Origin of the sequence: Novosphingobium sp. UBA6272, assembly GCF_002440635.1 — a bacterium.
Taxonomy (GTDB): Bacteria; Pseudomonadota; Alphaproteobacteria; order Sphingomonadales; family Sphingomonadaceae; genus Novosphingobium.
Map to the genome: position 1 here is coordinate 170,326 of NZ_DJUW01000017.1, position 53,446 is coordinate 223,771.

At 64.1% G+C, this 53,446-nt stretch carries 60 protein-coding genes, 2 tRNA genes and 1 pseudogene (2 of these 63 running past the window's edge); 29 read left to right on the forward strand and 34 right to left on the reverse strand.

The window, feature by feature from the left end; all coding sequences use genetic code 11:
• On the forward strand, positions 1–400 hold the 3' end of the coding sequence (locus tag B2V17_RS09710) for a cupin domain-containing protein (protein ID WP_292997154.1). The gene continues 482 nt to the left of window position 1, outside the view; 400 of the gene's 882 nt are visible here — the last part of the coding sequence; the start codon falls outside the window, past its left edge; the stop codon is at positions 398–400.
• Positions 401–442: 42 nt separating this feature from the next.
• Here B2V17_RS09710 and B2V17_RS09715 read toward each other — a convergent pair whose 3' ends face one another.
• Positions 443–988 (reverse strand): lipocalin family protein, encoded by a 546-nt coding sequence (locus B2V17_RS09715; RefSeq protein ID WP_292997155.1) that lies wholly within the window; start codon positions 986–988, stop codon positions 443–445.
• An 82-nt stretch (positions 989–1,070) separates the two neighbouring features.
• Between B2V17_RS09715 and B2V17_RS09720 the strand changes: the two genes are divergently transcribed.
• Positions 1,071–1,499 carry a DUF2721 domain-containing protein gene (locus B2V17_RS09720; RefSeq protein ID WP_292997156.1) on the forward strand — a complete coding sequence of 143 codons (429 nt, stop codon included), beginning with the start codon at positions 1,071–1,073 and terminating at the stop codon, positions 1,497–1,499.
• Positions 1,500–1,522: 23 nt separating this feature from the next.
• Here the strand turns inward: B2V17_RS09720 and B2V17_RS09725 are convergent, their stop codons facing one another.
• From B2V17_RS09725 to B2V17_RS09750, 6 genes are all read right to left on the reverse strand, one after another.
• Positions 1,523–1,816, reverse strand: a complete 294-nt coding sequence (locus tag B2V17_RS09725; RefSeq protein ID WP_292997157.1) for a polyhydroxyalkanoic acid system family protein — start codon at positions 1,814–1,816, stop codon at positions 1,523–1,525.
• Entirely contained in the window at positions 1,816–2,562 is a 747-nt protein-coding gene (locus B2V17_RS09730) for a hypothetical protein (protein WP_292997158.1), read from the reverse strand. The genes B2V17_RS09725 and B2V17_RS09730 overlap by 1 nt, the downstream gene beginning before the upstream one ends.
• A 1-nt stretch (position 2,563) precedes the next feature.
• Complete coding sequence (locus B2V17_RS09735) at positions 2,564–3,769, reverse strand: toxic anion resistance protein (protein ID WP_292997159.1); 1,206 nt, start codon at positions 3,767–3,769, stop codon at positions 2,564–2,566.
• A gap of 283 nt (positions 3,770–4,052) precedes the next feature.
• A complete protein-coding gene (locus B2V17_RS09740; protein ID WP_292997160.1) occupies positions 4,053–4,967 on the reverse strand; it encodes a hypothetical protein in 915 nt (304 codons plus the stop codon).
• 13 nt (positions 4,968–4,980) lie between these two features.
• Positions 4,981–6,156, reverse strand: coding sequence for a c-type cytochrome (locus B2V17_RS09745; RefSeq protein WP_292997161.1), 1,176 nt, complete (start codon positions 6,154–6,156; stop codon positions 4,981–4,983).
• A 225-nt stretch (positions 6,157–6,381) separates the two neighbouring features.
• On the reverse strand, positions 6,382–8,160 hold the full coding sequence (locus B2V17_RS09750; protein ID WP_292997162.1) for a fatty acyl-AMP ligase: 1,779 nt from the start codon (positions 8,158–8,160) through the stop codon (positions 6,382–6,384).
• A 136-nt stretch (positions 8,161–8,296) separates the two neighbouring features.
• On the opposite strand from B2V17_RS09750, the gene B2V17_RS09755 reads away from it, so the two are divergent.
• Together B2V17_RS09755 and B2V17_RS09760 are read left to right on the forward strand one after the other, a co-directional pair.
• A complete protein-coding gene (locus B2V17_RS09755; RefSeq protein WP_292997163.1) occupies positions 8,297–8,848 on the forward strand; it encodes a regulatory protein RecX in 552 nt (183 codons plus the stop codon).
• On the forward strand, positions 8,845–9,330 hold the full coding sequence (locus B2V17_RS09760) for a DUF192 domain-containing protein (protein ID WP_414690791.1): 486 nt from the start codon (positions 8,845–8,847) through the stop codon (positions 9,328–9,330). The genes B2V17_RS09755 and B2V17_RS09760 overlap by 4 nt, the downstream gene beginning before the upstream one ends.
• Before the next feature lie 31 nt (positions 9,331–9,361).
• Here the strand turns inward: B2V17_RS09760 and B2V17_RS09765 are convergent, their stop codons facing one another.
• Both B2V17_RS09765 and B2V17_RS09770 read right to left on the reverse strand, forming a co-directional pair.
• On the reverse strand, positions 9,362–9,634 hold the full coding sequence (locus tag B2V17_RS09765; RefSeq protein WP_292997164.1) for a pilus assembly protein HicB: 273 nt from the start codon (positions 9,632–9,634) through the stop codon (positions 9,362–9,364).
• A complete protein-coding gene (locus tag B2V17_RS09770; RefSeq protein WP_292997165.1) occupies positions 9,631–10,050 on the reverse strand; it encodes a putative toxin-antitoxin system toxin component, PIN family in 420 nt (139 codons plus the stop codon). The genes B2V17_RS09765 and B2V17_RS09770 overlap by 4 nt, the downstream gene beginning before the upstream one ends.
• A gap of 103 nt (positions 10,051–10,153) precedes the next feature.
• Between B2V17_RS09770 and B2V17_RS09775 the strand changes: the two genes are divergently transcribed.
• Positions 10,154–10,558, forward strand: a complete 405-nt coding sequence (locus B2V17_RS09775) for an NADH-ubiquinone oxidoreductase subunit NDUFA12 family protein (protein WP_292997166.1) — start codon at positions 10,154–10,156, stop codon at positions 10,556–10,558.
• Positions 10,558–10,959: pseudogene (locus B2V17_RS09780) on the forward strand (DUF2155 domain-containing protein); the annotation flags it as partial. The gene B2V17_RS09775 and the pseudogene B2V17_RS09780, both read left to right, overlap by 1 nt.
• A gap of 35 nt (positions 10,960–10,994) precedes the next feature.
• Here B2V17_RS09780 and aat read toward each other — a convergent pair.
• Positions 10,995–11,732 (reverse strand): leucyl/phenylalanyl-tRNA--protein transferase, encoded by a 738-nt coding sequence (aat, locus tag B2V17_RS09785; protein WP_292997252.1) that lies wholly within the window; start codon positions 11,730–11,732, stop codon positions 10,995–10,997.
• Between the two features lie 113 nt (positions 11,733–11,845).
• Here aat and B2V17_RS09790 point away from each other — a divergent pair.
• From B2V17_RS09790 to nusG, 4 genes are all read left to right on the forward strand, one after another.
• Positions 11,846–11,921 (forward strand) — tRNA-Trp (locus B2V17_RS09790).
• Between the two features lie 28 nt (positions 11,922–11,949).
• On the forward strand, positions 11,950–13,452 hold the full coding sequence (locus B2V17_RS09795) for a hypothetical protein (RefSeq protein ID WP_292997167.1): 1,503 nt from the start codon (positions 11,950–11,952) through the stop codon (positions 13,450–13,452).
• Between the two features lie 120 nt (positions 13,453–13,572).
• Positions 13,573–13,767, forward strand: coding sequence for a preprotein translocase subunit SecE (gene secE / locus B2V17_RS09800; RefSeq protein ID WP_292997168.1), 195 nt, complete (start codon positions 13,573–13,575; stop codon positions 13,765–13,767).
• Positions 13,768–13,797: 30 nt separating this feature from the next.
• The gene (gene nusG / locus B2V17_RS09805) at positions 13,798–14,334 is read left to right on the forward strand and encodes a transcription termination/antitermination protein NusG (protein ID WP_292997169.1); all 537 of its coding nucleotides are present in this window, start codon (positions 13,798–13,800) and stop codon (positions 14,332–14,334) included.
• Between the two features lie 30 nt (positions 14,335–14,364).
• Here the strand turns inward: nusG and B2V17_RS09810 are convergent, their stop codons facing one another.
• Positions 14,365–15,078, reverse strand: coding sequence for a CPBP family intramembrane glutamic endopeptidase (locus B2V17_RS09810; protein WP_292997170.1), 714 nt, complete (start codon positions 15,076–15,078; stop codon positions 14,365–14,367).
• Between the two features lie 258 nt (positions 15,079–15,336).
• On the opposite strand from B2V17_RS09810, the gene rplK reads away from it, so the two are divergent.
• Both rplK and rplA read left to right on the forward strand, forming a co-directional pair.
• The gene (rplK, locus tag B2V17_RS09815; RefSeq protein ID WP_292997171.1) at positions 15,337–15,768 is read left to right on the forward strand and encodes a 50S ribosomal protein L11; all 432 of its coding nucleotides are present in this window, start codon (positions 15,337–15,339) and stop codon (positions 15,766–15,768) included.
• A gap of 4 nt (positions 15,769–15,772) precedes the next feature.
• Positions 15,773–16,474, forward strand: coding sequence for a 50S ribosomal protein L1 (rplA, locus tag B2V17_RS09820; protein ID WP_292997172.1), 702 nt, complete (start codon positions 15,773–15,775; stop codon positions 16,472–16,474).
• Positions 16,475–16,552: 78 nt separating this feature from the next.
• Here rplA and B2V17_RS09825 read toward each other — a convergent pair whose 3' ends face one another.
• A complete protein-coding gene (locus B2V17_RS09825; protein ID WP_292997173.1) occupies positions 16,553–17,311 on the reverse strand; it encodes a PilZ domain-containing protein in 759 nt (252 codons plus the stop codon).
• A gap of 239 nt (positions 17,312–17,550) precedes the next feature.
• Here B2V17_RS09825 and B2V17_RS09830 point away from each other — a divergent pair, with 239 nt between their 5' ends.
• Together B2V17_RS09830 and B2V17_RS09835 are read left to right on the forward strand one after the other, a co-directional pair.
• Positions 17,551–18,153, forward strand: coding sequence for a hypothetical protein (locus B2V17_RS09830; protein WP_292997174.1), 603 nt, complete (start codon positions 17,551–17,553; stop codon positions 18,151–18,153).
• Complete coding sequence (locus B2V17_RS09835) at positions 18,153–18,536, forward strand: cupin domain-containing protein (protein WP_292997175.1); 384 nt, start codon at positions 18,153–18,155, stop codon at positions 18,534–18,536. The genes B2V17_RS09830 and B2V17_RS09835 overlap by 1 nt, the downstream gene beginning before the upstream one ends.
• On the opposite strand, the gene B2V17_RS09840 is transcribed toward B2V17_RS09835, so the two are convergent.
• The 3 genes from B2V17_RS09840 to B2V17_RS09850 form a co-directional block, all read right to left on the reverse strand.
• Positions 18,533–19,084, reverse strand: a complete 552-nt coding sequence (locus B2V17_RS09840; protein WP_292997176.1) for a chorismate--pyruvate lyase family protein — start codon at positions 19,082–19,084, stop codon at positions 18,533–18,535. The genes B2V17_RS09835 and B2V17_RS09840 overlap by 4 nt on opposite strands.
• A 105-nt stretch (positions 19,085–19,189) precedes the next feature.
• A complete protein-coding gene (locus B2V17_RS09845; protein ID WP_292997177.1) occupies positions 19,190–19,951 on the reverse strand; it encodes a competence/damage-inducible protein A in 762 nt (253 codons plus the stop codon).
• A gap of 218 nt (positions 19,952–20,169) precedes the next feature.
• Complete coding sequence (locus B2V17_RS09850; RefSeq protein ID WP_292997178.1) at positions 20,170–21,663, reverse strand: flavin-containing monooxygenase; 1,494 nt, start codon at positions 21,661–21,663, stop codon at positions 20,170–20,172.
• Between the two features lie 93 nt (positions 21,664–21,756).
• Between B2V17_RS09850 and B2V17_RS09855 the strand changes: the two genes are divergently transcribed.
• The 4 genes from B2V17_RS09855 (at position 21,757) to B2V17_RS09870 (ending at position 25,426) form a co-directional block, all read left to right on the forward strand.
• Complete coding sequence (locus B2V17_RS09855) at positions 21,757–22,731, forward strand: magnesium and cobalt transport protein CorA (RefSeq protein ID WP_292997179.1); 975 nt, start codon at positions 21,757–21,759, stop codon at positions 22,729–22,731.
• Positions 22,732–22,746: 15 nt separating this feature from the next.
• Positions 22,747–23,658, forward strand: a complete 912-nt coding sequence (locus B2V17_RS09860) for a cation diffusion facilitator family transporter (protein WP_292997180.1) — start codon at positions 22,747–22,749, stop codon at positions 23,656–23,658.
• An 87-nt stretch (positions 23,659–23,745) separates the two neighbouring features.
• A complete protein-coding gene (locus B2V17_RS09865) occupies positions 23,746–24,393 on the forward strand; it encodes a DUF47 domain-containing protein (RefSeq protein WP_292997181.1) in 648 nt (215 codons plus the stop codon).
• A gap of 28 nt (positions 24,394–24,421) precedes the next feature.
• Positions 24,422–25,426, forward strand: coding sequence for an inorganic phosphate transporter (locus tag B2V17_RS09870; protein ID WP_292997182.1), 1,005 nt, complete (start codon positions 24,422–24,424; stop codon positions 25,424–25,426).
• A gap of 18 nt (positions 25,427–25,444) precedes the next feature.
• Here the strand turns inward: B2V17_RS09870 and B2V17_RS09875 are convergent, their stop codons facing one another.
• Genes B2V17_RS09875 through B2V17_RS09885 form a run of 3 tightly spaced genes read right to left on the reverse strand, consistent with a single transcriptional unit; the run spans position 25,445 to position 28,436 of the window.
• Positions 25,445–26,695: an alanine racemase gene (locus B2V17_RS09875; RefSeq protein ID WP_292997183.1), complete on the reverse strand. Its 1,251-nt coding sequence runs from the start codon at positions 26,693–26,695 to the stop codon at positions 25,445–25,447.
• The gene (locus B2V17_RS09880; protein WP_292997184.1) at positions 26,692–28,083 is read right to left on the reverse strand and encodes a D-arabinono-1,4-lactone oxidase; all 1,392 of its coding nucleotides are present in this window, start codon (positions 28,081–28,083) and stop codon (positions 26,692–26,694) included. Before B2V17_RS09880 ends, B2V17_RS09875 begins: the two co-directional genes overlap by 4 nt.
• Entirely contained in the window at positions 28,080–28,436 is a 357-nt protein-coding gene (locus tag B2V17_RS09885; protein ID WP_292997185.1) for a c-type cytochrome, read from the reverse strand. Before B2V17_RS09885 ends, B2V17_RS09880 begins: the two co-directional genes overlap by 4 nt.
• Positions 28,437–28,500: 64 nt before the next feature.
• Here B2V17_RS09885 and B2V17_RS09890 point away from each other — a divergent pair, with 64 nt between their 5' ends.
• Entirely contained in the window at positions 28,501–29,070 is a 570-nt protein-coding gene (locus tag B2V17_RS09890) for a TetR/AcrR family transcriptional regulator (RefSeq protein ID WP_292997186.1), read from the forward strand.
• Between the two features lie 3 nt (positions 29,071–29,073).
• Here B2V17_RS09890 and B2V17_RS09895 read toward each other — a convergent pair whose 3' ends face one another.
• Positions 29,074–30,732 carry a DEAD/DEAH box helicase gene (locus B2V17_RS09895; protein ID WP_292997187.1) on the reverse strand — a complete coding sequence of 553 codons (1,659 nt, stop codon included), beginning with the start codon at positions 30,730–30,732 and terminating at the stop codon, positions 29,074–29,076.
• 32 nt (positions 30,733–30,764) lie between these two features.
• Here B2V17_RS09895 and B2V17_RS09900 point away from each other — a divergent pair, with 32 nt between their 5' ends.
• Positions 30,765–31,082 carry a hypothetical protein gene (locus tag B2V17_RS09900; protein ID WP_292997188.1) on the forward strand — a complete coding sequence of 106 codons (318 nt, stop codon included), beginning with the start codon at positions 30,765–30,767 and terminating at the stop codon, positions 31,080–31,082.
• A 78-nt stretch (positions 31,083–31,160) separates the two neighbouring features.
• On the opposite strand, the gene B2V17_RS09905 is transcribed toward B2V17_RS09900, so the two are convergent.
• Positions 31,161–31,472 carry a hypothetical protein gene (locus B2V17_RS09905; RefSeq protein WP_292997189.1) on the reverse strand — a complete coding sequence of 104 codons (312 nt, stop codon included), beginning with the start codon at positions 31,470–31,472 and terminating at the stop codon, positions 31,161–31,163.
• A gap of 228 nt (positions 31,473–31,700) precedes the next feature.
• Between B2V17_RS09905 and B2V17_RS09910 the strand changes: the two genes are divergently transcribed.
• Complete coding sequence (locus B2V17_RS09910; RefSeq protein ID WP_292997190.1) at positions 31,701–32,672, forward strand: DUF3187 family protein; 972 nt, start codon at positions 31,701–31,703, stop codon at positions 32,670–32,672.
• 37 nt (positions 32,673–32,709) lie between these two features.
• On the opposite strand, the gene B2V17_RS09915 is transcribed toward B2V17_RS09910, so the two are convergent.
• Positions 32,710–33,417, reverse strand: a complete 708-nt coding sequence (locus B2V17_RS09915; RefSeq protein ID WP_292997191.1) for a zf-HC2 domain-containing protein — start codon at positions 33,415–33,417, stop codon at positions 32,710–32,712.
• Complete coding sequence (locus B2V17_RS09920) at positions 33,414–33,938, reverse strand: RNA polymerase sigma factor (RefSeq protein ID WP_292997192.1); 525 nt, start codon at positions 33,936–33,938, stop codon at positions 33,414–33,416. Before B2V17_RS09920 ends, B2V17_RS09915 begins: the two co-directional genes overlap by 4 nt.
• 165 nt (positions 33,939–34,103) lie before the next feature.
• Between B2V17_RS09920 and B2V17_RS09925 the strand changes: the two genes are divergently transcribed.
• Positions 34,104–35,537 (forward strand): S8 family serine peptidase, encoded by a 1,434-nt coding sequence (locus tag B2V17_RS09925; protein ID WP_292997193.1) that lies wholly within the window; start codon positions 34,104–34,106, stop codon positions 35,535–35,537.
• A gap of 9 nt (positions 35,538–35,546) precedes the next feature.
• Here B2V17_RS09925 and B2V17_RS09930 read toward each other — a convergent pair whose 3' ends face one another.
• Positions 35,547–38,693 (reverse strand): class I SAM-dependent DNA methyltransferase, encoded by a 3,147-nt coding sequence (locus B2V17_RS09930; protein WP_292997194.1) that lies wholly within the window; start codon positions 38,691–38,693, stop codon positions 35,547–35,549.
• Between the two features lie 310 nt (positions 38,694–39,003).
• The gene (gene rimO, locus B2V17_RS09935; protein WP_292997195.1) at positions 39,004–40,374 is read right to left on the reverse strand and encodes a 30S ribosomal protein S12 methylthiotransferase RimO; all 1,371 of its coding nucleotides are present in this window, start codon (positions 40,372–40,374) and stop codon (positions 39,004–39,006) included.
• 48 nt (positions 40,375–40,422) lie between these two features.
• Between rimO and B2V17_RS09940 the strand changes: the two genes are divergently transcribed.
• Positions 40,423–40,929: a hypothetical protein gene (locus tag B2V17_RS09940; RefSeq protein WP_292997196.1), complete on the forward strand. Its 507-nt coding sequence runs from the start codon at positions 40,423–40,425 to the stop codon at positions 40,927–40,929.
• A gap of 4 nt (positions 40,930–40,933) precedes the next feature.
• Positions 40,934–41,278 (forward strand): DUF1761 domain-containing protein, encoded by a 345-nt coding sequence (locus B2V17_RS09945; RefSeq protein ID WP_292997197.1) that lies wholly within the window; start codon positions 40,934–40,936, stop codon positions 41,276–41,278.
• Here B2V17_RS09945 and B2V17_RS09950 read toward each other — a convergent pair.
• The 3 genes from B2V17_RS09950 to serS are packed head-to-tail and all read right to left on the reverse strand — an operon-like array spanning position 41,263 to position 44,194.
• Entirely contained in the window at positions 41,263–42,156 is an 894-nt protein-coding gene (locus B2V17_RS09950; protein WP_292997198.1) for a peptidoglycan DD-metalloendopeptidase family protein, read from the reverse strand. The genes B2V17_RS09945 and B2V17_RS09950 overlap by 16 nt on opposite strands.
• Complete coding sequence (gene surE, locus B2V17_RS09955) at positions 42,153–42,917, reverse strand: 5'/3'-nucleotidase SurE (RefSeq protein WP_292997199.1); 765 nt, start codon at positions 42,915–42,917, stop codon at positions 42,153–42,155. Before surE ends, B2V17_RS09950 begins: the two co-directional genes overlap by 4 nt.
• A complete protein-coding gene (serS, locus tag B2V17_RS09960) occupies positions 42,917–44,194 on the reverse strand; it encodes a serine--tRNA ligase (protein ID WP_292997200.1) in 1,278 nt (425 codons plus the stop codon). Before serS ends, surE begins: the two co-directional genes overlap by 1 nt.
• Positions 44,195–44,310: 116 nt before the next feature.
• On the opposite strand from serS, the gene B2V17_RS09965 reads away from it, so the two are divergent.
• A complete protein-coding gene (locus B2V17_RS09965) occupies positions 44,311–45,723 on the forward strand; it encodes a hypothetical protein (protein WP_292997201.1) in 1,413 nt (470 codons plus the stop codon).
• A gap of 15 nt (positions 45,724–45,738) precedes the next feature.
• Here B2V17_RS09965 and B2V17_RS09970 read toward each other — a convergent pair.
• A tRNA-Val gene (locus B2V17_RS09970) sits at positions 45,739–45,813 on the reverse strand.
• Between the two features lie 77 nt (positions 45,814–45,890).
• Here B2V17_RS09970 and B2V17_RS09975 point away from each other — a divergent pair.
• On the forward strand, positions 45,891–46,178 hold the full coding sequence (locus B2V17_RS09975; RefSeq protein WP_292997202.1) for a DUF3297 family protein: 288 nt from the start codon (positions 45,891–45,893) through the stop codon (positions 46,176–46,178).
• A gap of 22 nt (positions 46,179–46,200) precedes the next feature.
• Here the strand turns inward: B2V17_RS09975 and B2V17_RS09980 are convergent, their stop codons facing one another.
• Positions 46,201–46,824 carry a CHAP domain-containing protein gene (locus tag B2V17_RS09980; protein ID WP_324475155.1) on the reverse strand — a complete coding sequence of 208 codons (624 nt, stop codon included), beginning with the start codon at positions 46,822–46,824 and terminating at the stop codon, positions 46,201–46,203.
• A 114-nt stretch (positions 46,825–46,938) separates the two neighbouring features.
• Here B2V17_RS09980 and der point away from each other — a divergent pair, with 114 nt between their 5' ends.
• A complete protein-coding gene (der, locus tag B2V17_RS09985) occupies positions 46,939–48,339 on the forward strand; it encodes a ribosome biogenesis GTPase Der (protein ID WP_292997203.1) in 1,401 nt (466 codons plus the stop codon).
• Positions 48,340–48,378: 39 nt separating this feature from the next.
• On the opposite strand, the gene B2V17_RS09990 is transcribed toward der, so the two are convergent.
• From B2V17_RS09990 to B2V17_RS10010, 5 genes are all read right to left on the reverse strand, one after another.
• Positions 48,379–49,035 carry a hypothetical protein gene (locus tag B2V17_RS09990; RefSeq protein ID WP_292997204.1) on the reverse strand — a complete coding sequence of 219 codons (657 nt, stop codon included), beginning with the start codon at positions 49,033–49,035 and terminating at the stop codon, positions 48,379–48,381.
• Entirely contained in the window at positions 49,035–49,514 is a 480-nt protein-coding gene (bfr, locus tag B2V17_RS09995) for a bacterioferritin (RefSeq protein WP_292997205.1), read from the reverse strand. Before bfr ends, B2V17_RS09990 begins: the two co-directional genes overlap by 1 nt.
• Before the next feature lie 129 nt (positions 49,515–49,643).
• Complete coding sequence (locus tag B2V17_RS10000; protein ID WP_292997206.1) at positions 49,644–49,832, reverse strand: (2Fe-2S)-binding protein; 189 nt, start codon at positions 49,830–49,832, stop codon at positions 49,644–49,646.
• A 55-nt stretch (positions 49,833–49,887) separates the two neighbouring features.
• Positions 49,888–51,117 carry a DUF418 domain-containing protein gene (locus B2V17_RS10005; protein ID WP_292997208.1) on the reverse strand — a complete coding sequence of 410 codons (1,230 nt, stop codon included), beginning with the start codon at positions 51,115–51,117 and terminating at the stop codon, positions 49,888–49,890.
• A 3-nt stretch (positions 51,118–51,120) separates the two neighbouring features.
• Positions 51,121–52,194 (reverse strand): SPOR domain-containing protein, encoded by a 1,074-nt coding sequence (locus B2V17_RS10010; RefSeq protein WP_292997210.1) that lies wholly within the window; start codon positions 52,192–52,194, stop codon positions 51,121–51,123.
• Positions 52,195–52,447: 253 nt separating this feature from the next.
• On the opposite strand from B2V17_RS10010, the gene B2V17_RS10015 reads away from it, so the two are divergent.
• Together B2V17_RS10015 and B2V17_RS10020 are read left to right on the forward strand one after the other, a co-directional pair.
• Complete coding sequence (locus B2V17_RS10015; protein ID WP_292997212.1) at positions 52,448–53,167, forward strand: ParA family protein; 720 nt, start codon at positions 52,448–52,450, stop codon at positions 53,165–53,167.
• A gap of 18 nt (positions 53,168–53,185) precedes the next feature.
• Positions 53,186–53,446, forward strand: the 5' portion of a protein-coding gene (locus B2V17_RS10020; RefSeq protein WP_292997214.1) for a hypothetical protein. It continues 192 nt past the right edge of the window; only the first 261 of its 453 coding nucleotides appear in the window; its start codon is at positions 53,186–53,188; its stop codon lies off the right edge, out of view.

A 53,446-nucleotide genomic window follows, 5' to 3' on the forward strand; every position in this document is an offset into this window, starting at 1 on the left:
GTACCGGCACTTCGACACGCTGGTTTGGCAAGTTCCGGCCTGGAGCACGGCGATTTTCGCAGTTTCAGGCGGACTGGTCGTGGAAGCGGCGAAGGGGACGAGCGGAGATCCATTGCAGCAGGGCGCAGCCGGTATGCTATGCTTGGTTGCGCTTTGTCTGTTGGTTTTCGCTGTGGTGCTTTCGCGATTCAGAACGCATCAGCGTGCGCTAAAAGCCTATTCGAGAACGCCTGTCTGGAAATCCGCGCAATCCTGGACACAGGCAATGATAGCTGTCCAGTATTCGATCTTGCTGGGAGTAGGCTTGAATCTCTTGGGCGTTGCCAAACTGTCCGCTGCTTTGGCGGGACTTTCGGTCGGACTCCTCACATTCGTCTGGTTCGAGCGTTCGATCCGCTAGGACGAGATCAAGCCGCGATAGCTCAGGCCATTCGCACAATTGCTATGGCTGCTTGGTGATCCGCAGCATGGACGTGTCATAGCCCAGCTCCTTGGCCCGTCCGATCATCTTATCCAGCCTGGCCTGGCCGGGGTTGGCATCGCGGCTGAGGATCCACAGGTAGCGGCCTGAAGGCTCGCCGACGATCGCCCAGGAATAGTCCTCGGCCCGGTCAAGCACCCAGTAATCGCCGAAGAACGGCCCAAAGAAGCTGACCTTCAGCTTCGCATTGGTGACGGGGTCGACGATCTTGGCGCGGCCCGTGGCATCGCTGATCTTGCCATCGGGCTTGCGGCAGCGATTGAGGACCGAGATCATCCCGTCCTGGCGCAGGGCATAGTCGGCGGTTACCCCTTCGCAGTCCTTCTGGAAGCCCTGCTCATAGCGGGCCAGTTCGTACCACTTGCCGAGATAGCGGCTGAGCTCGACCGGCTTGGCCGGCTGCGGCACGGCACTGTTGCCGACCGGATGCTTGGAAAAGACCGTGGCGCAGCCCGACAGGGCAAGCGCGGCCAGGGCGAGAGCAGGGAAGATGACTTTGCGATTCATGATGGAGCCTTTGGCTGTTCGGACCTGAACATAGGATTGCAGGCGGCTTTGCACACCCGCACTGCACGTTTAGACAGGGGTCATGATCGCCCAGACCATCCAGCTCGCGCTCGCCCCGGTTTTCGTGCTGGTGGCCATCGGCAACATCCTCAACCTGCTGTCGAGCCGGCTGGGAAGGGTGGTCGATCGGTCGCGACACCTGCAAGAACGTCACGTGTCCACCGAAGGTTCCGACCATGACGAGGTTGTCGCCGAAATCCGCATGATCGACCGGCGGATCAGTCTGATCACCCGCGCGATCCGCCTGATGGTGGTCAGCGGCCTGTTCATCGGCACCACGGTGGCGGTGCTGTTTCTTGAGGAACTGGTCGCGCTCAATCTCCAGCGGATCGCCGCGGCGACTTTCCTGATCGCGGTGGCCCTGCTGATGTGGGCACTGGTGCTGTTTCTGCGCGAAACCCAGATTTCCGCCCAGCAGCTGCGGATCCCGCGGATGTATCTGGAATTATGATCCTCTCCTGATGGGGAGGAGCGTCATTTCAACAGCTTCTGCCCCTTTTCCGCGATCACGCCGCGGATCATCGGTTCGACGAAGGATAGCGCGGGCGGCAGATCGAGCTGGAAGATGATCGCCTCGTCCTCGATATCGACCAGCGTGCTGACCTGCTGGCCCATCGCGCTGACCTGCATGGTCATGCGGTCTTCGCTCGGCCAGTCGATCGCGACATCGGCTCCGCCCGGGAACATCTTCCCGGCTTCGCCGCCCTTTTCCTTGAGCCGGCGGCGAGCTTCGTCCTTGCCCAGCTTGTGCGGGATCGGCACGCGCATCAGTTCTTCTCCCCGGCCGCGTCGATCGCGTCGCCGTATTTGTAATCGAGGTAGCGGGTGGTGATCGCCAGGTTGTCGATCGCGCCTGCGGCCAGCTGGCGGGTGATCGAATCGATCTCGTCGCTGATCCGCTCAAGCCCGCCCAGGAACTGCTGGTTGGGGGTCGATCCGGCGCGTTCTTCATAACGCATTTTCTCGGGTATCTTGCGATAGCCGTCGATCACATTGGGCAAGTGCTCACCCACCAGCTTGCGTACTTCCGCCGCCTTGGGATGATCCTGATCGACGCTGGCGAGTTGTACCGCCAGTCCATCAAGCTGCAGCCCGATCTGGTCGACCAGCTGCACCGCCGGCGGGGGCAGGGCGCGGCGCTGGGTTTCAAGCCACAGCTCGGTTCGTCCGACCAGCGCGCGGACATTGGTATCGCCGGGATCGAGATCGGCCCGCTCCGGCATCTTGAAGCGCGGATATTTGCCCAGCAGGAATACCGCCCCCGCAGTCGCGGCTGCGCCCAGCATCAGGCCGGTAAAGCCGATCCCGTCGATGATCGATCCGACAATGCCAAGGCCCAGCCAGATCGCGACCCCCGCTACGGCGATGTTGCGGAACTTGCGCCAGTAATGCCCGGCGCGGATTTGCGCCGCCCCGCGCCCGATCGATCGCCGCCGTCCGCCGGCGCGCTGATCGACCAGCACCCGCCGCGCGGCGCCGATGATCTGGTCCGATTGGTAGGATTCGCCAGCCAAGTCAGCCCTCCAGGCTCAGCAGGCTGGGTGCTTCTCCGGCGATCTGGGCCTGGTTGGCCCCTTCGGCGCGGGCGATGTAGCCCTTGGACTTCTCGACCTCGGCAGTCAGCGTGGTCACGGTCTGCTTCATGTTTTCCAGCGCCTTGACCTTGAAGGTGTCGATGTTGTCCATCGTGTCGTAGATATTCTGGAAGGCCCGCTGCAGCGTTTCGAGCGGGATGGTGCTCGATGCCGCCATCTCGTGGATCTTGCCGGTCTGGTCGCGCAGCAGCTGGCCGGTCGAATCGATCAGGCCAGCCGTGGTGCTGTTGAGCGCGGTAACCTGTTCGAGCACCAGCCGCTGATTGGCCATCGCCTGCGACACAGTCACGGCGGTACGCAGCGCGGCGACCGTGGTGGTGCTGGCCCGGTCGACGCCCTTGACCAGTTCGACGTTGTTCTTCTTGACCAGATCGAGCGCGAGATAGCCCTGCACCGTTACCGCCATCTGGGTGAGCAGGTCCTGGGTCCGCTGGCGGACATAGAACAGCGCGCTTTCACGGATCGCCTTGGCCTTGGCCGGATCGGTCGCGTCGAGATCGGCGGCCTTGTCCTCCAGCTTGCCGTCGAGCGTGCGGCTGATGTGGATCATCTGCTCGAGGTTGCCCATCGCTTCCCACAGCTTCTGCCGCTCGACGTCGATCGCGGCATTGTCCATCAGCAGCTCATCCTTGCCCGAGCCGAGGTGGCCCAGGATCGCCTGGATGTGGCCCTGCGCGCTTTCGTAGCTTTGGAAATAGCGCTTCATCGAATTGCCGAACGGGATAATGCCGAGGAACTTGCGGCCCTTGGACAGCTTGCCCTGCTTGCCGGGATCGAGCGATTCCACGGTCTTGCGCAGTTCGGCCAGGTTCGCGCCGACGCCCGAATCCTTGTCCATCGCCCGGATCGGCCGATCGAGAAAGCGGTTCGACATGCCCGCCGCGGCCATGATTTCCTTGCGGCCCATATTGGTGATCGCATCGACCTTCTTGCCGAATTCGGGCGAATTGGCATCGGAGGAGATCAGGTCGGCAACGAAGGCATCGACCTTTTCCTCAAGCTTCGACTTGGCTTCGGGAGCCACCGGGACCAGGCCGACGGCCTTCTCGGCGGGGACCACCGGCACGGGTTCGGGCGGGGTCAGGGTCAGGGTCGGGACTTCAGTTTCGGTCGGCGTCGTGGCCATGGCAGTCTGTTCCGTGTGCTAGCAGCGAAATACTGCAGCCAATGTGGGACTGTGGCCCGCCCGATGCAAGCTGTATTGTCGATGTAAGACAGAGTGCGCTCGACGAGCGGTGATTTCGCAAGGAGGGCACTCACGCCTGCGTCCGTCAAGCGTTGTCGGCAACGTTTGCGTACGGTTCCTTATTCTTGCCAAGGGGCGGGCACCCCAACATGAACACTGGATCAATCGAATCGACTGTTCCAACTTTCAGTTAAGCGGGTGCCCGACCAAATTTGGCTATAGATCAGGCCTGAGTCTGAAGATTTACATATTTTCGTGCAATACAATCCTCAACAAAATTGTAAATGTCTTCACCCTCAAGCTGAATCTCCATGTCAATCGGATGGCTCAATGCGATTATTCGTCCAATGCTTTCAACTGCATCATCTTCCAGAGATTCGAGTACTGCGCCTTCTTTCATGAGAGAGCGCAGGTGATCGACATTTTCCAGGGGGATGCACTTGCTGATGCTGACGGGGGTGCCGATTGGCGGGAAGTTGGTTACGCGGCCATAAGATAAAGTGCCATGAATGGCCCGGAACGTCCCTAATGGCGTTTCGATCAACGCATAGGGATTGAAATAGAGCGAAGCTGGGAAGCCCGAAGAACCCAGAGCTTGCGCAACGCCCAGCGAGGGACGGAAAACGTCCGGGTGTTCTCGCAGCAGTGTTTCGCCAAGAATGATCCGGATCGGGCCTATTTCAGAATCCATGCGGGCATCCAAATTGAGGATCTGAAGCCACATCGTTTCTTTGCCGACTTCGAAAAAGCCCTCCGGGCGCTCGATAAAGTCGGATTCACGGACCTTGGAAGAAAGCTTTGAGCCTGTTGGCAAAGGAACTTCAACCTCATGCTGCCGCTCGGGTCCCTCATAAATGAATGGATCGCTCCAGGCGACGGTTTGTGCGGCCAAGGGTGAAACTATCGAAATGAGGCGTGCGTCCGGACCAGGGTTGATCTCAAACACAAGCTTGAAGTGGCTCATATACCCGCCGAGTCTGGCGCGGGGAAAAGGCTTAATCTCATCGCCCATCTGCGACATCAACTCATTAAAATCAGTTCGAAGCCCGGCAGTACTAGCCGACTCGAGCGCATTCCCGCCGATTTCATGCGTGCTTGCAGCGGTGTCATTGACGTTAATGTTGATCTCGATGGACATTTTAAGTCTCCAACTAGGGATTGCCACAGGCAACCGAATTAACGGGCGAATTTAGTCCAAACAGGGCTTGATCCGATGCCGATGGGGCGGCATTAAACAAATATTTAAACATTCCATTCCGATCTGCGCCAAAATATCTAATCGGAGGAGTCTTGTGCGGAACATAGTTCAGATCTTTTAAGTAATTGGCAATAGAATATGCATCATCATCGCTCATATCTTTGTAAAATTGCCACATCATCACGTGGGCAAGCAGGCCGGGTCGGCCGTCCTTATCATTTTCTGGCGAGACCCCTGTGCGAATTGCTTTTACAAGTTCAGAAGCCGGGACGTCTTTTTCAGGACCATTCTGGCCGAATTCCGTAAGATTTGGCCCCCACAAGAGAGCGTAGCCAGGATATGGGAAAGTGGCCAAACCTTGCTCGTTTTGACGCAACGGCAAGTCGGGTCCCAGCCTGAATACACCCAGTACCGGGTCTGAAGGATCCCCCCCAATAAACGGTCGAAGTGTGCCGTCGGGCGCGTTGTGTGAATGACATTCTTTGCACCCCACCAGTGACGCCATCAAGTAATCCGCGCGCTCATTGCTTCGACCGGTCGGTGCCGTTGGCGCGGCTGGGCCAGCATTCCCGGCCGGCATGGGGAAGGGCAGCTTTGATGGCAGCACCGCGTGCTGCACCGGCTTCAGGCTTCTCAGGTAAGCGACAAGGGCAGTGAGATCGTCTTCTGCCAGTTTCTCATAAAAGGTGTGTGGCGGGAACCGGATGATTGCAGTGCCATCTGGCCTGCGTCCATTGCGAAGGGCATCCTTGATTTGCGCGTCTGTCCAATTGCCAATCCCGGTATCCGGGTCAGGAGTAATATTGCGTGAGTGAACTACACCCGAGGTGTTCGCATCGAACCGGATGAGAAATGGAACGCCGCCTGCCATTGGTCGCGTTTCATCCAGATATGCCAGCCAATCGGGGTTGGTCCTGCGTTCAAGGTCAATCGGGCTTTCGGTCGCCGGGCAATTGGCGCCTTCGGTCTTTGGGGGTGTGTGACAAGCCGCACAGACACCGATTTTCGCAAGATATTCCCCGCGCTTGACCAAGGAGCCTCCGGGAGAATCCGGCGCAACCTGCTCACATCCCGATGCAAGAGCGGCAAAAATGGCAAGAGTTGCAATTTTGGAGAATCGAATACGCATCCCGCATCCCCACAAGTGTCTATTCCAATATGTTTGCTATATTGAAATAGACGCCCCATACCGGATGCTACAGAATGACCCCTTCTCTTCGTGAATCAACTTCGTGGTTGCGGATTTGGAATGATCTGTCGCAATGAGTAAATTGCCAGGCCATTCTGGATTTAAATGGACTTGGTTCCGGATGAAGCAAAATAGGCCTCCGGGAATCTCGCTCAATTCAAGCGTTCAGGCAGCCAGCCGGATCGGTTCGATCTCGCCCGAAAGGTATTGCTTCTTGGCCTTGGCGCGGCTTAGCTTGCCGCTGCTGGTCCGGGGCAGGGTGCGCGGGGGGACCAGTTCGACGATCGCCGGGTGGCCCAGGATCGAGCGGACCTTGTCGCGGATCGTGTCGTGCAGCTTCTGGCGCTCTTCGGGGTCGGAGACGCGGCAGTGGACCAGCACGGCGACCGATTCCTCGCCGCTGTCGGTCTCGACCGAGAAGGCCGCGATATCGCCATGGTTGAAGCCGGGCAGCTGTTCCACTGCCCATTCGATATCCTGCGGCCAGTGGTTCTTGCCGTTGATGATAATCATGTCCTTCGCCCGGCCCACAATGAACAGATAGCCGTCGACCATGTAGCCCATGTCGCCAGTATCGAGCCAGGCGCCCTTGCCGTCTGCGCTTGGGACCAGACAGGCCTCGGTCGCTTCGACGTCGCGGAAATAGCCAACCATCACCGACGGGCCCCGGCACCAGACCTTGCCGATATGGTGATCGGGCAGGACCTCGCCGCTTTGGCCGCGGATTTCCAGCGCCATGTCCTTCACCGCCTTGCCGCAATTGACGATCGCGCGGTAGCGGGCCGGGCGCGACAGGTCGCGCGGGGTGCCGGACAGGCGTTCTTCCTCGACCAGCTCAACCCGGATCCCTTCGCCCGGGGGCATGATCGTGACCGCCAGCGTCGCTTCGGCCAGACCGTAGGAAGGCAGGAATGCGCTGGCCTTGAATCCGGCCGGGGCAAAGGCATTGACGAAGCCCTGCATCACATCGGGGCGGATCATGTCGGCACCGTTTCCGGCGATCCGCCAGCGTGATAGGTCAAACCGCTCTGATACGTGGCTCTGGCTGGAAATACGGCGGGCGCAAATATCATAACCGAAGGTCGGCGAATAGCTGGCCGAGGTGCCGGGATTGCGGCTGATCATATCAAGCCAGGCGAGCGGGCGGCGAGCGAAGTCCTCGGTCTTGAGGTAATCGACCGAAACCTGATTGGCGATGACCGAGAGGAAACAGCCGACCAGCCCCATGTCGTGATACCACGGCAGCCAGGAAATGCAGCGGTCGCTCTGGATCAGCTCCATCCCTTCGCCATGGCCGGCCAGGTTGTTGAGCAGCGAGGCGTGTGTCACCGCGACGCCGTGCGGGAAGCGGGTCGATCCGCTGGAATACTGGAGATAGCAGATGTCATCGGCGCTGGCGGCCGGCAGTTCGCACACAGGCACCGGGCGGGCAGCGAAATCCTCGAACGACAGGCCCTCGCAGCCTTGCCGTTCGGCAGCGGGGTGGCTCAGCGCTCCGATCTCGGCCGGATAGAACAGCACCACGGGATCGCTGCTGGCCAGCTGGACGGCCAGCTGGTCGACATAGGCGTCCTTGCCCCCGAAGCTGGTCGGTAGCGGCAGCGGGACCGGCCAGGCCCCGGCATAGATGCAGCCGCAGAACAGCGCGGCGAAATCGGGACCGGTCTCGGCGATCAGGGCCACCCGGTCACCCTTGCCGATGCCGTGGGCGATCAGGCGGTGGGCCATGGCCAGGGCATCGTCACGCAGTTCGCGGTAGGGGTAGACCCGCTTCAGCGTGCCGCGCGGATCGTGGAAATTCATCCCGCGCTGCCCCTGCGCGGCATAGTCCAGCGCATCGCCGAAGGTGGCGAAATTGGAAAAACGGCGCGGAAGATCGTCTTCGTTGGGCGTCGGCACCAAGGCGACACCAGCATTCGGCTCCAGCACGGAAGCATCGGTCATGCGCGAAAACCCGTTCATTATCAATGCACTGTGCCAGCTTTCCGGCTTCAGCGCATTAGGTACAGCCCACCACGGGCCCTCGAAGCCCGTGCCACAGGCTTTCCCAATTGCGGTACAGTGTGGCACGAATGTGGCGATGGCCGAAGACCGCCGCCCCAAACGCCCCCCCAAACCGCTCGATTCCGCGCGGCTGGAGGAGCTTGCCCTGGCCTATGTCGCGCGGTTTGCGACCAGCGCGGCCAAGCTTGAGCAATACCTGCGGCGCAAGCTGCGCGAGCGCGGCTGGGAGGGAGAGGGAGAAGCCCCGGTCGGCAAGATGGTCGAGCGCTATGTCGCGGCGGGCTATGTCGACGATCTGGCCTATGCCCGCTCCAAGAGCGGCAGCCTGCTGCGGCGCGGCTATGGCCAACGGCGGATCGGCCAGGCGCTCCATGCCGCGGGGATTGCTGAGGAAGTCCGCGACGAAGTCCGCGCGGGCGAGGGCGAACAGCGCCGTGCCGCGCTGGCCATGGCCCGCAAGCGCGGATTTGGTCCGTTCGGACGGGACGCGCCAGACCGGCCGCAGCGCGAAAAGCAGATCGCGGCCCTGCTCCGCGCCGGGCACCGGCTGGACAGCGCCCGCGAATTGGTCAATGCCGCGAGCATGGAGGCGGCCGAAGCCTGGGCCGCGCAGGATGGGGATGAATGATGCGAAGGATGATCCTGGCTGGACTGGCGCTGGCCCTGGCCGCCTGTTCGCCCAATGCGAGTGAGGCCGGGGCGCAGTCGACGCAAGGCAGTGCCGCGGTTCATCCGATCTCCGGCCTGCCGGTCGTACCGCTCAGGATCCATCGCGGCGGCAAGGTCCTGACCTTCCGGGTCGAATTGGCGCGCACTCCTCAGGAACAGGCCAAGGGCCTGATGTTCCGCACCGCGATGGGCCCGGACGAAGGAATGATCTTTCCCTTTGATCCGCCGCGCGGCGCCAGCTTCTGGATGCGCAACACGGTGATCCCGCTCGACCTGATCTTCATCGCCCCCGATGGCCGGATCAGCAACATCGCCGCCAATGCGATTCCCTATGACGAAAGCCCGTTGAGCTCGACCGGAGCTGCCAAGGCCGTGCTGGAGCTAAACGGCGGCCGCGCGGCGCAGCTGGGGATTGTGCCGGGAGACAAGGTGGAGTGGTGAGGGCTGCTCCGGAGGGCGAAACAACCCGTCTCTAACGCCCTGTCCGCCGATAGCCCTTCGGCAGTTCGTCGCCTTCGCGCGTGTCCGTGCCGCCTGCCCGATCGAAGATCCGGTCAAACGCAGCAAGATCGGCCTGATTTGCCCGGCGCTCGAAGAAGTCAGCTGTCTCCAAAGCGGACAGTTTTTCCGCCACGGCGGAGGCGATTAGTTGGTTCATGCTGGTACCGTCCAGCTTGGCCCAGCGTTCGACCCCATCCTTTACCGAGCGAGGCAGACGCAGTTGAATGACAGCGGGCTTGTTCATTTCAGCTCCTCCAAAGTCTCTCCGGGCAACCAGCAACCGATCCCGAACTTTGCGGGGCCTGCGGCGAAATCGCGCCGGTTGAAGGTTACGATGGCATCGGCCGACGCATTGATCGCGGCTTCGAGTACCATTTCATCGGCCGGATCGCGGGTTTGCGGCCGCCAGCGATAATCAATTCGGGTCCATTCCGCGACGCTGACCAGCACATCGATAACATTCTGGACTTCGCTCTTCGAAAGCCCGGCTTCCACCAAATCTTCCGCCCGGGTCGCAACCGCTTCGTATTCCAAAATCAGCGGGACCGTAACCGCCATGGTAATCCTGCCGCGGCGAACCAGCCGCATCAATTCAGCCGATGCGCCCGATGGACTGCGAAGTCCGGCGATCACCACATCGGTATCCAGCACCAGTTTCATATCGCCGATGATACTACAGTGATGACGTTTCTCCAAGTCATTCGACCGGCCGGTGCTTCTTATCCCCTTGCCCGTACCCCCGCCTATCCTCTAACGGCGCTCCATGGGATTCTTCGGCAAGCTCTTCACCTGGTGGAACGGTGCGACTGTCACCACCATGCTCAATTCCGCGCTGACCGGCGAGAAGGTCGGGACCGACGCGCAGGGCAACGCCTATTACCGGGCCAGGAAGCCCTATCCCAAAGGCCATCCCTTTGCCGGAAAGGAGCGCCGCTGGGTGATCTACAACGGCGCCAACGATGCCAGCCGGGTTCCGGCGGAATGGCACGGCTGGCTGCACGGATCGTTCGCCGAGGGTGAAAATGGGGGCGTGCCCGAATCGAACCTGCCGGCGCCGCGGATCTGGGAAGTGGACTATACCCCCAACGCCACCGGCACGCCCTTGGCGCACCGCCCGCACCGCGGCCGCAAGGACGGTGCATACGAGGCATGGTCGCCGGACGCCTGATGCGCGCGCGCTGGCTCCTGGCTTTGGCGCCGCTGGCGCTGGCCGCCTGCAACGGGCAGGGCGGGGCCGATGCCGAGGGCACCGAAGTGCCCAAGGAAGCTGCGGGCAAGGCAGTAGTCGGGGCGGTGGTTGAAAGCGAATACGGCACTCCGGTGAAGGACCGCATCGCCACGCTGGGTCTGCTCAACAAGCGCAACAACCTGTCGCAGGATGTCGTGCTCAAGACCGGTGAGGCCAAGCGGATCGGCAATGTCACGATCAAATTGGCCACCTGCGAACGCAGCTTGCCGTGGGAAAGCCCGCCCGAAACCGGGGCATTCGTCCAGGTCTTTGTCGAAGAGCGCGCCGCCGCTGATCAGCCGCTGCAATGGCGCAAGGTCTTTTCGGGCTGGCTATTCAAGAATTCGCCCAGTCTGAACGTGGTTGAGCACCCGGTCTATGACGTTTGGGTCAAGGACTGCGCGATGAAGTTCCCGGGCGAGGAAGACAGTCCGGCCCCGGTCGCATCGGCCAGCAGCGCGGCGAATCCGGCTGGCAGTGCCAGCCCGGCGCCGGCAGCATCGCCTCCGCCGTCGCCCAAGCCAAGCGCCAAACCCTCCGCAGCCGCATCGCCCAGCGTCGATCTCTGAGCCCGGCGCAGCCGCTTCAGATATTCCCCCTGGCTGATCTCGACCGCGCCCAGTGAGGCGAGGTGATCGGTGATGAACTGGCAATCGAGCAATTCGGCTCCGGCCCGCCGCAGCGCCGCGACCAGCCAGGCCAGTGCGACCTTCGAGGCATCGGTCGCACGGCTGAACATCGATTCGCCGCAGAACACCCGGTCGAACCCGACGCCATAGAGCCCGCCGACCAGCGCTTCGCCCTGCCAGCATTCGATCGAATGGGCCCGGCCCTGATGATGCAGCGCCAGATAGGTCCGCTCGATTCGCGTGCTGATCCAGGTGCCCTGGGCATCGGCGCGCGGCCCGGCACATTCGCGGATCACCCTGTCAAAGGCTGCGTTGCAGGTGACGGTGAAGGTTCCGCGCCGCAGCACCTTGGCCAGGCTGCGCGAGCAGTGGAAGCCGGGCAGCGGCAGAACCGCGCGCCGGCGCGGTTCGACCCAGAAAACCTCAGGATCCTCACGCGAATCCGACATCGGAAACACACCGCTGCGATAGGCCAGCATCAGCATGTCCGGATCGATCGGTTGAGGGGCGGTAGGTGCGTGCACGGCAATTCTTTTTATGGACCTTTGCAGATCGCTTGTCATCGGGCAGTGTTGCGACTAGAGGCACCGGCGCCTGAAGGAGTGTAGCTCAGTTGGTAGAGCATCGGTCTCCAAAACCGAGGGCCGCGGGTTCGAATCCTGCCACTCCTGCCAGCGCCTTTCCGATCCAGCGATAGAAGCGATGCCCGAAGACGCCCCGCCCGTGCCGTCCAGTCCGCAGCGCTTGGGACCCCGCGCCTGGCTGACGGGTGAGCCGGGGCCGCGCGAATTCCTCTGGCTGGGGCTGTTCCTTTCGGCGCTGTCGGCGCTGCCGGTGCTGGTCGCGACCTATCCGCAGATGGTCGATTATCCCGCCCACCTGGCGCGGATGCAGATCATGCTGCACCGCGATACCAGCCCGTTCCTGCAGGAATACTATGGCTTCCAGTGGCGCTGGATGGGCAATCTCGGTGCCGACATCCTGGTCTGGCCGCTGACCTGGTTCTTCAGCCTGGAGACCGCCGGGCGGATCATGGCCGGGCTGATCCCGCCGCTGACCGGGCTTTCGATCCTAGCTGCCGAATGGGCGGTGCGGCGCCGGATCGGGATGGCCTCGATGCTGGCCTTCGCCTTCGTCTGGTCGCCCTCGGCGCTGCTCGGCTTTCTCAATTTCGGGCTGGCCCAAGCGGCTGCGCTGCTGGCTTTCGCGCTGTGGGTACTGCTCGACGGCTGGAAATGGCGCGCACCGCTGTTCATTCCGATCGGGGTGTTTGTCTGGCTCGGACACGTTTCGGGCTGGGGAATCCTGGGGATTCTGGTGTTCGGCTATGAATGGTCGAAGGACAAATCGTGGCGGGCGTTCCTTGCGCCGTGGCCGCTGTTCTTTCCATTCCTGACCCTGGTGCTGGGCGACAACCCCGGCAAGCCGCCCAGCTATGGCCCGGCGCCCCAGCTCTACAAATGGGCGATCTGGAAGCAGGCGATGCGCGGCACGTTCCAGTGGGTCGATTACGGAATGACCATCGCGATCGGCCTGCTGCTGGTGGCCTCGCTGTGGTTCCGCAAGTGGGATGGCAAGCTCGGCTGGGCGGCGCTGATCATGCTGGTCTCCTCGCTGGTGCTGCCGCGGCATATCTTCGGCGGCGATCTGGTCGACGCGCGGATGATCTCGGCCGGGCTGATGGTCGGAGTCATGTGCCTGTCGTGGCGCGCGCCGCGCTGGCTACTGCTGCTGATCCCGGCGGTGTTCCTGTTCCGTCTGGGCTATACCACGATCGACTGGGAACGCGATTCGCGCGAGACCGCAGAGGCTCTGACCGCGCTCGATGGCCTGCCCCGCGGGGCCAAGGTAGCGAGCTATGTCGTAACCGAACGCAGCGAATGGGGCTTCAACGGCAAGGAGCACATCTGCGGCTATGTTGTGACCCGGCTCGATGGCTTCACCAATTGCAATTTCGCACTGCCGGGCATCCACATGATGACCATTAATGGTGGCGGGCCGTTCTTCCGCGATCCGTTCCACCGCCTGAACCACCGCGCCGGGCGCAAGATCGACTTGTCGGATTATAACCCGGCCGAACATACCGATTACCTGTGGTACGTCGGCCAGACCTGGCCCTCGAAACTGCCGGCCGGGTACCAGATCGAGAAAAGCGGGCGCACATGGTTCCTTGCGCGTCTTGCAAAACCGCGACCGCGTAGCTAAGTGCGTTTTCGTCATCCGACATCGGAGAACATCGAAGCCCCTCCCGGCCAGCCCAGGCCGGGGCGGCGATGTCCCCTAGGCGGAAGATACGAGACCGTTCAGCAAGGCGAGTGAGCAACGATGGCCAAGTTCAATCCCGGCGAATTCATGCGCCAGGTCCAAACCGAAGCCCGCAAGGTGGTTTGGCCGAGCCGTCAGGAAACCGTGACCACCGCGATTTTCGTGGGGATCATGATGGTGATCCTCGCGCTGTTCTTCCTCGGCGTCGATACGATCTTCGGCAAGATCGTCCAGTTCCTTCTCTCGCTGGCCTAAGCGTCAGACTAGTCAATCAGAGGCAGCAAAATGGCTCGCTGGTACATCATCCACGCCTATTCGGGTTTCGAGAACAAGGTGAGGGAATCGATCCTTTCCGAGGCCGAGCGCAAGGGGCTTGAAGCCCTGGTCGAAGCGGTCGAAGTGCCGCACGAAACCGTCACCGAAGTGAAGCGCGGCAAGAAGGTTCAGGTCGAACGCAAGACCATGCCCGGCTATGTCCTGGCCAAGCTCGCGCTCAACGACGATGTCTACCACCTGGTCAAGAACACCCCGAAGGTGACCGGCTTCCTCGGCCCGAATGGGAAGCCGCAGCCGATCACCGAGCGTGAGGCCGCCCGCTATTTCGGCGCCCGCGATGCCGCGGCGGCCGAACCCAAGAAGCACATCCACGTCGATTACGAGATCGGCGATTCGGTCAAGGTGCTCGACGGTCCGTTCAACACCTTCACCGGCGTGGTCGAAGAGCTCGATTTCGACAAGAACCGGGTCAAGGTCTCGGTCTCGATCTTCGGCCGGGCGACCCCGGTCGAGCTCGACTTCGAACAGGTCGAACTGGTCAAGTAAGCGGTTGGCCCCGCGCCTGGGCGCGGTGGCCTAGAACCCAAACAATCCGTGCTTGCTGGCATAGGCCAGCAGCATAGAGGCCGTATCGACGGCGGCATGGGCAATGATCAGCGGCCAGAGGTTCCATTCGGTCCTGGTCCGCAGCCAGCCGAAGAGCACGCCGACCGCGCCCGTCACCACGATGCCCGACCAGCTTTGCCAGGCGTGCGGCACTGCGAAGACCAGTGCCTGCAGCAGGATTACCGGCCAGATCCGCCCGGCCAGACCTTTCAGTCGCAGCAAACGGTCCATCAGGAAGCCGCGCCACAGCACTTCTTCGCCGAACCCGGCGGCGAACCAGGCGACCGCAACAATCCACAGGACCAGGGCGCCAGGGCCGCTGGTGACCTGATCGAGAACCAGCGCGGTATCGAGCGGGGGAGCTCCCAGCCGCTCTAGCAGGGCGCTGGCGAACTGGAACCAGACCAGGATCAGCAGCGCGGCCACAGCGCCGATCGCCCAAGCCTGGCGCCAACTGCGTGGCGCGGTGAGAGCGAAAGCATCGTTCACGGTTCCGTCGCGGCGCAGCCACAGCCAGGCAGCGCCGATCCCGGCCAGCGACGAGCCGACAGTCGACAGGGCCAGCCCGGTCGAGCTCATCCCCCAGATCATCACGGACGGAACCGAACCCGCAATGTAGGCAAGCATCACAGTGATGAATTGCGCAATGAAGCGCCCCCAGCCGAGTGGCTTTGCCTTTTGCATCAATGCGTCTCCCGCTCGGTTGGCCGTTGGGCTGGACCTATCGGCCCGGATATGGACGCGCAATGCCACGAAAACCCTGCAAAACCCTTGCATTTGCTCGGCCGGACGCTAAGGGGCAGCGCTTCATCTCCTACCCGGGGGTGATTCCGCGCGGGAGCTTCGGACTTGGTTCGGGGTGTTTGACCGCTCACTCTGCGGACCTTTGACCCGCTCATCCTGAGCTTGTCGAAGGACCAACAGGAAGAAAGGAGGCCCCTCGTGGCCAAGAAAATTGAAGGCTATATCAAGCTGCAGGTGCCCGCGGGCTCTGCCACGCCCTCGCCGCCGATCGGTCCGGCGCTGGGTCAGCGCGGCGTGAACATCATGGAATTCTGCAAGGCGTTCAACGCCGCCACGCAGGACATGGAAAAGGCGATGCCGATCCCGACGATCATCACCGTCTATGCCGATCGCAGCTTCACCTTTGTCACCAAGACGCCCCCGGCCTCGTTCCTGATCAAGAAGGCCGCCAACCTCAAGTCGGGCTCGAAGGAGCCGGGCAAGGTCTCGGCCGGAACAATCAAGCGTTCGCAGCTGGCTGAAATCGCCCAGACCAAGTTCAAGGATCTGAACGCGAACGACATCGAACAGGCAACCAAGATCATCGAAGGCTCCGCGCGTTCGATGGGCCTGCAGGTTGTGGAGGGCTAAGAACATGGCAAAGCTGACCAAGAAGAACAAAGCCCTCGCCGAAAAGCTGGGCGACAACCAGCAGCTCTACGGCGTCGACGCCGCGATCCAGCTGCTCAAGGACCTCAAGACCACCAAGTTCGATGAGAGCCTGGAAGTCTCGCTCAACCTCGGGGTCGATCCGCGCCACGCTGACCAGATGGTCCGCGGCATGGTCGTGCTGCCTTCGGGCACCGGCAAGGACGTCAAGGTTGCGGTCTTCGCGCGCGGCGACAATGCCCAGAAGGCGCTCGACGCCGGTGCCGACAAGGTCGGTGCCGAAGACCTGCTGGAAGACATGCAGGCCGGTAACCTGGATTATGGCCGCGTGATCGCCACGCCGGACATGATGGGCGTGGTCGGCCGCCTCGGCAAGGTGCTGGGTCCCAAGGGCCTGATGCCGAACCCCAAGCTGGGCACGGTAACCCCGAACGTCGCCGAAGCGGTCAAGGCTGCCAAGGGCGGCCAGATCGAATTCCGCGTCGAAAAGGCCGGGATCATTCACGGCGGGATCGGCAAGCTGTCGTTCTCGAACGAAGCGCTGAAGGCCAACTTCGAAGCTTTCGTCGATGCGGTGGTCAAGGCCAAGCCGTCGGGTTCGAAGGGCAAGTACGTCCGCAAGGTCGGCCTCAGCTCGTCGATGGGCCCGGGCCTGAAGATCGATCTGGCCGAAGTGCAGGGCGCTTAAGCGGCCTCACAGCTAAACAAAGAGGGGGCCGGAAAGCACCAAGCTTTCCGGCCCCTTTTTGTTTTTGCCGCTCGCAGCCTAGCCGGCCCGGTCAAACAGTTCGATCGATTGCGGGGGCAGGGCGATCCCGGCCTCACTGCCGTTGAGCCAGACCAGTCGTCCGGCCATCGGCTCGAAGCCCTCGAACTCGATCGCCAGGTCGTTGCCGATCTCGGTCTCCCGGATGCTGCCGGACACCTTCATCCCGCTGGGCGAGACGTTGAGCACGCGCACCGGGACGCCTTCTACCTGCAAAGAGGTGCCTTCGGGCACGGCATCGGCGAAGCGGCTTTCCAGCCGGGTGTCGGACTTGCGGCTGGCTGTCCGGCTGATCCGTCCCAGCATTCCCATGCCGGACGGCTTCTTCTTGCGCTGCAATGGCGAATGATCGGTACCAGAGATGCCTGACATGATCTGTTCGCGGCGTGACAGCAGCGGATCGGGAAACGGAATCACATTACAGATCGCGGCGGCGCCATGGCTGCCCCGGGCAGGCATGAAGCGGGCGGCGACGGCACTGTGCAGGGGGCTGTCAAATTGCAGACCACAGCGGGCCCCATCGGTCCAGACCGGCTGAACCGCCTGGCTCTCCAGTCCGGGCAGGCGGACCCACAGCTGGGTGTCGCGCTGGATCAGGATCAGCCCCTCAATCTGGCAACCATGGGAGGAAAAGTCGACCAGCCTGGCCGCCACTGCGCTGCGGCCGCGTTCACGCACGAATACCTCGACACTCAGCGGCGCGCGGCCTTGGCGGCGCCGTTCGGTGAAATTGGGATTGCGTCCGAAACTGATGGACACGCCTTGGTGCTCCCTTGCGGAAAATCTTCTCGGAGCGACCCAGACTTCGTTGCCTGCATCCGTGCCGGTAGCTTGGAATTCCCGCAACCGCCGCTTTGGCCGCGTCCCGCGATGGGATTAAACTCTGGGTTAAGTTAAGCTTGCGATCCGTCGGAGGCTCGGGCCGTTCCAAGCTGCGCGCTGCGCGCAATTGAAGGCTATGTGCTTGCCGCCGCACTGCACTCGGGCATGATGGTGCGATGATTGTCCAGCGATTCGTTCCGGCGCTTGCCCTGCTGCTCATGCCGGGTTGCAATTCACAGCAGCCAGCGCCGACTGACCCCGCGGCAAGCGGCGAAGCGACTGAAATTGCTTCGCCGCAAGCGAGCGAGGATGCTGCCAGCGCAGCAAGCTTGGTCTCGCGCTACACGTCGCTGAAGAATTGCAAACTGGACGAGGAAGGCAACGGCGAGGATTGGTCGGTGTCGCGCTGCCCTGGGCTTGGCGGGTTCAGTCTGGTGCTCAACTATGGCGACGCGCGCGACGATCTGGCGCTGCGCCAGACCGGGCGCAAGGACGCGGAAATTGGCTTGCCCTATCTGGCTGGCGGCGGATTCAATGCGCTGGGCGAGACGATCGAATGGCGCGGCTCCGAATCGGGCGGCGGGTTTGAACCGACAGGGCTGATCGTGCGCAACAACGCGGTTCAGGATCCCGAGCACCCCGAAAAACCAACTTCGCTGCTGGTCGTAATCGATCTGTCCCAAGGTTGCGCGGTGGCGCAGCTTAAGCCGGGGACGGGACAAAACGAGCGCGCCCGCGCGGTGGCCGATGGCCCGCGCCAGCCATGTCTGAGGAATTGATGATGCGTCTGGTCCTGATCCTTGCCGCAACCGCAGCCAGCGCGCCGCCCTCCGCCGCGCCGGTTACCCACGCCCAGATCGACGTGCCGCGCAACCGGCCCCAGCAGGTGATCGTACAAAGTCGCGATTTCGCGCCCGGCAGCGAGAGCGGCTGGCATGTCCATCCCGGCACCGAGGTGGCCTATGTCACCGCCGGGCAGCTGGAGCTGCGGGTTCAGGGCAAGACCACGGTGCTGGGCGCAGGTGACAGCTTCACCATGCCGCGCGGGGTGGCGCACAATGGGGCCAATCCGGGCGGCGCAACCGCCCGGGTGGTGATCACGCTGGTTGTCGATAAAGGCGCAGTGGTGCGCCAGCCCGTTGCGGCGCCGAAGGGCAGCTAGTCGGTGACCTTGAGGTTGGCCTCGCTATAGCATTCCACCACCAGTGCGAGCGGCTGACCATCGGGCAGGCGCAGCAGTGCACGGTGCGTGGAAATTGCGCCGGCCGGACAGGCCGGATCGCCCCGCCTGGCCGATCCGAGCGGCTCGCGGGTAAAATTCAGCGCGGCGGCTACCTTGCCGAAAGGCACATTCGTCTCGTGCAACTGGCGGTTCATCTCGGCGGTTAGCCGCGCCGGCACAAACCAATTGTGCGCTTCTGACAGCACAACGTCCCCGCAAGTCAGCTGGACATGGCGATAGCCTAGGATCGTGTCGGCAGGCGCGTTCAGCAATTGGTACAAATCTTCGGGCGGGGTTCCTGGCGGCGCTTTGACCGGGACAGCGCTGATTGTCGCGGGATCGGCGATCCCCCGGCTTTCGCACCATTGCTCCAGCGCGCGGGTGGCGCTGGCATGCGCGGCAAGGTTCGCTTCGAATTCAGCCAGGCTGGCATCGGTCTGGTCGTGGGCGCATCCTGACAATGACAGCGATGCGGCGGCGAGGGTCATCAAGACAGTTCCGAATTGGCTTTTGGGCCGCAGGTTCGGCCACTCACCGCGCCGCCCTAGCCGTCTCGTGCGAAGAGCGCCAGTGGGGGTTTTGTGCACGGCCGCTCAAACGCCGCCCGGCACCGCCTCGCGCCCCAGCGCGCGCAGGCCGATCACCAGCGCTTCGCCGGCAGCTTCCAGCACCGCGGGATCGATCGAGCGGATCACGAAATTCGCGCCGACCCGGCCTTCGCGGAAGAACGGGTAGGATCCGATCGCGCAGCCTTCGTGGGCCTGTTCGGTCTCGCGCAGCAGCTCGGCGACCTCGCTTTCCTGGACCCACGATCCGATCGTCTCGCTCAGCACTGGCAGCCCGCCTTCAAGCTGGCCGGTCAGTGCATCGAGCATCCCGGCGGTGATCGAGGGGACCCCGGCCATCAGGAAGACATTGCCGATCCGGATCCCCGGCGCGCCCGACATGCGATTGCGGATCAGGTCCGCGCCGTCAGGCACCCGCGCCATCCGCAGCCGCGCCTCGGTCAGCCCGCCGCGGGTTTCATAGTACCGCTCCAGAATCGCACGAGCCTCGGGATGGATCACCACCTCCACGCCCAGCGCCTCGGCCACGGCATCGACGGTGATGTCGTCATGGGTCGGGCCGATCCCGCCGGTGGTGAACAGATAGTCGTTGCGCGCCCGCAGCGCGTTCACCGCCTCAACAATCGCGGCGGTATCGTCGGCCACCACCCGCACTTCGGACAGGCGGATACCCTGCACGTTAAGCCAGGCCGCTACCTGCGCGACGTTCTTGTCCTGCGTGCGGCCCGAGAGAATCTCGTCACCAATGACGAGCAGGGCGGCTTTCCAGATGCGGCTTGGGTCGGTCATGGGCGGGACGCTAAGTTATATCGAAAGCTTGCGCAATTTTTGGTTCACGCAGAGGCGCAGAGAAGAAAGGGGAGGCGCAGAGATGTTTCGCAACCCGCGAAGCGGCTTTTCCATTCCAACGCTGCGACATTCGCAAGGCCGGAATTGAGAGCGGCTTCGCCGCAAGTACCGCCTCTCTGCGCCTCTTTTCTTCCTCTGCGCCTCTGCGTGAACCCCTTCTACCCTTCGACCAGTTCCCGCGCCCGGGTGAACTCCATCACCCCGTCGTCGATCGGGGCCTGGCGCATGTCCTGTTTGTCGCGGCGGTAATCCTGGTTGAGCCGCCACGGCAGGCTGGGCGCGTTCTTGGGCATCTTGTCCTTGCCGCGTTCGAGATAGCCCGATGAGAAGTCCGCAAAGACATCGTCCGGGGTGAGGCCAGCATCCGGGGCCAGGGCCGGAGTGGCGGCGACCGCGCCATAGGCATCCATCTGCTTCAACAGCCGGGTGATATACTCACCGACGATATCGACCCGCAGCGTCCAGCTGGCGTTGATATAGCCGAACACGCCCGCCAGGTTGGGCACGTTGGAGAACATGCAGTTGCGATAATAGAAGTGCTTGCCGAATTCGACCGGCTGGCCATCAACCGCAATCGCGATCTTGCCGGCGAACGCCAGATTGAGCCCGGTGGCGGTGACGATCACATCGGCATCAAGGTGCCTGCCCGACTTGAGCTTGATGCCAGTCGCATCGAAGCTGTCGATATGGTCGGTTACCACCGATGCCTTGCCCTGGTTGATCGCGCTGAAGAAATCGGCGTCCGGCACCAGGCAAAGGCGCTGTTCCCACGGGTTGTAGGGCGGCACGAAATCGGCTTCGGTGAAATTGGGGCCAAGGTTCTTGGCGGTTTCGCCCAGGATGAAGGACTTGGCCTTTTCCGGGTTCTTGCGCACCCGCTTGAACATCAGATCCTGCATGGTGATGTTCTTGAACCGGGTGATCGCATAGGCGACCTTTTCGGGCAGGAACTTGCGCAAACCATTGGCAATCGCGTCGCGGGCCGGGCGGCTGACCATGTAGGTCGGGGTGCGCTGCAACTGGGTGACATGCGCCGCGCCCGAATGGGCCATCGCCGGAACGATCGTCACCGCCGTGGCGCCCGATCCGATCACTACCACCTTCTTGCCGGTGTGGTCGAAGTGCTTGGGCCAGAACTGCGGGTGGATGATCGTGCCCTTGAACTTGTCGCGTCCCTTGAAACCGGCGTCATAGGGATCGTCGTAATCGTAATAGCCCGAACCCAGGAACAGGAACCGGCCTTTGAGCTGCTGATGCGATCCATCGTCTTGCTGGGTGGCGACGGTCCACAGCGCGGTCTTGCTGTCCCAATCGGCCGAGATCACCTTCTGCCCGAAGCGCATCGTTTCGCGCAGGCCGTATTCGTCGGTAATGTCGTTGAGGTATTCGAGGATCGACGGGCCATCGGCGATCGATTTCTCGTGCTTCCACGGGGCAAAGGAAAAGCCCAGCGTGTGCATGTCGCTGTCGCTGCGGATCCCGGGATAACGGAACAGGTCCCAGGTCCCGCCAACCTGTTCGCGCCGATCGAGGATCGCAAAGCGCTTGTCCGGGCAGTCGCGCTTCATGTGCACCGCCATGCCGATGCCGGAAATGCCGGCCCCGACGATGATCATGTCGAGGATTTCCCCGATCGGTGAATGCGCGTTCATCGCTCCGCTTCTCCCAAGCAATTTACATTTATGTCAGTATAGCCGCGGTCGCGCGGGATTGCCAGCATCATGCGGGTTTGGCACAGCATGGCAATGCCGATTATTGCAGCGCGCCGCTATGCCGGTGGAAAGCCATCCGAAAATACCGTGCCGGTGAACGGCACGCCGCGCCCTGCGCTGAAAAAACACAGCTTTGACTGGATCGGGCTGGCCGATCCTTCAGCGGAGGAAATGGAGCAGGTCCGCAGCCAGTTCGCCCTGCATCCGCTGGCGGTGGAGGATGCGCTCAATTCCACCCAGATGCCCAAGATTGAAGTCTATGGGCAGCAGCTGTTCATCGTTGCCCGCACCGCTGCCAATCAGGAAGGCGACAATATCGCCTTCGGCCAGACCGCGATCTTCCTCGGCAGCGATTTCATCGTGACGGTCAGGCTCGGCTCGACCCGGGCCCATTCGCAGCTGCGCGAACGGCTGGAGATCGATGCCGAGCGCCTGTCCGAAGGGCCGGACTATGTCGCCCACGCAGTGCTCGATTTCATCGTCGACGGATTCCAGCCGATCCTCGAGAAATTCGAGGAAGCGGTCCAGGCAATGGAGGAAAACGCGATCGAAAGGTTCCCCGAACCTTCGACCATTCGCCGGATCTTCCGCCTGCGCCGCCAGTTCCGCCGCTTCACCCGGATCATCGGGCCGATGGAAGAGGTTTGCGAACGGCTGACCTTTACCGACCTGCCGGTGATCGATCCCTCGGCGCGGATCTGGTTTCGCGATGTGCTCGATCACGTCAGGCGCAGCCTTGCCCGGATGACCGGCCTGCGCGAAACGCTGGCCAGCATCGTCGAAACCGCCAGCCTGCTCGAACAGCACCGCCAGGGCGACATGACCCGCCAGCTCGCCGCCTGGGCCGCGATCCTGGCTGTGCCGACCGCGATCGCCGGGATCTATGGCATGAACTTCGATTACATGCCCGAACTGCACAGCAAATGGGGCTATCCGGCGGTACTGGCGCTGATCTTCGCGGTCTGCGGCGGTCTGTGGCTGCGCTTCCGCCGGATCGGCTGGCTCTAGGAAGGATCGGGCACAATGGCCGGACATGGCTCAAACCGCGTGATCCTGACGGCGCTGGCCGCCAATGTCGGAATCGCGATCGCCAAATTTGTCGCCGCCGGGATCACCGGTTCATCGGCGATGATCACCGAAGGCGTGCACAGCCTGGTCGACAGCACCAACCACGTGCTGCTGCTCTATGGCAGCAAACGCAGCCGCAAGGTGGCGGATGCGGTCCACCCGCTCGGCTATGGGCGCGAACTCTACTTCTGGTCGTTCGTGGTGGCGATGCTGGTCTTCACCTTCGGGGCCGGGGTTTCGGTCTATGAAGGCGTGCTGCACATCATCGAGCCAGAGCCGACCAGCGATCTCAGGATCGCCTTCATCGTGTTGGCCGTGGCCGGGGCGCTGGAAGGGTGGTCGACCTGGGAAGCGCTGCGCGAATTCAACGGTTCACGCGGCCGGAAGTCGATGTTCCGGGCCCTGCGCGATACCAAGGACGCGCCGACCCTGATCGTGCTGCTCGAAAACGCCGGAGCTCTCGCCGGTCTGGCCATCGCCGCGAGCGGCCTGGCCCTGGCGCACTACACCGGCAATCCGTTGTGGGACGGGATCGCTTCGGTTCTGATCGGGCTGGTGCTGGGCGCCATCGCGGTCGCGCTGCTGATCGAGGCGAAGGGCCTGCTGATCGGTGAAAGCGCCGACCCCGCTCTGATCGCCGCGATCCGGACCTGCGCCGAAGGACACTCCGGGGTGGTTGCGGTCCACGATGTGCTGGCAGTCCATCAGGCGCCAGACATGGTGGTAACGGTGATCAGCGCCGACTTCGACGATGCGATCAGCGCGCGGGCGGTGGAACAGACCGTGCGCGACATCGAGAATGCGGTGGCGGCAGGGTTCCCGGTGGTGACGCGGGTCTATGTGCGTCCGTCAGGCGATGGTGTCTAAGCCTGTGGACATGACGATGTCGCTGTAGCGAATCTGCCAAACCTCTGTCATGGCGCTGTCATATTTGCGCAAAGAGGGGTTTTTGCGATGTTCGGTTGGTTCCAGCGGCTGCTGCCGCACTCGGGCGATTTCTACGTCCTGTTCGAACGCCACGCCGTGGCTATTACCGGGGCGGCCGATGCATTGGCCCAGCTGACTGCCGGGCAAGGTGATCGCGCTTCTCACCTGCGCACGATCCGTGACCGCGAGCATGACGCCGACGAGGTAATCCGCGAAACCCTGCACGAGGTCCGCCAGACCTTCCTGACGCCGTTCGATCGCGGTGCGATCACCGCGCTGATCGGATCGATGGACGATACGATCGACGAGATGAACCGCTCAGCCAGCGCGATCGAGCTGCTAGAGGTTGAAACCTTCGACCCGCAGATGAAGCAGATCGGCGTGCTGATCCAGGACGCCTGCCGGCTGATCTCCGAGGCGATGCCGCTGCTCCGCGATGTCGAGCGCAACGGCCGCCGCCTGCACGAGCTGACCGCCAAGCTGGTCAAGCTGGAAGGCGAAGTCGATATCCTCCACGATACCGGCATGAAGAACGCCTTCCAGGCCCAGAAGGACGATCCCGATCCGCTGGGCTTCATCGTCAAGCGCGAGATCTACAAGCACCTCGAACGGGTTGCCGATGCCTTCGAAGACGTCGCCAACGAAATCGACAGCCTGGTCATCGACCACGGCTGAGGCCGCAACATGACAAGGGAGAACGGCAATGCATGAGCTTGCCTTTCCACTGCTGGTCGGCCTGATCGTGATCGCGCTGGCCTTCGATTTCCTCAACGGGCTGCACGATGCCGCCAATTCGATCGCGACCGTGGTTTCGACCCGGCTGCTTTCGCCGTTTTGGGCGGTAACTTTCGCCGCGGTTGGCAATTTCGCGGCCTATTGGCTGATCCCGCTGCATGTCGCCGAAACGATCGGCAAGGGGATCATCAACAAGGACGTGGTGACCCCGGGCGTGGTCTTCGGGGCCTTGATAGGGGCGATGTTCTGGAATGTGGTGACCTGGCTCAAGGGTATCCCGTCCAGCTCCAGCCACGCCCTGCTGGGCGGCCTGCTCGGCGCCGGAATTGCTCATGCCGGGTTCGATGCGGTGGAAACCAAGAAGACGGTCGAAACGCTTTTTGCGATCTTCCTCTCACCGATGATCGGGTTCAGCCTGGCGATGCTGATGGTGCTGATCACCTCATGGCTGTTCAAGGGTTTCCAGCCGCGCCGCGCCGAAGGTGTGTTCAAGACGCTGCACCTGTTTTCTAGCGCGGCCTATTCGATCAGCCACGGCGGAAACGATGCCCAGAAGACGATGGGGATCATCACGGTCCTGCTCTATTCGACCGGCTACCTTCAGGGAGACTTTCATATCCCGACCTGGGTAGTGATCAGCTGCTACCTGGCGATTTCGCTGGGCACGCTGTCGGGCGGGTGGCGGATCATCAAGACGATGGGCACCAAGTTCACCAAGCTTAACCATCACACCGGCTTCTGCGCCAGCACGGCCGGATCAATCGTGGTGTTCGGAGCTAGCTTCATGGGCATTCCGGTTTCCACCACCCATGCAATCACCGGCAGCGTGATCGGCACCGGTGCTGCCCGCAAGGCCAGTGCGGTGCGCTGGGGCGTGGCGGGACGGGTGGTGACGGCATGGTTCATCACCATCCCGATGAGCGCCACGGTGGGTGCGATCTTCTATACCCTGACGCGGATATTCACCCACTGATCCCGGTCTGGCGGCGGGTTAGGCGCTGACCGGCAAGGTCGGCCAACGCTCGGCGATTTCCCCGCCATCATAGACCGCGATATCGCCGAATTGCAGGAACAGCGCTTCGCTCTGGTCGGGTCGCAGGAACACGGTGTCGTCGGGCTTCAGGTCGATCCGGTTCGATCCGGTCAGCAGTTCCTGGTTGGAACTGCGCCCGAACAGCTTCGAATAGTCCAGCCCCGGGGGTGAGACCGGCTTGGCCAGCCAATGCCCGCCGTGGATGAAGAACCCGCGGGTGGTGTTGCGATCCCACAAGTGCATCGCGCCCGAAAAGGCTTCGATGCCGGGCAGGGCCTGGTCCTTGCTGGCCTTGATCACCGGGGTGGCGATGAAGGCGGCGGGCTGCAGATCGGGCAGGTCTTCGTAATCGAAATCCCCCGGCTTGACGAAGGCCGAGCCGACCGAGACTTCGTTTGCAACCGTGCCCTGGCAGTGCCGACGGAAAGTCGGACTGCCGGCGCTGTTCAGCGTCAATGCGGCGGGATCCAGTCCTTCGGCCTTGAGTACGGCCAGCGCCCGGGCATAGGCCTCTTGCGCATCGGCCCAGGCGCTGTCCGGGCTGGGCATCTTGGGCACGTGCGGATCATAGCCCATCAGCCCGGCCAGTTCGACGTCCGCCGCTTTCGCCGCACGGATCGCTTCTGCCAGGGCGGCTGGATCGGCAAAGCCGCCGCGGTGCAGGCCGACGTCGATTTCCAGGCTGATCCGCAGAGCAATCCCGCGCGCTTTGGCGACTTCGGCGTACTGCTTGAGCCGTTCGGGCGTATCGATCAGCCACTGCATGCGCGGGCCGGGATCGAGCGCGGCATCGCTGACCACGCGCATGAACTCGCTGACCGGTAGCGGCTTTCCGCCAAGAAAATCGGCTTGGGGATGCAGGGGGATCAGCTGCCGCAGCATCTCGGCGCTGAAGACCATCAGCCGGTTCGTGCCCATCCCGGCCATGATCGCGCCGAGCAGTTGCGGCGAGGGCAGCGACTTGGCCACCACCCGCAGCGGCAGCCGGGCCGCCTCGGTGCTGCCGCGCACCGCCGTGATATTGGCGGCTAGCCGCTGCCGGTCGATCACCAGCGTGGGTCGGTTGAGCCCGGCGCGCTTCAGCGCGGCGGCGAGGCCGCCAAAATAGGCATCGTGCATTCCGCCCCTTTCCTCCGGCCGCAGCGCCAGTCCGCCGATCCCGGCCAGCGCCAGCGCCCCGCCCCCGATCAGGACCGTGCGGCGCTTCATCCGAACAGCTTTTGCAGGAACGGGTTGACCATCCGCCCCATGGGATCGACTGCCCGGCGCACCGCATCAGCCTCAGTGAACATTGGGTATAGCGTCCGCATTTCCGCCGCGCCGAGCGAGTGCAGCTTGCCCCAGTGCGGCCGTCCGCCCGCCTCGCGCAGGACCGGTTCGATCAGGCGGAACATCCAGTCGTGGTCCTCCTTGTACCAGGCATGGACCGCGATCGAGCCGCTTTCGCGCTGGTAGAACGGGGAGAGCCAGGCATCGTCGGGCGCGATGATTCGCGCCTCGATCGGGAAGAATACGCCGGGCACGTCGCGCTCGATCCGGGCGATCACCTCGCGCAGCGCGCCGACCTGTTCGGCAATCGGCAGGTGATATTCCATTTCCTTGAAGCGCACCGGGCGCTCGTTCGAAAGCAGCTTCCAGCCTTCGTCGATCGCCACTTCGGGCGGGATATCGGCCATCGCCGCCTGCGCCGCGCGCCGCCGCAACGCGGGGGTGAACTCGAACAGGTCGCGCAGGCGCTTGAGGTCCATCAGCGTCGATGCGTCCTGATCGGGCCCGCGCGGGCGGACCGGCTCGGTGGTGACATCGTGGGTGATCAGCGCCGATTTGCCGGTGAATGGCAGGACCAGAAACTCGGCATTGCGGTGCCGCTTGGCCAGGGCCGGCCAGTCGCGCAGCACTTGCTCGGTATCGACCAGCGTGACGACCTTCCTGACCCGGCTGAGCGGTTGGTTCTGCAGGGTCACCTCGCTCAGCACCCCGAAGGCGCCCAGTCCGACCCGCGCGGCGTGGAACAGTTCGGGCCGCTGGTCGCGGCCGCATTCGGCCACTTCGCCCGACGGCAGGACCAGCCGCAACGCGGTCACCTCGCCATGCAGCGCCTTGAAATGCTTGCCGGTGCCGTGCGTCCCGGTCGCCAGCCCGCCGGCCAGGGTCTGCTTGTTGATATCGGGCAGGTTGGGCATCTCTTGCCCGATCCCGGCGAGCAGCGGGCCCAGTGCCGAAAGCTTGGTCCCGGCGCGGACTGTGGCGCTGGTGGCATCGTGGCGGACCAGTCCGGACAGGCGATCGAGCGAGAGCAAGGTCCCCTCGGTCGGAACCAGCGCGGTAAAGCTGTGGCCTGACCCGACCGGGCGGATCGGGGTGGTCGCGTCCGGCAGCAGCGCCACCAGCTCGGCCTCGCTGGCCGGTGCGGCGCGTTTCACCGGATAGGCATGCGCATTCCCGGCCCAGTTTGACCACAGCGCGCGGCCCTGGGCATCAAGCGGGGCGGGCAGGTCCGGTTCGCGGTCCAGCCGCCAGCGCCGCCCGGCCAGGCCGCCCGCACCCAGTGCCACCAGCCCCGCGCCGCCGAGCAAAACCTTGCGCCGCGTGCTCACTGCGCATCCTCGCGTCCGGCCATGAACCTGATCAGCGTTTTCAGATCATCGGGCGTGCATTCAAAGCATTGTCCCCCGGCCGGCATGCCGCCCTTGCCCTGGATCGCGGCCGAAAGCAGCGCCGCCTCGCCCTGTGCCCAGCGCGGATCCCACAGCGTGCGGTCCCCGGTCAGCGGTGCGAGCGAATCCTTGACCGTGTGGCAGGCCTTGCACGACCCGGCATAAAGCTGGGCCAGGCGTGGGTCCCTGGGTGAGAGCGCGGCGCTTTGCTCGGCGGTCAGCGGCCGGGGCGGGGCTTCCGCCGGACCGCAGGCGGCCAAGGCAAGAACCGGAATGAATAGCAGGCGCCGCATGATTCTCCCTTCCCTTGGAAGAGAAATCTAGCTATCACTATATTTCTGTCAAGCCGGGAACCGCATGATCCGCAAACCCACCCAGAAGCGCGCGCTGGCGACCTATGAAAAGCTGCTCGACGCGGCGGGGGAATTGTTGTCGGAATTGGGGGTAGAGCGGATCAGCACCAATCTGGTTGCGGCCCGCGCCGGAGTCAGCCCGCCGACGCTTTACCACTATTTCGCCGACAAGTACGCGCTGCTCGCCGCGCTGGGGGAGCGGCTGATGGCCGCGCAAAACGCACTGGTCGGACTCGACCCGCGGCAGGATGAGCAGGCTATCGCCCGGGTCCTGCGCGATCACGTGACCCTGACCCGGGCCAGCCCGGGCGGTCCATGGATCATGCGGATGCTGCGCGCGGTGCCGCAGCTCGCCGCAGTCCGGCTGGCCTCGCACCGCGAACTTGCCACCGCCCTGGCGCGGCAGGCCTGGATCGCCGACCCCTGGGCCGACCGCGCCGCACTTGAACGGCGCGCCCGGCTCTGCGTCGATATCGGCTATGCCGCGATCGAACTGGTATTCGACGAGCCTGAGCTCGACGAAGCCGAAGTCATGGCCGACGCCGCCCGGGCTATCCGGGCGGTGCTGGATTGAACCTCAGCCCCAGCGGCGCTGGCCGCCGCCGTTGGGCTTCTTGCCGCCAGCAGGCTTGCGGCGCTGCTGGCCGACCGGCTGGGCGGCGCCTTGCGGCTTGTCGGCGCGAGGCTGGCCGCCGGCGGGGCGGACCGCATCGCGGTGCAGCGTGACCGGGCGTTCGTGGCGCTCGGTCCGATCACGCGGGCGATCGTCGCGGCGCTGCGGAGCGGCAGTCGCGCGGGCTTCGCGCTCTTCACCGGCGAGCGGGTTGAACACCGGGCCGCGCGGCGCGGTGGCCTTGCGGTTGTCGGCGAAGCGCTCGTTGCGGATGTACTGGTCACGCGACTGGCCGTCACGCGATTGACCGCCGTTGGCGCGGTTGTTGTTGGAGCGCGGACCACGGCCACCGCCGCCGCCACGGGCACCGCCACGTCCGCCGCCGAGGCCGCGGGCATCGCGATCGTCGCGGCGCGCATCCTGCTCCATTTCCGCCGGGCTGCGGCGGGCGGGAGCGGGCAAGCGCGATGCTTCAGCCGAGAAGTTTTCGGGCAGCGGCGCGCGGGCCAGGGTCACCCCGGTCAGGCGCTCGATATCCTTCAGATAGGCCTTCTCGTCCGGTGCAACCATCGAGAGCGCCACGCCATCGGCCCCGGCGCGCGCGGTGCGGCCGATCCGGTGGACATATTGCTCGGCCACATTGGGCAGCTCGAAGTTGAACACGTGGCTGACGCCGGTAACGTCGATCCCGCGCGCGGCGATGTCGGTTGCGACCAGCACCGGCGTGGTGCCCTTGCGGAACGCGGCCAGCGCAGCGGTGCGCTGGGCCTGGCTCTTGTTGCCGTGGATCGCTGCGGCGTTGACGCCGGCGGCGCACAGGTGGCGGACCACCCGGTCGGCACCGTGCTTTGTCCGGGTAAAGACCAGCGCCCGGTCGATCTCGTTCGAGGCCAGACCCTTCTTGAGGCTGATCGAAAGCAGCGCCTGCTTTTCGCTCTGGTTCACGAACACCGCATACTGCTCGACGCGCTCGGCGGTGGTCGCCTGCGGCGTCACTTCAACCCGGACCGGGTTGGAGATGAACTGCTTGCCCAGATCGGCGATCGCCTTGGGCATGGTGGCGCTGAAGAACAGGCTCTGGCGCTCCTTGGGGAGCATCGCGGCGACCCGCTTGAGCGGCACGATGAAGCCCAGGTCCATCATCTGGTCGGCTTCGTCGAGCACGAAGATTTCGACATTGCGCAGCGTCAGCGCGCGCTGGTCGATCAGGTCGAGCAGACGGCCGGGGGTGGCAACGAGGATGTCGGTGCCGCCCGAAAGCGCGCGGGCCTGCTTGCTGACGGGCAGGCCGCCGAACACGCATTGCACCGAAAGGTTCAGGTACTTGGCATAGCCGCGCATGTTCTCGGCGATCTGGGCGGCCAGCTCGCGGGTCGGTGAAAGCACCAGCATCCGGCACGAAGCCGGGCTGCGGCCCTTGGGATCGGCGGCCAGGCGGTGCAGCGAAGGCAGCGCGAAGGCCGCGGTCTTGCCGGTGCCGGTCTGGGCAATGCCGAGCAGGTCGCGGCCCTGCAGCAGCGCCGGGATCGCCTGGGTCTGGATCGGGGTGGGATCGGTATAGCCCTTGGCTTCGAGCGCACGGATGAGAGGCTCGGCCAGGCCAAGGTCGGAAAAATAGGACATTACAAAATCTCTTTCTTTTGCTTCTTCCGCTCATGCTGAGCCTGTCGAAGCAACAATTTGAAGCGGCGCGCGCGCGGGTATTCCGCTCGACACGAAGCAAGGTTCGTTTCGATGCGACCCTGCGTGAAGAAGGTGGCTTCAGGTTCGGATCGACCGGGCAATCGGGGCGGCCATTCCGTCGAAGGAGGCCTCACGCTGCGCCGTATTTCCATGCGGAGTTCACCGCAGGGCCGGTCGTGTTGCAGCGCCTTTATGCTGCATTGCGAAATAAAGCAAGGAAATTGCGTGGGGGTGCGGCTTCAACCCTGCACACCGCCACAGTGGCAGCCCCGGCCCGGCGTTTGCCGTGACCGGGGCTGCGTGCGACCCTCGGGGGGCTTCGTGCTGGCCGCGGGGACGGCCTGGGTCCCCGAAGGCCGGTTCAGTGCTCAGGTGTGGCCCGGGCCATCGTCGGTGCCGTGACCGCCGCGACCGCGATCATCACCCGCCGGATCGTCGGTTCCGCGACCGCGACGGCTGTCAGCGGTCTTGTCATCGGCACCGCGCTGGCGGCTGGCGGCGGTGTCATCCGTGCCGCGACCCTGGCGGACGTGGCCGGCCGGATCATCGCAGCCGCGGCACTGACGGACGTGACCGGCGGGATCGTCGGCACCGCGGCCCTGGCGGGCCTGAGCGGCAGGAACGGCAAGCGATGCGGCTAGGGCGGCACCGATCAGCGCGAGGCTGGAAATCTTCGACATGATATGTCTCCCATCAAAACAGTCAGCCCGGGCGGGCGGACAGAGGGGAAACGACACCCGATCGAACTTATTCCAGCAAAACTGAAAAAAGTTGCGTCGGCATCAAAAGCTGCGGAATAAAAGCAAACAGAGGGCGTTGGATCGGTAGCAACGGTGAAGCTTCGTGCCGTTGCGGTGTTGAATAGCCGGAACCGTTCAAGCAGCGATCCGGATCAGAGGGGAATGATCATGACCAAGAAACTCATGCTGCTGGCGGCAGTCGCCTGCCTGTCGGTGCCGGCTCTGGCCCAAGCCCAGGAAGCCGCGCCGCCGCCCGCGCAGAGCGACGAGGATCCCGGCGTCCTGCGCCTGACCACCGGGGTCAGCTACTCCGAGGGTGACTATGGCGATATCCAGGGTACCAAGGTGATCGCCGCGCCGATCGGGCTGAAGTACAGCAAGGGCGGCTTTTCGGTGCGGGTGTCGGTGCCCTATATCCAAATCGACGGCCCCGGCAGCCTGATCGATACGCCAGGCACGGGTGATGCCGGTGGCGGCGCCGATGACAGCGGCGGCAGCAATTCCGGATCCAACAGCGGTTCGGGATCGTCGGGATCGAATTCGGGCTCGGGCAGCAGCGGATCATCCGGCGGCTCTGGTTCCTCGGGCGGATCGGGTTCTTCGGGCGGCAGTTCGAGCGGAGGCAACGTGGTGACCGTGCCAGGCGCGATCAACAACAAGCGCAGCGGCTTTGGCGACGTTTCAGTGGCCATGACCTATTCGTTCGAACTGGGCGACAGCACCTTCTTCGATGTTACCGGCCGCGTGAAGCTGCCGACTGCATCACAGGCCAAGCGGCTCGGTACTGGCAAGGTCGACTTCACCGTTGGCGGCGATCTGGTGCAGGATATCGGCGATGCCACCTTCTACGTCGGCGCCGCGCACAAGTTTCGCGGCAAGCCGGTCGGATCGAGCCTACGCGATACCTGGAGCTTCGCCGGCGGGATGAGCTACCGCCTGCCCGGCCGGACCTCGATCGGGGTCGACTATGACTGGCAGGAAGCCTCGTTCCTGGGCAATGGCCCGTCGAGCGAAGTGACCGGCTGGATCAACTTCGGGCTGACCCGGCGGGTGCGGATGCAGCTGTTCGCCTCGACCGGAACCAATGTGAACAGCACCGATCTCGCGGCCGGTCTGTCGCTTAGCGTGCGGCTCAACTAAGCCCTGACAATGCTGGGGAATTGAATGGGGCGGCCGCCTAGCGGTCGCCCCATCCTTTTGCGATCAAGGCCTGTTCGCCGGCTGCATCAAGCGGATCGGCGGTGCCGAGCCGGGCATGGGCCGCATTGATCGCGGCGCTGCCTGCGCCGCCGGCCAGCTGGATATCCCCGCCGGTCTGCGGCGCAGGGGTCTTGCCTTCTGCTTCGACCTTCCAGCCCTGACCGGTCCGGCAAGCGATCCCGGTCTGGTCGGCCAGACGATATTCGCGGCACCAGCGGCCATCGGCGGCCCTGGCGGTCAGGACAGGCTCGATCGTCCGGCCATCGGCGAGCCGCGCCTGCTGAAGCGCCGGCGTGGTATCCAGTGCAAGCGAGAGGCCGCCGTCCAGCGGCAGGGCTGCGGGCCGCTGGTTCAGGACCAGCACCAGCGCAAGGCCGGCCGCCAGCGCCCCGCCGACCGGCACCCAGCTGCGCCGCCACCATACGGGATTGTCATTGGCGGCAATCGGCATGGGCTGCGGTTCGGCCAGGCCCATCTGGGCCAGCAGATCGTCGCCGATCGGCTGGTCGGCCAGCGGAGCAAGCGCGCCGGCAATGAAGCTGTCGTTCGCGCGCCAGCTCGCGGCGCGCTCGGCCAGTTCGGGATTGCGTTCCAGCTCGGCCTCGAAGGCTGCCGCTTCTTCGGGCGAAAGCGCGCCGTCGAGCCAGGCCGAAAGCCGTTCTTCGGGCGTGGTCTTGTCGGTCATTGCAAGCCTCCGCCGCTGCGCCCGACCGCGGCATCGATCCGGCTCCGGGCGCGGGCCAGCCGGCTCATGATCGTGCCGACCGGCACTTCCAGCACTTCGGCCGCCTCGCGGTAGCTCAGCCCTTCGACCACCACCAGCAGGAAGGCGCTGCGCTGATCCTCGGGCACGGTCTGCAGCGCGCGCTGGGCGGCGGCCAGGTCCGAGCGGTTCTCGACCAGATCGCGCCCGTCCTCGCCCCTGGTTTCGGCGATCTCCTCGATATCGATCTGCTGCCCGCGCCTGCTGCCCGCGCGCACCGCATCGATATGCAGGTTGCGGGCAATCCGGAACATCCACGCGTCGACGCGGGTGCCGGCTTCAAACAGGTGCGCGCGGCCCAGGGCGCGTTCCACTGTCGACTGCATCAGGTCGTCTCCATCTTCGCCATGGCCGGTCAGCCCCCGGCAGAACCGCCGCAGCCGCGGCAATGCTGCCACGATCGCGGCGCGCATCGCCTGGGCATCAGAACCGGGATCGGCCATCTCTTCTCCTGCAAAACGACCGGCGCGGCGCAAAATTCCCGCGTCTCGTCGCGATTTTTTGCGTTTGCCTTAGGCATTTGCAAGTGGGTTGGAATAAGTTTGCGCGCATTGCGTTAGGTCAACAGCCGCAAGGCTGCTTGAAATGGCGCAGGAAGGGGTTCGATCGTGAGGTTCAAGGCAGGCACATCGCTGGCAGTTCTGGCTGTTGTTGCAATGGCGACCATGCATGGTGCGGCCCCCGCGCATGAGCGGGAAGCGGACACGGGCTCGAAGGCCGAACAGCGGCTTGACAAGGACATGCGCGACATCGCCGATCGCACCGCGCGGCGCGATGCCGACTATGCGGCCGAACGCGCCAAGATCGAAGCCGATGTCCTGAAAGACCCGCGCAAGGCCGAAGACCTGAAAAAGCTTGACGCCGATTTCGCCCGCGAAACCCAGAAGCTGAATGAGGACGCGGCCAAGGCGCAGGAAGACTTCATGGAGGAAAGCGCCAAGGAAGCCGAGGATCTGGCTGAACATGGCGGGGACAACTCGGGCCACGGCAGCGCCGAATCGATGCACGATCTGGGTGAGAGCGAAGGCGCCGAATTCGATGATCGCGGCTTTCCGGTAAAGCGCGGCGAAGTGGTCGGAATCGACCTGTCCCCCGCCACCGTGACCAAGGCCGAAGCCCGGGGTTTCAAGGTGATCGGGCGCGAGAAGCTGGAAATGCTCGACCGCGAGGTGATCCGCCTGTCGGCCCCGCAAGGGATGGACGCGCGCACCGCGCTGCGCGAACTGCGCGCGATCGATCCTGCGGCGGTGGTCGATCTGATCCACTACTACGGCCTCAATCTGACCGCAGGGGGCAAGGGCCATTCCGTCTCGGCCAGGAAAATGCCGCGCGTCTCGGGCGAGCGGGTGGCGGTTGGCGTGATCGATACGGCGATCGCGCCGCACGCCGCGCTGCACGGCGCGCAGCTGACGGTCTGGCCGGCCGGCAATCTGGGCAATGCTCCGGTCGCCCATGGCACGGCGGTGGCATCGCTGCTGGCCTCCGAAGGGCAGGCGCGGATCTATTCGGCCAATATCTTTCGGGGCAGCGCGGAGCGCCCCTTCACCTCGGCCGACGTGATTGCCGATGCGCTCGAATGGATGCTGCGGACCGATGCGCAGACCATCAACATGAGCCTGGCCGGACCACGCAACGCGATCCTCGACCGGCTGATCCGCGATGCCATGGCGCGGGGGCGGACCGTGGTCGCGGCGGCCGGCAATGGCGGGCCAAGCGCGCCGCCGGCCTATCCCGCCGCCGTGCCCGGCGTGGTGGCGGTTACCGCGGTCGACAAAGACCTTCGAATCTATCGCTATGCCAACCGCGGCAACTACATCACGGTTGCGGCGCAAGGCGTAGACGTCCTCGCCGCGCGCGCGCCGGGGGGCTATGCCCGCTTCACCGGAACCTCGTTCGCCACCCCGCACGTGACCGGCTGGATCGCCCGCTGCCGCGCCGCCGGATCGCCCGCACGGACCTGCGAAGCGGCGCTGCGCAAGGCCGCCCGCGATCTCGGCACGCCGGGCCGGGATGACGTGTTCGGCGCGGGGTATGTGCGGTAGGGGTTAGTCTCACTTCCCGCCGAACCGGGGAATCTGATAGTCCGGACGCAGCCAGCGGACTTTGCCCTGGCGTTCTTCGTCGGCGCGTTCGGCGTTCAGCGCGACCAGCCGGGTGACGATTTCGGCGGGCGGCAGGTCGGCGGGCCAGCCATAGGCTGCGGCCACGGCGGCATCGAGCTGGTTGTGGATTTGATCGACGATCCCGGCGCGCGCGGCAGTGGCGCGGGCCTGATCCTGCGGAGACAGCTTGGTCTTGCTGCGCAGTTTATCGCGCCAATTATAGATTTCGGTCATGGTCAAGCCCGGCACTTCGGCGAGCGCGGCCTTGCGGGTGGCGTCAAGTTCTTCGGCGAGCTCGGCGATTGCGGCGCGTTGTTCCGGTGTAGGGTCAGGGAAAGGGAATGGGTCGAATATACTCGACTTTACGTACACGTGACCAGCTTCGAAGTTCGCCATGCCAATCAAACCACAACGCGCAAATGTCCACTGCTGATGGATTTCCGAACAAAGAACGCCAAGTTCCATTGAAGTCTCGAAAGTCAATACTGTGATCTTATTATCTGGTAGAACTGACTGATCTACGAACTGAAAAACGCGGTGTCGCGCTGTCTCGACCGTGGCAATGTAACGATGCAAACCCGTCAAAGCTGACCTTAATTCAGGACGAGATTTCCCCATCAACCACCACTGCTCAAAATAAACGATCGCATCTTTGGAGGGTTTTTCTCCCTTCGACAGTTTTTCGTCGATAACGTCCTGCCTGGAGTTGCGCACAGTTCGCATTAGATGTTGATAGACCTCAGGAAAACGCAGCCTAACCTCTCTTTCATGCAGTCCGAAAAGGTCGATCACCATCACATCGCGCGAACGTTGCAGCAAGTCGCGTCCATTGCGATAGGGGCGAATGTATAACTCAAGCCCTTCGCGGCGGCCAAGTCCGAGCATTTCGGCTTCGCTTGCGGTTACAATAAAACCATTGCCGTGCAGTTTGACACCAGGTGACGCAAGGCCTTCGTTGGCTTTGAGTGGTAAGGCCCGCGTAACATCCGACCCCAACGAAAGATCCGGATTGATCTTTCCGACCGTGCTGCGTGTTTCTAGCAGTGGATCGTCGGAGGTAAGTCCGGCTTCGTGAACAACTTCGACTAGTTGGCCATCCTCTGCGCCAAGTACGGCAACGGTCATTGCGATCCGTACGGCGGCTGCATCCTTGCTGGCTTTGGTCCAAGGGTGATCAGGGATCGCCAACAAGAGCGATATTTGCCGATCCTTGAGATAAGCTTCGATTACCCTGCGGCTGAATGTCTGGGTAATCGAATTCGTCGTAACGAAGCCAAATCGCTGCAAGGGGCTGCCAAGCGCGACGAGCGAATTTGCCGCCCGATCCCACCATTGCATGACGAAATCGGCCGATTTGGGCACACGCGGATTGGCCGCCCACAGCGCCTCAGCATATTCTCCGCCGAGGTTGCGTCGAATATCCTTGCCGCCGATAAAAGGCGGATTCCCGACGATAAACTCCGCCTCCGGCCACGGCGGAATGGTCGGGTTCGCAAAATCAGGTTCACCGGTTTCCTTGCGCAGCAGCACCGCATCATAGCCGCCGTGCTTGCCGAAATTGATGCTCGCGCCGCGCTGCAGCACGGGTTCGGGCACGGCATCGGGATCGTCCTTCAGCCGGTTGCGCAACCAGCCAATCCACAGCACCAGCTCGGCAATCTTGGCGGCGCGCGGGTTCAGTTCCAGTCCGTGGAACTGGTGGGGGCCTACACGCGGTTGGGCATCGCCGCCCAGCGTCTGGATACGCTCGATCACCTTGCTTTCCAGCGCCTGGAGCAGCTCCATCGCCACATAGAGGAAATTGCCGGTCCCGCAGGCCGGATCGAGCACGCGCAAAGTAGCCAAGCGGTCATGGAATGCGGCGGCGGCAGGCAGGACCTCAGCCATCGGCAGGGCTTCGATCGCTTCCCATTCGGGTTCCAACACATCCATGATCGTGGCGCGCACCAACGTGATCACATAGGGACGGGGGGTGTAATGCGCGCCCAGCTTGGCGCGGTCTTCGCCGCTCAGCGCCTGTTCCAGCAGGGTGCCGAAGATCGCCGGCTCCACCCGCCGCCAGTTCTGCCGCGCGGCTTCATACAGGTTGTGAACCAGAAAGCCGCCCAACTGATAGGTCCGGCTGTCTTCAAACAGGCCGCCGTTGAAATAGCGGACGTCGGTTTTCAGCGCCATTGAGAAGCGGTTGCCGGGATCGGCGTTGTTCATCTTTTCGAACAGATCGCGCAGGCCATTGGCGAAATAGCCGTCGTTGCCTTCGGCTTCCTTCAAAAACTCCTCAAAGCTGCGGCGGGGCAGCAGTTCGATATCTTCCGCGAACATGCAGAACAGCACCCGCATCAGGAACAGGCTGGCCTCTTCGATTTCCAGCGCCTGATCGGCCTTGGACAGGCCTTTGGCCTTGATCCCTTCCTCAAGATACTTGCTGACTTCGGCCAGATTGGTGGCAACTTGCCGGGTGACCGCGGCGGACTGGAAACGCGGATCGACCGAGCGCGGATCGGTCCAGATCGCGAGCAGCAGTTCCAGCGCGGTCTTGCCGGTTCGGGCCACTTCGCTGTCGCTGGCCAGATCGGTCAATTCGATCCGGTAGGACTGGCGATCGGGAAAATATTCGTAGTCGCGCCCGTTGCCTGCCGGATCGACGTAAAGCTCAAACGCGCGGCCGACGTCGCAGACGATCAGGAACGGGGAAACCGGCTCTGACGAGGGCAGGTTGCGGGCATAGTTGCGGGCCTGAAGCCAGGCATCGCGCATCAGCACGTCATACCGCGCGCCCGAGGGGGCGCGGGAACGCTGATCGCTGTCGCCCAGATCAAGCGGGGTCTGTTCGGGCTTCAGGTAGCTTTGCTTGGCCTCCATGATGAAGTGGCCGCGCTTGTACAGATCAATTGCGCCGGTTCCCTTGGTGCTGCGGAATGATCCGCCGGGAACGCTGGCTTCGTATTCGTAAGATCCGAGCTTGTCTTTTTCGGATTGCTTCGGTCGCTCAACGCCCAGAACTTCGCAAAGATCGGGAATGAACGAAGCGAAATTCGATTTTTCCTGACCGCCGGGTTTGCCCCACCATTCCTTGATCAGATCTTCGACAATCACAATGCAGTCCTTCCGCGTGCACCATCGCGGCAAGGCAGACTCTTGGCAAGGGGGCAGGACACCCCTTCGACAAGCTCAGGGTGAGCGGGGGGGGGGAGGGGCGGCGTTTTCCTACACCGCCGCCGCCTGCTACATTTGCAGCCGTCATGCCCCATGCCAATTTCCCCGCGCGATCACGCCTTTGCCGGGCCGCAGGGCCCGGCAAGTTGACACAAGGTGACAGCGGAGATTTTCCGCTGTCTGTACCCTGTGAAGTGTGTGAACTTCCGCGCCCGCAGGTGTCACCTTGCGTCACCTTGGGCGGGGCGAATCAGCCGGGTTCGATCACCCCGAACAGGTCATGCGCGTCGGCGTCCTCGATCCGGACCTGGACCACGTCGCCCGCTGCCAGGCCTTCGGGCGCATCGCGCAGGAATACTGCGCCGTCGATCTCGGGCGCGTCGGCCTGGCTGCGGCCGGTGGCACCGCGATCACCGTCTTCATCGGGTTCGCCCAGCTCGTCGATGATCACCGGCAGCAGGCGGCCCAGTTTGGCGGAAAGCTTGGCGGCGCTGATCGCTTCGGTCCTGGCCATGATCCGGGCGTATCGCTCTTCCTTGATTTCCTCGGGCACGGGATCGGGCAGGGCATTGGCCGCCGCGCCCTCGACCGGTTCGAACCGGAAGGCGCCGACCCGGTCAAGCTGGGCTTCACCCAGCCAATCAAGCAGGTACTGGAAATCGGCCTCGGTCTCGCCCGGAAAGCCGACCACGAAGCTGCTGCGGATGGTCAGGTCGGGGCAGACCTGGCGCCAGGCCTTGATCCGTTCGAGCACCTTGGCCTCGTTGGCCGGGCGCTTCATCGCCTTCAGCACGCTCGGCGCGGCGTGCTGGAACGGGATGTCGAGGTAGGGGGTGACCAGCCCCTCGGCCATCAGCGGGATCACCGCGTCGACGTGGGGGTAGGGGTAGACATAGTGCAGGCGGACCCACGGCGGGGTGCCGTCGGCGCAGCGCAGGCCGCCGAGCTCGCGGGCGAGGTCGGTCATGTGGGTGCGGACGGGGCGTCCCTTCCAGGTCCGCTCCTCATGCCGGACATCGACCCCATAGGCCGAGGTATCCTGGCTGATCACCAGCAGCTCGCGGGTGCCCGCCGCGACCAGCTTCTCGGCCTCGCGCAGCACCGCGTCGATCCGGCGGCTGGCGAGCTTGCCGCGCAAGGAGGGGATGATGCAGAAGGCGCAGGCGTGGTTGCAGCCCTCGCTGATCTTGAGATAGCTGTAATGGCGCGGGGTCAGCTTGACGTCGCCCTGGGGGATCAGGTCGACGAACGGGCCCTGGGCGGGCGGGGCGGCTTCGTGGACGGCCTCGACCACGGCTTCGTACTGGTGCGCACCGGTGACGGCCAGAACCTCGGGGAACTTGGCCCGGATCAGCTCGGCCTCATTGCCCATGCAGCCGGTGACGATCACCCGGCCGTTCTCGGCAATCGCCTCGCCGATCGCGGCAAGGCTTTCCTCCTTGGCGCTGTCAAGGAACCCGCAGGTGTTGACCAGCACCACGTCGGCGCCCTCATAGTCCGGGCTCATGGCATAGCCATCGGCCCGCAGCTTGGTCAGGATCCGCTCGGAGTCGACCAGGGCCTTGGGGCAGCCGAGGCTGACCATGCCGACGCGCTTTTGCTGGGGGATTACACTTGCCATTGCGGCGGCCCCTTACACCGGGGCGGGACAAAGTGCTAGGGCGGTGGAATGCGGATCGAATTGACCAAGGGCCAGCGCGACGACCGGATCGCGATCCACCGCGGCGACGGCAGCCGTGCCGAGACCACCTTTCCGCACAAGGGCCCGGTCCCGCACGATGCGGTTCACTGGTTCGTCGAGCGCGAACTGGGGCTGGAACAGGGCTTTTGGGGCATGGTCGCGGGCGGGCGGCATCCCGAGGAGATCGCGGACATCGCCAAGGCGGCCGGCCACGCCAGCGCCAAGCGCGCCGAAGTGCCGGTCGCGGCGATCGTTCAGCTGCTTCAGGCCGAGCGGCTGGTCGAAGTGTTCGAAGCCGACTTGTGGAGCGGCGGGCAAGGCGTGGCGGCGGATCTGATCGCGCTGGGCGAGACGGCCTGCGGCACTTCGCACGTGCCGCTGCCCGATGCGTTGGACGAAGATGCGGTGGCGCGGATCAGGGCCGGGCTGGGGGCCTTTGCCGCCGAATGGATCGCCGCGCCGCAGGGTCATGCTGCGGTCCTCGAATGGGAGTGAGACAATGGGTCCGGTGAACTGGGTGGCAGTAATGCTGGCGGCGCTGGCGGCGGCGGCGGTGCTGTGGGCGTTCTGGCGCGGGCGGCTGCCGCTCTGGGGCTATGGGCTGGCGCTGATCCCGGCGGCAATGCTGGGCCATGCCCTGGCGCGGATCGGGGCGGAAAAGCTGGCGGCCAAGCCGCAGCTCTATTTCATGCAGTCGGGCGGGCTGGCGCTGGCCATTGTCCTGCCGGCGTTGTGGCTGCTGGCGCTGCGCAGCGGCGGTGCGCGAGGTGAGGCATTGCGGGACAGCGCGGCTTTCGTGCTGGCTTACCTGGCGATGGGCGCGGTGTTCTACGCCTTGGGCTGAGGCTTGGCTTTGGGTTTGGCTTCCGGCCTGGGCTGCGCTTTCGGCAGCATTTTCGCCGGATCGAGCGGGACGCGGTTCTTGCGCACTTCGAAGTGCAGCTGCGGCTCGGTCGCCATGCCGGTTTCGCCGACCAGCCCGATCCGCTCCCCGGCCTTGACCTCATCGCCTTCCTTGACGGTGACCTTGGACAGGAACGAATAAGTGGTGGTCCAGCGCCCGCCGTGGAACAGGATCACGGTCAGACCGTATTCCTCAGGCCCTTGACCGGCGAAGATCACCTTGCCCGCCGCGCTGGCGCGGGCGGCGGTGCCTTCGGGCGAGAGCAGGTCGATCCCTTCGTGCGGGCCGTCCTTGACACCCGCAGGGAGGAACGCGCGGCGGACCTTGCCGGTCAGCGGCCAGGCGAATTTGGGCGCGGGCGTATCGGCCAGAGCCGCAGCGCTGGCGCTGGGTGAAGGCGTGGGGGAGGGCGCGGCGGCGGTCACTGCTTTGGCCGCTACCGTCGGGATTGCCAGCTTCTGCCCGGGCTTGACCACGGCATCGGTCTTGAGCCCGTTGGCCCCGGCGATCGCCGACCACGGCACGCCATAATCGAGCGCGATCGAAAAGCCGGTCTCGCCTTCCTTGACCAGGTGGGTCCGGCGGCGCGGGATCACCAGTTTCTGCCCAGCCTTGAGCGCATAGGGTTCCTTCAGGCCATTGGCCTCGATGATCAGCACCCGCGGCACTTCGGCGCGGTTGGCGACCCCGCCCAGCGTCTCGCCGCTCTTGACCACGTGCTCGGTCTCGGTCTTGGGATCGCTCTGCTTGTCCTGTGCGAGCAGCGGCGCGGCGGACAGCGCCGCCAGCACCAGGCCAAGGCCGACAAGCCGCGTCACCCGCCGTACCGCCCGGTCAGGTCGGCCAGCGAGGCATCGTGAGTCAGGTCAAGCTGCAAGGGCGTCACTGCGACATATCCGTCCTGTATGGCTTCCAGATCGGTCGCATGGCCGGGCGTATGCTCGATCCCATGCAGGCCAAACCAGAAGTAGCGGTAGCCGCGAGGATCGGTCCCCTCTACCACCGAGCCGCGAGCATAGTCGTGAAACCCTTGCCGCACAACGCGAATTCCGCGCACGTCGGCGGCGGGGATCGCCGGGAAGTTGATGTTGACCAGGCTGCGCGGCGCAAAGGGAGCGTCGAGCAGCGGAGCGATCGCCTTGACGCCCCATTCCTCGGCCGCGGCGAAGGGCACGCTGTCACCCATGCCTTCCTTTTCGTAGACCTGGCTCAGCGCGATCGAGCGGATCCCGGCCAAGGCGCCTTCGATCGCGGCGCTGACCGTGCCCGAATAGGTCACGTCGTCGCCCAGGTTGGCCCCGCGGTTGACCCCGGACAGGACCAGGTCGGGTTGGCCCGGCATGACTGTGCGCAGTGCCATCATCACCGCGTCGGTCGGCGTGCCCGACACGGCAAAGCGCCGCTCGTCGAACTGGCGCAGCCGCACCGGGCGGCTCAGCGTGAGCGAATGGCCCGCGCCGGACTGTTCCTCGGCCGGGGCGACGATCCAGATGTCGTCGGAAAAGTGCCGCGCAATCCGCTCCAGCACTTCAAGGCCCGGGGCGTGGATACCGTCATCGTTGGTCAGCAGGATCCGCATCAGCCCGGAACCAGCCGGTCGATCCCGCCCATGTAGGGCAGCAATGCCTTGGGAATTTCGACCGAGCCGTCTTCCTGCTGGTAATTCTCCAGAACCGCCACCAGCGTGCGTCCGACTGCCAGGCCGGAGCCGTTGAGCGTGTGGACGAATTCCGTGCCTTTGCCACCCTCCGGCCGGTACCGCGCACTCATCCGCCGCGCCTGGAAATCGCCGCAGTTGGAGCAGGACGAAATCTCGCGGTAGGTATCCTGCCCGGGCAGCCAGACCTCAAGGTCATAGGTTTTGCGCGCGCCAAATCCCATGTCGCCGGTGCAGAGCAGGACCTTGCGGTAGGGCAGTTCAAGCGCCTGCAGGATCGATTCCGCCGCCCCGGTCATCCGCTCGTGCTCGGCTTCGCTGTCCTGCGGACGGACCACGCTGACCAGTTCGCACTTCTCAAACTGGTGCTGGCGGATGAAGCCGCGGGTGTCCTTGCCGGCGGCGCCGGCCTCGCTGCGGAAGCACAGGGTCAGCGCGGTCATCCGCATCGGCAGCGCCGCATCGTCGATAATCTGGCCCATCACCGAGCTGGTCAGGCTGACCTCGCTGGTCGGGATCAGCCAGCGCCCGTCGGTGGTGCGGAACGAATCCTCGGCAAATTTGGGCAGCTTGTCGGTCCCGTACATGGCCTCGTCGCGGACCAGCACGGGGGTGGCGCATTCGGTATAGCCATTCACGCCGGTCTGGTGATCAACCATGAACTGCCCGATCGCGCGCTGCAGCCGCGCCATCTGCCCGCGCAGGAAAGTGAACCGCGCGCCAGAGATCAACGCCCCGGTCTCGAAATCGAGACCAAGCGACGGGCCAAGGTCGGCGTGCTCTTTGGGCGAAAACGCAAAGCTGCGCGGGGCACCCCAACGGCTGACTTCGACATTGTCGGTCTCGTCGGCACCCTGCGGCACGCTTTCATGCGGCATGTTCGGGATGATCGCCAGCACATCGCTGAGTTTCTGGGTCAGCTCGCGCTCTTCGGTTTCAAGCGCGGGCAGGGTGTCTTTCAGCGAAGCAACTTCGCCCTTCAGCCGTTCGGCCTCATCCTTGTCACCCCGGCCCATCGCTGCGCCGATCAGCTTCGAGGCGTCATTGCGGCGGCTTTGCGCCTCCTGCATCCGGGTCGCGACGGCGCGTCGCTCGGCATCGAGCGCGAGGATCGCGGCGGCTTGCGGCTCCAGTCCACGCCGGGCCAGGCCAGCATCGAACGCTTCGGGATTTTCGCGGATGAACTTGATGTCGTGCATAGTGCAGGCGCTATGCCGCTTCGGCATTAACGGTGCAAGGGCATGGGCGTGCAGGACCGGGACGGTACCCAAACTTCACTTGCCGGTAACCGGGCCCGGTGCATAGGCTGCGGACGATGAAGCGGAAAATTGCCCTTATCGCCCTGGTCGCCACCGGCTGCGCCGCCGCTGCCGCGCTGGCTGCAACCCAGTCCGGTGAAATCACCGTCAAGGGTGCCAAGCCGGCACTGCAACCGGTCGCACCTCAGCCGACCGTGGCCAACTCCTATCCGTTCTACATGCCGATGCAGGGCCTGCGGCGCCCGGCGCACCGGTTGACGGTCAAGTGCGATGCTTCGCAGCGCGCCGGGCGCGAGGTCTGGGGCGGGCGCGATGCGTCCTATCTGGGCGGGCGGGCCGAGGGCGGGTTCGAGATCGTCTATGAAGCGCGCGATGCCGCCGGGCGGCCCTGCGTCTACCCCTTCGCCCCGTGGTTCCCACAGATCGTCGGGCCGCTCCAGGGCACGCAATATATCGTCCGATCCTCGATTCCGGGCGAGCGGGTGACCTTCCGTACCAATGACCAGTGGGCCTCGCTCAACCTGCGGCTGCTCGAGATCGGCAATGCCCGGATCCATTTCGAGATGAGCGACATCAACCTCGATTTCCCCGGCGCGATCCAGCCCAAGGGTGCGCTGGCGATTGATGCCTATGACGGGGTTCGCCCCGGCCTGCTCACCGCTGTCGTGCGCCGCTCGAAGATCTTCGGCGGCAAGAACGCGCTGTTCGTGCCGAGCGGCCAGACCATGCTTTATGTTGAGGACGCCGAACTCACCGGCAATGTCGGCACCAATGTCGATCAGGAACATGTGACCTACATCAACGGGATTCTGGTTTCGCACATGCGCAATTCGAGCTGGAGCGGGCAGCGCAGCTGGCGCAATATCGCCAGCGGCCACCAGCTGAAGGACAAGGCCTATCTGCGGGTCTACGAGAATGTCACGCTGACCAATGCGCCCAACGGCGGCGCACCTTCGGCGATGGCGCTGGCCGACATTTCCTCGTTCGGCTTCACCTGGACCAACGGGCTGCACCTCAAGCGGCTGGAATCGGCCCAGACCGTGCGCGACACCATGGTCGATCTGCGCAGCGAGATCGTTTACGCGCAGCCGTGGGTCTATCCGTGGAACCTGTTTGCTGATCCGCGCTGGCGGATGCCGGCGGCGCCGCTCCAGGCGCTCGATCAGGTCTATCTCTCGGTGTTCATGAATACCACGGTCGAAAGCTTCCGGACCGAGCCTTACGTCTTCGCGCTGCGCCCGATCGGGACCAATTTCGAACCCGGCAAGACCACGGTCCAGGGCAACGAGATCACCACGCGCCCGCAGCAGCGGATGGTCTCGCTGGCGTTCGGCACGACCGGCGATTTCTCGCGGGTCTATTCGAACCAGGGCTGGACCTATGCCGATCCCAAGCTGCCGCAAGGCGCGGAATGGGTGGCAGACCGCGATGCGTTCATCCGGCACGCGCTGGGTCTGATCGGGCGCTAGGGAAATCCGAGTGAATGGTGGGCGCGACAGGGATTGAACCTGTGACCCCACCCGTGTGAAGGGTGTGCTCTACCGCTGAGCTACGCGCCCATTCACTCCGGAAGGCGCGCCATTAGAGCCCCGTGCCTCAATTGACAAGGGCAGAAAGCAGGCTAGTGCGCGGGGCTATGAGCGAAGAAACCACCTCCGGCCCCGACGTGCCGCCCGACCGCCTGGCGATCAGCCCGCGCAGCCCGCATTTCGATGAAGACAAGCTGATGCGCGGCGTCGGCATCCGCTTCAAGGGCGTGGTCCGCACCAATGTCGAGGAATATTGCATTTCCGAAGGCTGGGTCCGGGTCCAGGCCGGCAAGACCATGGACCGCAAGGGCCAGCCGCTGACGATCAAGCTGAGCGGCCCGGTCGAAGCCTGGTACGAAGACCTGGGCGAAGACGCCCCGGTGGCGAAGGCCTGAGTCCTCTCCGTACCGGGGAGGGTCACCACTTCATCTTGCGTTTGATGATATCGCCGATCGGGTCGCGGCTGACCTGCATGGGGGTTTGCGCTGCGGCGCGGCTGCCTTCGCGCAGCAGCTTTTCGCCCTTGCCGGGCTTGGCCGGATAGATGAAGCCCTGAACCGGCCAGCGCGATCCGCCCAGCGCCTGCAGCGGGGCGTACCAGACGCGCACTTCGCTCCAGTCATTGGCGTCGGAAACGTCGATCACCTTGACGTTGTCCTCGATCTGTCCGCGGCGGCCGTTGATCGGGCTCCAGTTCGAATGGCGGATCAGGATCGTGCGTTTGTCGACGATCCGGCTGACCGCGGCGACATGGCCCAGGGTCGAACCACCGCTGGGCTTGAGCGCCAGTACCGCGCCGACCTTGGGCTTGAAGCCGCGGGCATAGCGGCCTTCGGCCTGGCCCCACCAGGTATGGGCATCGCCATAGATCTGGATCCCGGTGACCCGGCGGGCATAGGGCACGCATTGCAGGTAAGGCGGCAGTTCGGGGCGGTCGGCGGCGTCAACCTCGGCCCGGCTGGGCAAGCTCATCCGCGCCGAAACCGGCGAGGTGGACAGGGTGACAAGGACAGAGGCCAGCAGGAGTGCACGCGAAATCATGCGGCCCTTGTTGCCGATAGGTGGTTAGGGCTGGACTGCGCTGTGTGGTTAACGGCGCGGCAAGCATTTGCCGCAAACCTTGCAAAATATTGCCGCCCGGCGCAGGGGCGCAACATGGCGCTTCCGCAAGTCATCATTATTGGCCGTCCCAACGTCGGCAAGTCCACGCTGTGGAACCGGCTGGTCGGCAAAAAGCTGGCGCTGGTCGACGATCAGCCCGGGGTGACCCGCGACCGCCGGTTTGGCGAAGCGCACCTGCTCGGGCTCGATTTCACGGTGGTCGACACCGCTGGGTGGGAGGATGAGGATCCCTCCAGCCTTCCGGGCCGCATGCGCCAACAGACCGAGGCCTCGCTGGTCGGTGCTGACGTCGCGCTGTTCGTGATCGATGCCCGCGCCGGACTGACCCCGCTGGACGAGGAAATCGGCCGCTACCTGCGCGAAAGCGAAGTGCCGGTGGTGCTGGTCGCCAACAAGGCCGAGGGCAAGTCTGGCGACCACGGAGTTTACGAGGCGTTCTCGCTCGGCTTCGGCGATCCGATCCCGTTCTCGGCCGAGCACGGCACCGGGATGAGCGACCTGTTCGAGGCGCTGCTGCCGATCCTTGAGCCGCTGCAGCCGGAAGAAGACGAGTTCGAGCCGTTCGACGAGGAAGACGAGGAGGCGCTCAACAAGGCGCCGCTCAAGCTCGCGATCGTCGGGCGGCCCAATGCCGGCAAGAGCACGCTGATCAACGCCTTCCTCAAGGAAGATCGTTTGCTGACCGGGCCCGAGGCCGGGATCACGCGCGATTCGATTGCGATCGACTGGGAATGGACCGATCCCGACAGCGGCGAGAAGCGCCCGGTCCGGCTGATCGACACCGCCGGCATGCGCAAGAAGGCGGCAGTCACCGACAAGCTCGAAAAGCTCGCCGTTGCCGATGCCCGCCACGCGGTCGATTTTGCCGAAGTCGTGGTCCTGCTGCTCGATGCCACCCGCGGGCTGGAGCACCAGGACCTCAAGATCGCCAGCATGGTGCTGGAAGAAGGCCGCGCACTGATCATCGCGATCAACAAATGGGACGTGGCCGGCAAGGACGCCGAGGAAGATGCCTCGACCCTGTTCAACGGGATCAAGAGCGCGCTCGAGGACGGCCTGAGCCAGGTCAAGGGCCTGCCGGTGCTGACCGTTTCGGCCCGGACCGGCAAGGGGCTCGATATGCTGATCAAGGTCGGCTTCGAAATCCGCGCCGCCTGGTCAAAGCGCGTGCCGACCGCGCTGCTCAACAAATGGTTCGATGAAGCGCTGGAACGCAATCCGCCACCCGCACCCGGTGGCAAGCGGATCAAGCTGCGCTATATCACCCAGGCCAAGACCCGCCCGCCCGGCTTCGTGCTGTTCGGGACCCGGCTGGATGACCTGCCGATGAGCTATCAGCGCTATCTGACCAATTCGCTGCGCCGCGACCTGGGCTTTGACGCGGTGCCGGTACGGCTGATGCTGCGCAGCCCGAAGAATCCGTTCAAGAATTAGGGCACCAGACCGGTTCTGCTTGGCACCACTATCGGGCGATCAATACTTGCGCCCGAAATTGTCGAACATCCCGGCCGGCCTGACCGGGCGGGTCAACACGAATCCCTCCGGCACCGCTGGCGGGGCGACAAGCTCCAGCGCTGAGAACTTGCTCTTGGCAACATCCAGTTTCGCATCGGGCAGGGCTGACCAAAACATCTGGTTTGAATTGGCCAGCAGGAAGTCCCCCGCCACAGTCAGTTTGCCAGCTTCGACAACAAAGCTCGGGGTCTCGCCCGCATAGCCCCTGCTGGGCCGCGAGATCATGGGGCCGGCCCCAACCCGGATCGCGCAGCCCATGCCCGGCGGCGGTACGCCTGGGCAATTCACGCCGTGGGCAACCAGACGATAGCGACCCGCCGGCAGGGCGTAGCTTTTCACAGCATAATCGGTCGTATCATTGCCAATTGCCAGCATCGACTGGCTGCGCGAAAAGCGCACGACCAGCGCATCCTTGCCCGGAGCATCCCCCTCGCGCGCAAAGAAGACGTCAAGCTTGTCGGGTAGAAAGATCTCGCTGCGGATCGAGATGATCACAACGCCCTGGCCGGATTTTACGGACTTGGCAGCCGAAACCTGCTTGGGCTTTTCGATTCCCGCAGTGGCGGGCGCGGCCAGTGCCGCAAAGAGCGCAAATGCAAGAACCCTCTTGACCATCAGCCTCCAGCCGCCTCGCTCTGCAGCTGGATGTAGTTCTGCAGCCCCATCCGAGCGATCATCTCGAACTGCTTTTCGAGGAAGTCGACATGCTCCTCCTCATTGCCGAGGATTTCCGCGAAGAGGTCGCGGCTGACGAAATCGCGAACGGCTTCGCAGTGGGCGATCGCTTCCTTCAGCAGCGGGATCGCCTCGTGCTCCACAGCCAGGTCGGCTTTAAGTATCTCCTCGACGTTTTCGCCCACCCGGAGCCGGCCGATTGCCTGGAAATTGGGCAGTCCTTCGAGGAACAGGATCCGGTCCGCCAGCTTGTCGGCATGCTTCATCTCGTCGATCGATTCGTGGCGCTCGTACTCGGCGAGCTTCTTGATGCCCCAGTTGTCCAGCATGCGGTAATGCAGCCAGTACTGGTTGATCGCGGTCAGCTCGTTGAGCAGCGCCTTGTTGAGAAAGTCGATGACTTGGGGGTCGCCCTGCATGCCGGTCTCCGTTGCTATCCCTCCGCTTGGGACTATGCACCTGCGGGTCCTGCGCGACAAGCCGCGCGTGGCTGGAAAAGTCAGAAAACCTGCGCGAATCCGGGGCCGCGATTGCAAGGCAATCGCAGATCAGGCCAGCTGGCGGCTGCGCGCTTTTGCGCGTTCCTCGATCAGGATCAGCGCGGCGTCGTCGAGGCACTGGCCGCACTGCGGGGTCTTGCCCAGCGAAGCGTAAACCGCGTCGGCATCGCCCGGCACCTGGCGGGCGGCGGCACGCAGGTCGCATTCCTTGATGGCATTGCAGACGCAGATGTACATCGCGGCACTCCGGTGAGTCGCTGCCAGATATAATGCGAATCGCTCGCAATAGCAACTAGCGGATGAAACGCGCGCGCCGCCATTCGGTCAGGCTGCGCCACAGCCATTCGAGTGGCCCTTGCCGGAACCGGGCCAGCCAGGGCTTGCTCCAGCCGAGCATCAGCGCCCAGCCGAGCAGGACGAACTGCCATTGCCCGGCTGCGCCGTATTGACCGAACAGGCCCAGTCCCCAGCCATAGAACAGGGCGCACATCACCACGGTGCTGCCGATGTAGTTGCTGAAGGCCATTCGCCCAGCTGCCTCGCATCTTTGACCGAAAGCGCTCAGCTGGAGGCGTGATGCCAGCAGCACCAGGCAGGCTGCATAACCCAGTGCCATCAGCAGGTGCGGAAAGCCGAGGATCGAGCGCAGCGCCAGGTGCATCATCAGTTCGGGATAGCCGCGGGCATGAACATAGGCGGTGAACATTGCGGTGAGCGCCAGGCCCAGCGGCAAGGCACCAAAGGCCAGCAGGCGCAGTCGCCGCCTGGACCAGCCTCCGGCAAAGAAACCAGACTTGAGCAAGGCCATGCCGATCAGCACATAGCTCAGCGTCTCGCCCCAATTGTGCGCCAGCATGGCCAGCGGATAATCGGGATGCTTGCGCAGGCGGGTTTCGATCTCGGTCGTGTATGACGAAAGCGTGGCCTTGCGGTCGGCGTCATCCTCGCGGCGGTTCTCGGCCACCACCATCGCGTGATCCCAGCGCTCTTTCGGGCTGGCGGTTCCGGCCATGACCCGCGCTTCGCGCTCGGCGGAGGTAGCCCAGCTGGCCGCGCCCCAGGCCTGCCACAGGGTGAAGGTGCCCAGGGCCAGAACCACCATCGCCGCCGGCGGCGCGCGGTAGAGCGCCAGCGAGCCGAGCCCGACGCAGGCATACATGAACAGGATGTCGCCATCCCAGAACAGTGCGAAATGGAGCAGGCCGAACAGCGCCAGCCAGACCAGCCGGCGCAGCTGCATTCCTGCGCCGTCGCCACCGGCCGCTTCCTTGCGGTCGATATAGAGCAGCAGGCTGGCCCCGAACAGCATCGAGAACAGCGCCCGCATCTTGCCTTCGAAGAACAGCAGCGTGAAGGCATAGGCCCAATTGTCGGCCGCGCTTCCCGGGCTGGGCAGGTTGGGGGAATAGGTTGCCGAGGTCGGCGCGGCAAAGCTGGCCACGTTGACCGCCAGTATGCCGAGCACCGCGACCCCGCGGATCAGGTCAAGCGTGCGGATCCGCGAAGGCGCGGCTTCCTCCACCAATCAGCCCGCGGTGGCGACGCATTCGAAACCGCCGGCCTTTAGCTTGGCGCAGGCCGCCTGGGCTGCGGCCTGGCTCGCAAATCCTCCGGCCTGAAGCTTGGTCACCGCCCCGGCTTTGACGTTGAGGCGCGGGTGGCCGGCCAGTTCGGGCCGCCCCTTGACCTTGGCCCACAGCGCATCGGCATTGGCCGCCTGGCCGAAGGCCCCCAACTGGATCCGCCAGGTGCCGGTTGGCGCAGCGGCAGGTTTGGGTGCGGGCGGCGGCGAGACCGCGGCCGGACGTGGAGCGGGAGCCGCAGCGGCGATCACGACCGGGCGCGGTGCCGGGGGCGGGGCGGCGGTTACCACCGGCGGCCGCGTGGTTGGAGTCGGGCGGGTCGCCGGAAGCGTTCCTGCATTCGGCACCTGCGCGCCCAGATCGACGGCGGCCAATTGCCGCGCGCGGGTAGCATCTGCATCGGCCTGCAGTTGGGCGGCAAGCTGCACCGCCTGCTGGCGCTGCTCCAGCGGAATGTATCCATCCATCTGCTGCAATGCGGGTGTTGCCAGGGTCAGGCCCTGATTGCGGGCCAGGCTAACCAAGGCATAGGCACGGACCCAGTCCTTGGGCACCTGTTCACCGTTGAAGTGGGCGAGGCCCAGCAGATACTGTGCGCGCGGATCGCCGCGATCGGCTGCGGCGCGAATGAAGGGCAGGGCCTTGGACTTCAATTCGGCCACGCGCGGATCAACATTGGCACCGGCCGCCTTGCGATAGGTCTCTGCACGCTGGAACAGCAGCAGGCCGTAATTGTCGGCCGCCTGCATGTGGCCCATCGCCGCGGCCCGGCTAAACAGCTCTTCGGCCTTGGCCAGATCCTGCGTTACGCCCTTGCCCAGCTTGTAGGCCTGGCCAAGGTTGAACAGTGCATCGGCATCGCCTTTCAGCGCGGCGGCCTGCCACTCCTTGATCGCCACAGCGAAGTCGCCACGGGTCCAGGCATCGACCCCGGCCTTGGTATCAGCCAGCGCTTGGCTGGAAAGAATCACCCCGGTGGCTGCGAGCAGCAGTGCGAGCAAAGGTTTGCGACCCATCGAATTTCGTCCCGTTTTTCGGCTGCCCGGTTCAGGCATTGGGCGAGCCACATAACCGTTCCCTTGCCGCACAGGCGGCACCGATTGGTTAACTGACATAGTAAACGCCCCGTTAGCAAAGCTTTTGTTGAAGCCCTGATTCCGTCTCCGGAGCTGAACGGAGGCTGCACGTTAACTCAAAATTAGGAACGATCTGCGATCCCCCACGGCAACTCGAATTGGGTTTGCTGTAATTTTCCAAGGGGGAACGGCTTTGCGAGTATTGGCATTGGCATCGCAGAAGGGCGGATCGGGGAAAACGACCCTGTCCGGGCACCTTGCCGTGCAAGCCCAGCGCGCAGGCGCTGGACCGGTCGTGCTGATCGACATCGACCCGCAGGGTTCGCTGGCCGATTGGTGGAACGAGCGCGAGGATGAATTCCCCGCTTTCGCCCAGACGACTGTTGCGCGCCTTGCACAGGATCTGGCCGTACTGCGCCAGCAAGGCTTTCGCCTTGCGGTAATCGATACCCCGCCGGCAATTACCATGGCGATCCAGTCGGTGATTTCGGTTGCCGAACTGATCGTTGTTCCGACCCGCCCAAGCCCGCATGACCTGCGCGCCGTGGGCGCTACGGTCGATCTGTGCGAAAGGGCCGGCAAGCCGCTGATCTTCGTGGTCAACGCCGCCACGCCCAAGGCCAAGATCACTTCGGAAGCCGCAGTTGCATTGTCGCAGCACGGCACAGTCGCCCCGATCACGCTGCATCACCGCACCGACTTTGCGGCTTCGATGATCGATGGTCGCACCGTGATGGAGGTGGATCCCAACGGACGCAGCGCCGCCGAGGTGACCGCACTGTGGAACTACATCTCGGATCGCCTGGAAAAGAACTTCCGTCGCACGGTTTTCGCCGCTCCGGCCAGCGTTTCTTCGGTCCAGGGTGTTCATCGTCCCGCCGGCGGCTTCGGCCGCCGCGTTGCCGGCTCTTAAGCAAGGGCGGCTGGGGGCATGACCGGACCGAAACCCATCGCTTCGCTTGGCCCGCGCCTTTTGGCGCGCAAGGGCGGAGCCCGTCCGGCGATGCGCCCTGCGGCCAGCGCGCTGGCCGTGCAGGACCAGCCAACCGATCACGACGACCTGGGTTGGAACGACATGGGCGAACCCCATGTTACCGGTGAAGTCCTGGCGCTCCATCAGGGCAGCGATGTGCCCGAAGTGGTACGCCAGCAACGTGATCTGGCCCGCCAGGTTGCAGCAGAGCGACGCTCG

Excerpts from the sequence above, each read along its gene's own strand:
- der (WP_292997203.1), top strand. The coding sequence starts at position 46,939 with ATGGCGCTTCCGCAAGTCATCATTATTGGCCGTCCCAACGTCGGCAAG.
- B2V17_RS09810 (WP_292997170.1), bottom strand. The coding sequence starts at position 15,078 with ATGCAAAAGGCAAAGCCACTCGGCTGGGGGCGCTTCATTGCGCAATTC.
- B2V17_RS09715 (WP_292997155.1), bottom strand. The coding sequence starts at position 988 with ATGAATCGCAAAGTCATCTTCCCTGCTCTCGCCCTGGCCGCGCTTGCC.
- B2V17_RS09965 (WP_292997201.1), top strand. The coding sequence starts at position 44,311 with ATGAAGCGGAAAATTGCCCTTATCGCCCTGGTCGCCACCGGCTGCGCC.
- B2V17_RS09770 (WP_292997165.1), bottom strand. The coding sequence starts at position 10,050 with ATGAAACTGGTGCTGGATACCGATGTGGTGATCGCCGGACTTCGCAGT.
- B2V17_RS09835 (WP_292997175.1), top strand. The coding sequence starts at position 18,153 with ATGATGCGTCTGGTCCTGATCCTTGCCGCAACCGCAGCCAGCGCGCCG.
- secE (WP_292997168.1), top strand. The coding sequence starts at position 13,573 with ATGGCCAAGTTCAATCCCGGCGAATTCATGCGCCAGGTCCAAACCGAA.
- B2V17_RS09865 (WP_292997181.1), top strand. The coding sequence starts at position 23,746 with ATGTTCGGTTGGTTCCAGCGGCTGCTGCCGCACTCGGGCGATTTCTAC.
- B2V17_RS09740 (WP_292997160.1), bottom strand. The coding sequence starts at position 4,967 with ATGTCCATCGAGATCAACATTAACGTCAATGACACCGCTGCAAGCACG.
- B2V17_RS09725 (WP_292997157.1), bottom strand. The coding sequence starts at position 1,816 with ATGCGCGTGCCGATCCCGCACAAGCTGGGCAAGGACGAAGCTCGCCGC.
- B2V17_RS09945 (WP_292997197.1), top strand. The coding sequence starts at position 40,934 with ATGGGTCCGGTGAACTGGGTGGCAGTAATGCTGGCGGCGCTGGCGGCG.
- B2V17_RS09940 (WP_292997196.1), top strand. The coding sequence starts at position 40,423 with ATGCGGATCGAATTGACCAAGGGCCAGCGCGACGACCGGATCGCGATC.
- B2V17_RS09980 (WP_324475155.1), bottom strand. The coding sequence starts at position 46,824 with ATGATTTCGCGTGCACTCCTGCTGGCCTCTGTCCTTGTCACCCTGTCC.
- B2V17_RS09745 (WP_292997161.1), bottom strand. The coding sequence starts at position 6,156 with ATGCGTATTCGATTCTCCAAAATTGCAACTCTTGCCATTTTTGCCGCT.
- B2V17_RS09760 (WP_414690791.1), top strand. The coding sequence starts at position 8,845 with ATGATGCGAAGGATGATCCTGGCTGGACTGGCGCTGGCCCTGGCCGCC.
- B2V17_RS09900 (WP_292997188.1), top strand. The coding sequence starts at position 30,765 with ATGCTGAGCCTGTCGAAGCAACAATTTGAAGCGGCGCGCGCGCGGGTA.
- B2V17_RS10000 (WP_292997206.1), bottom strand. The coding sequence starts at position 49,832 with ATGTACATCTGCGTCTGCAATGCCATCAAGGAATGCGACCTGCGTGCC.
- B2V17_RS09855 (WP_292997179.1), top strand. The coding sequence starts at position 21,757 with ATGCCGATTATTGCAGCGCGCCGCTATGCCGGTGGAAAGCCATCCGAA.
- rimO (WP_292997195.1), bottom strand. The coding sequence starts at position 40,374 with ATGGCAAGTGTAATCCCCCAGCAAAAGCGCGTCGGCATGGTCAGCCTC.
- B2V17_RS09860 (WP_292997180.1), top strand. The coding sequence starts at position 22,747 with ATGGCCGGACATGGCTCAAACCGCGTGATCCTGACGGCGCTGGCCGCC.
- surE (WP_292997199.1), bottom strand. The coding sequence starts at position 42,917 with ATGCGGATCCTGCTGACCAACGATGACGGTATCCACGCCCCGGGCCTT.
- B2V17_RS09845 (WP_292997177.1), bottom strand. The coding sequence starts at position 19,951 with ATGACCGACCCAAGCCGCATCTGGAAAGCCGCCCTGCTCGTCATTGGT.
- B2V17_RS09895 (WP_292997187.1), bottom strand. The coding sequence starts at position 30,732 with ATGTCCTATTTTTCCGACCTTGGCCTGGCCGAGCCTCTCATCCGTGCG.
- B2V17_RS09840 (WP_292997176.1), bottom strand. The coding sequence starts at position 19,084 with ATGACCCTCGCCGCCGCATCGCTGTCATTGTCAGGATGCGCCCACGAC.
- B2V17_RS09765 (WP_292997164.1), bottom strand. The coding sequence starts at position 9,634 with ATGAACAAGCCCGCTGTCATTCAACTGCGTCTGCCTCGCTCGGTAAAG.
- B2V17_RS09885 (WP_292997185.1), bottom strand. The coding sequence starts at position 28,436 with ATGCGGCGCCTGCTATTCATTCCGGTTCTTGCCTTGGCCGCCTGCGGT.
- B2V17_RS09720 (WP_292997156.1), top strand. The coding sequence starts at position 1,071 with ATGATCGCCCAGACCATCCAGCTCGCGCTCGCCCCGGTTTTCGTGCTG.
- B2V17_RS09915 (WP_292997191.1), bottom strand. The coding sequence starts at position 33,417 with ATGACCGACAAGACCACGCCCGAAGAACGGCTTTCGGCCTGGCTCGAC.
- B2V17_RS09905 (WP_292997189.1), bottom strand. The coding sequence starts at position 31,472 with ATGTCGAAGATTTCCAGCCTCGCGCTGATCGGTGCCGCCCTAGCCGCA.
- rplA (WP_292997172.1), top strand. The coding sequence starts at position 15,773 with ATGGCAAAGCTGACCAAGAAGAACAAAGCCCTCGCCGAAAAGCTGGGC.
- B2V17_RS09850 (WP_292997178.1), bottom strand. The coding sequence starts at position 21,663 with ATGAACGCGCATTCACCGATCGGGGAAATCCTCGACATGATCATCGTC.
- aat (WP_292997252.1), bottom strand. The coding sequence starts at position 11,732 with ATGCTGATGCTGGCCTATCGCAGCGGTGTGTTTCCGATGTCGGATTCG.
- B2V17_RS09870 (WP_292997182.1), top strand. The coding sequence starts at position 24,422 with ATGCATGAGCTTGCCTTTCCACTGCTGGTCGGCCTGATCGTGATCGCG.
- serS (WP_292997200.1), bottom strand. The coding sequence starts at position 44,194 with ATGCACGACATCAAGTTCATCCGCGAAAATCCCGAAGCGTTCGATGCT.
- B2V17_RS09830 (WP_292997174.1), top strand. The coding sequence starts at position 17,551 with ATGATTGTCCAGCGATTCGTTCCGGCGCTTGCCCTGCTGCTCATGCCG.
- B2V17_RS09990 (WP_292997204.1), bottom strand. The coding sequence starts at position 49,035 with ATGGTCAAGAGGGTTCTTGCATTTGCGCTCTTTGCGGCACTGGCCGCG.
- B2V17_RS09795 (WP_292997167.1), top strand. The coding sequence starts at position 11,950 with ATGCCCGAAGACGCCCCGCCCGTGCCGTCCAGTCCGCAGCGCTTGGGA.
- B2V17_RS09920 (WP_292997192.1), bottom strand. The coding sequence starts at position 33,938 with ATGGCCGATCCCGGTTCTGATGCCCAGGCGATGCGCGCCGCGATCGTG.
- B2V17_RS09875 (WP_292997183.1), bottom strand. The coding sequence starts at position 26,695 with ATGAAGCGCCGCACGGTCCTGATCGGGGGCGGGGCGCTGGCGCTGGCC.
- nusG (WP_292997169.1), top strand. The coding sequence starts at position 13,798 with ATGGCTCGCTGGTACATCATCCACGCCTATTCGGGTTTCGAGAACAAG.
- bfr (WP_292997205.1), bottom strand. The coding sequence starts at position 49,514 with ATGCAGGGCGACCCCCAAGTCATCGACTTTCTCAACAAGGCGCTGCTC.
- B2V17_RS10010 (WP_292997210.1), bottom strand. The coding sequence starts at position 52,194 with ATGGGTCGCAAACCTTTGCTCGCACTGCTGCTCGCAGCCACCGGGGTG.
- B2V17_RS09735 (WP_292997159.1), bottom strand. The coding sequence starts at position 3,769 with ATGGCCACGACGCCGACCGAAACTGAAGTCCCGACCCTGACCCTGACC.
- B2V17_RS09775 (WP_292997166.1), top strand. The coding sequence starts at position 10,154 with ATGGGATTCTTCGGCAAGCTCTTCACCTGGTGGAACGGTGCGACTGTC.
- B2V17_RS09910 (WP_292997190.1), top strand. The coding sequence starts at position 31,701 with ATGACCAAGAAACTCATGCTGCTGGCGGCAGTCGCCTGCCTGTCGGTG.
- B2V17_RS09755 (WP_292997163.1), top strand. The coding sequence starts at position 8,297 with ATGGCCGAAGACCGCCGCCCCAAACGCCCCCCCAAACCGCTCGATTCC.
- B2V17_RS09890 (WP_292997186.1), top strand. The coding sequence starts at position 28,501 with ATGATCCGCAAACCCACCCAGAAGCGCGCGCTGGCGACCTATGAAAAG.
- B2V17_RS09975 (WP_292997202.1), top strand. The coding sequence starts at position 45,891 with ATGAGCGAAGAAACCACCTCCGGCCCCGACGTGCCGCCCGACCGCCTG.
- B2V17_RS09750 (WP_292997162.1), bottom strand. The coding sequence starts at position 8,160 with ATGACCGATGCTTCCGTGCTGGAGCCGAATGCTGGTGTCGCCTTGGTG.